At 44.9% G+C, this 57,671-nt stretch carries 42 protein-coding genes (2 of these 42 only partly in view); 28 read left to right on the top strand and 14 right to left on the bottom strand.

Annotated elements, in window-relative coordinates:
- From HMPREF1212_RS13995 to HMPREF1212_RS13980, 4 genes are all read left to right on the top strand, one after another.
- On the top strand, positions 1-1,439 hold the 3' portion of the coding sequence (locus tag HMPREF1212_RS13995) for a SusC/RagA family TonB-linked outer membrane protein (RefSeq protein ID WP_046149773.1). It extends 1,729 nt beyond the left edge of the window; 1,439 of the gene's 3,168 nt are visible here — the last part of the coding sequence; the start codon falls outside the window, past its left edge; it ends in the stop codon at positions 1,437-1,439.
- Positions 1,440-1,452: 13 nt separating this feature from the next.
- A complete protein-coding gene (locus HMPREF1212_RS13990) occupies positions 1,453-3,333 on the top strand; it encodes a RagB/SusD family nutrient uptake outer membrane protein (protein ID WP_046149772.1) in 1,881 nt (626 codons plus the stop codon).
- 18 nt (positions 3,334-3,351) lie between these two features.
- Positions 3,352-4,068 (top strand): DUF3823 domain-containing protein, encoded by a 717-nt coding sequence (locus HMPREF1212_RS13985; protein ID WP_028726823.1) that lies wholly within the window; start codon positions 3,352-3,354, stop codon positions 4,066-4,068.
- A gap of 105 nt (positions 4,069-4,173) precedes the next feature.
- Positions 4,174-5,271, top strand: coding sequence for a glycoside hydrolase family 76 protein (locus tag HMPREF1212_RS13980; protein ID WP_046149771.1), 1,098 nt, complete (start codon positions 4,174-4,176; stop codon positions 5,269-5,271).
- Here HMPREF1212_RS13980 and HMPREF1212_RS27340 read toward each other — a convergent pair.
- Together HMPREF1212_RS27340 and HMPREF1212_RS13970 are read right to left on the bottom strand one after the other, a co-directional pair.
- Entirely contained in the window at positions 5,255-8,146 is a 2,892-nt protein-coding gene (locus tag HMPREF1212_RS27340) for a hypothetical protein (RefSeq protein ID WP_052725003.1), read from the bottom strand. The two genes, HMPREF1212_RS13980 and HMPREF1212_RS27340, sit on opposite strands and share 17 nt — an antisense overlap.
- A 195-nt stretch (positions 8,147-8,341) precedes the next feature.
- A complete protein-coding gene (locus tag HMPREF1212_RS13970; RefSeq protein WP_028726820.1) occupies positions 8,342-9,106 on the bottom strand; it encodes a DNA-binding domain-containing protein in 765 nt (254 codons plus the stop codon).
- Positions 9,107-9,619: 513 nt separating this feature from the next.
- Here HMPREF1212_RS13970 and HMPREF1212_RS13965 point away from each other — a divergent pair.
- On the top strand, positions 9,620-9,964 hold the full coding sequence (locus HMPREF1212_RS13965) for a hypothetical protein (protein ID WP_046149770.1): 345 nt from the start codon (positions 9,620-9,622) through the stop codon (positions 9,962-9,964).
- Here the strand turns inward: HMPREF1212_RS13965 and HMPREF1212_RS13960 are convergent.
- Positions 9,961-10,362, bottom strand: coding sequence for a type II toxin-antitoxin system VapC family toxin (locus HMPREF1212_RS13960; protein ID WP_046149769.1), 402 nt, complete (start codon positions 10,360-10,362; stop codon positions 9,961-9,963). The two genes, HMPREF1212_RS13965 and HMPREF1212_RS13960, sit on opposite strands and share 4 nt — an antisense overlap.
- Positions 10,359-10,619, bottom strand: coding sequence for a hypothetical protein (locus HMPREF1212_RS13955; RefSeq protein ID WP_046149768.1), 261 nt, complete (start codon positions 10,617-10,619; stop codon positions 10,359-10,361). Before HMPREF1212_RS13955 ends, HMPREF1212_RS13960 begins: the two co-directional genes overlap by 4 nt.
- 155 nt (positions 10,620-10,774) lie before the next feature.
- Here HMPREF1212_RS13955 and HMPREF1212_RS13950 point away from each other — a divergent pair, with 155 nt between their 5' ends.
- Entirely contained in the window at positions 10,775-14,980 is a 4,206-nt protein-coding gene (locus HMPREF1212_RS13950; RefSeq protein WP_198293268.1) for a two-component regulator propeller domain-containing protein, read from the top strand.
- Positions 14,981-15,066: 86 nt separating this feature from the next.
- Entirely contained in the window at positions 15,067-16,278 is a 1,212-nt protein-coding gene (gluP, locus tag HMPREF1212_RS13945) for a glucose/galactose MFS transporter (protein ID WP_028726818.1), read from the top strand.
- A 91-nt stretch (positions 16,279-16,369) separates the two neighbouring features.
- On the opposite strand, the gene HMPREF1212_RS13940 is transcribed toward gluP, so the two are convergent.
- Positions 16,370-17,347 carry a GntR family transcriptional regulator gene (locus tag HMPREF1212_RS13940; RefSeq protein WP_046149767.1) on the bottom strand — a complete coding sequence of 326 codons (978 nt, stop codon included), beginning with the start codon at positions 17,345-17,347 and terminating at the stop codon, positions 16,370-16,372.
- Between the two features lie 165 nt (positions 17,348-17,512).
- Between HMPREF1212_RS13940 and HMPREF1212_RS13935 the strand changes: the two genes are divergently transcribed.
- The 7 genes from HMPREF1212_RS13935 to HMPREF1212_RS13905 are packed head-to-tail and all read left to right on the top strand — an operon-like array spanning position 17,513 to position 29,814.
- Positions 17,513-19,945: an alpha-L-arabinofuranosidase C-terminal domain-containing protein gene (locus HMPREF1212_RS13935; RefSeq protein ID WP_082099884.1), complete on the top strand. Its 2,433-nt coding sequence runs from the start codon at positions 17,513-17,515 to the stop codon at positions 19,943-19,945.
- A gap of 29 nt (positions 19,946-19,974) precedes the next feature.
- Positions 19,975-20,730 (top strand): radical SAM protein, encoded by a 756-nt coding sequence (locus HMPREF1212_RS13930; protein WP_046149766.1) that lies wholly within the window; start codon positions 19,975-19,977, stop codon positions 20,728-20,730.
- Positions 20,727-22,796 carry a pyruvate formate lyase family protein gene (locus HMPREF1212_RS13925; RefSeq protein ID WP_046149765.1) on the top strand — a complete coding sequence of 690 codons (2,070 nt, stop codon included), beginning with the start codon at positions 20,727-20,729 and terminating at the stop codon, positions 22,794-22,796. Before HMPREF1212_RS13930 ends, HMPREF1212_RS13925 begins: the two co-directional genes overlap by 4 nt.
- Before the next feature lie 20 nt (positions 22,797-22,816).
- A complete protein-coding gene (locus tag HMPREF1212_RS13920; RefSeq protein ID WP_046149764.1) occupies positions 22,817-24,133 on the top strand; it encodes a sugar porter family MFS transporter in 1,317 nt (438 codons plus the stop codon).
- A 32-nt stretch (positions 24,134-24,165) separates the two neighbouring features.
- Positions 24,166-26,562: a glycoside hydrolase family 127 protein gene (locus HMPREF1212_RS13915; protein ID WP_046149763.1), complete on the top strand. Its 2,397-nt coding sequence runs from the start codon at positions 24,166-24,168 to the stop codon at positions 26,560-26,562.
- Between the two features lie 24 nt (positions 26,563-26,586).
- On the top strand, positions 26,587-27,711 hold the full coding sequence (locus tag HMPREF1212_RS13910) for an aldose epimerase family protein (RefSeq protein WP_087880896.1): 1,125 nt from the start codon (positions 26,587-26,589) through the stop codon (positions 27,709-27,711).
- 15 nt (positions 27,712-27,726) lie between these two features.
- Positions 27,727-29,814, top strand: a complete 2,088-nt coding sequence (locus tag HMPREF1212_RS13905; protein WP_046149761.1) for a glycoside hydrolase family 127 protein — start codon at positions 27,727-27,729, stop codon at positions 29,812-29,814.
- A gap of 385 nt (positions 29,815-30,199) precedes the next feature.
- Here HMPREF1212_RS13905 and HMPREF1212_RS13900 read toward each other — a convergent pair whose 3' ends face one another.
- The 8 genes from HMPREF1212_RS13900 to HMPREF1212_RS13870 all read right to left on the bottom strand — a co-directional run bounded on the left by HMPREF1212_RS13900 (position 30,200) and on the right by HMPREF1212_RS13870 (position 42,777).
- The gene (locus tag HMPREF1212_RS13900) at positions 30,200-32,053 is read right to left on the bottom strand and encodes a glycoside hydrolase family 127 protein (protein ID WP_046149760.1); all 1,854 of its coding nucleotides are present in this window, start codon (positions 32,051-32,053) and stop codon (positions 30,200-30,202) included.
- Positions 32,050-33,879 carry a carbamoyltransferase family protein gene (locus HMPREF1212_RS13895; RefSeq protein ID WP_046149759.1) on the bottom strand — a complete coding sequence of 610 codons (1,830 nt, stop codon included), beginning with the start codon at positions 33,877-33,879 and terminating at the stop codon, positions 32,050-32,052. Before HMPREF1212_RS13895 ends, HMPREF1212_RS13900 begins: the two co-directional genes overlap by 4 nt.
- A 4-nt stretch (positions 33,880-33,883) precedes the next feature.
- Complete coding sequence (locus HMPREF1212_RS27570) at positions 33,884-34,036, bottom strand: DUF5989 family protein (RefSeq protein WP_087880895.1); 153 nt, start codon at positions 34,034-34,036, stop codon at positions 33,884-33,886.
- Positions 34,037-34,048: 12 nt separating this feature from the next.
- The gene (locus HMPREF1212_RS13890) at positions 34,049-34,417 is read right to left on the bottom strand and encodes an SxtJ family membrane protein (protein ID WP_046149758.1); all 369 of its coding nucleotides are present in this window, start codon (positions 34,415-34,417) and stop codon (positions 34,049-34,051) included.
- Complete coding sequence (locus tag HMPREF1212_RS13885) at positions 34,414-35,967, bottom strand: SGNH/GDSL hydrolase family protein (RefSeq protein ID WP_046149757.1); 1,554 nt, start codon at positions 35,965-35,967, stop codon at positions 34,414-34,416. The genes HMPREF1212_RS13890 and HMPREF1212_RS13885 overlap by 4 nt, the downstream gene beginning before the upstream one ends.
- Positions 35,968-36,056: 89 nt before the next feature.
- Positions 36,057-37,682: a RagB/SusD family nutrient uptake outer membrane protein gene (locus tag HMPREF1212_RS13880; protein ID WP_046149756.1), complete on the bottom strand. Its 1,626-nt coding sequence runs from the start codon at positions 37,680-37,682 to the stop codon at positions 36,057-36,059.
- 12 nt (positions 37,683-37,694) lie between these two features.
- Positions 37,695-40,592 (bottom strand): SusC/RagA family TonB-linked outer membrane protein, encoded by a 2,898-nt coding sequence (locus tag HMPREF1212_RS13875; protein WP_232430101.1) that lies wholly within the window; start codon positions 40,590-40,592, stop codon positions 37,695-37,697.
- A 652-nt stretch (positions 40,593-41,244) separates the two neighbouring features.
- Positions 41,245-42,777, bottom strand: coding sequence for a hypothetical protein (locus HMPREF1212_RS13870; protein ID WP_046149755.1), 1,533 nt, complete (start codon positions 42,775-42,777; stop codon positions 41,245-41,247).
- Between the two features lie 166 nt (positions 42,778-42,943).
- Between HMPREF1212_RS13870 and rbsK the strand changes: the two genes are divergently transcribed.
- The 6 genes from rbsK to HMPREF1212_RS13840 all read left to right on the top strand — a co-directional run bounded on the left by rbsK (position 42,944) and on the right by HMPREF1212_RS13840 (position 48,079).
- A complete protein-coding gene (gene rbsK / locus HMPREF1212_RS13865; protein WP_046149754.1) occupies positions 42,944-43,873 on the top strand; it encodes a ribokinase in 930 nt (309 codons plus the stop codon).
- Between the two features lie 25 nt (positions 43,874-43,898).
- Positions 43,899-44,912 (top strand): nucleoside hydrolase, encoded by a 1,014-nt coding sequence (locus tag HMPREF1212_RS13860; RefSeq protein WP_046149753.1) that lies wholly within the window; start codon positions 43,899-43,901, stop codon positions 44,910-44,912.
- 9 nt (positions 44,913-44,921) lie between these two features.
- On the top strand, positions 44,922-45,923 hold the full coding sequence (locus HMPREF1212_RS13855; RefSeq protein ID WP_046149752.1) for a GRP family sugar transporter: 1,002 nt from the start codon (positions 44,922-44,924) through the stop codon (positions 45,921-45,923).
- A 104-nt stretch (positions 45,924-46,027) separates the two neighbouring features.
- Positions 46,028-46,783 carry a hypothetical protein gene (locus HMPREF1212_RS13850; RefSeq protein ID WP_028726817.1) on the top strand — a complete coding sequence of 252 codons (756 nt, stop codon included), beginning with the start codon at positions 46,028-46,030 and terminating at the stop codon, positions 46,781-46,783.
- Positions 46,758-47,138, top strand: a complete 381-nt coding sequence (locus tag HMPREF1212_RS13845; RefSeq protein WP_028726816.1) for a GtrA family protein — start codon at positions 46,758-46,760, stop codon at positions 47,136-47,138. Before HMPREF1212_RS13850 ends, HMPREF1212_RS13845 begins: the two co-directional genes overlap by 26 nt.
- 5 nt (positions 47,139-47,143) lie before the next feature.
- Positions 47,144-48,079: a glycosyltransferase family 2 protein gene (locus HMPREF1212_RS13840; RefSeq protein ID WP_028726815.1), complete on the top strand. Its 936-nt coding sequence runs from the start codon at positions 47,144-47,146 to the stop codon at positions 48,077-48,079.
- Between the two features lie 77 nt (positions 48,080-48,156).
- On the opposite strand, the gene msrA is transcribed toward HMPREF1212_RS13840, so the two are convergent.
- A complete protein-coding gene (gene msrA / locus HMPREF1212_RS13835; RefSeq protein WP_046149751.1) occupies positions 48,157-48,663 on the bottom strand; it encodes a peptide-methionine (S)-S-oxide reductase MsrA in 507 nt (168 codons plus the stop codon).
- Between the two features lie 204 nt (positions 48,664-48,867).
- Between msrA and potA the strand changes: the two genes are divergently transcribed.
- From potA to HMPREF1212_RS13790, 8 genes are all read left to right on the top strand, one after another.
- Positions 48,868-50,250, top strand: a complete 1,383-nt coding sequence (gene potA, locus HMPREF1212_RS13830) for a polyamine ABC transporter ATP-binding protein (RefSeq protein ID WP_046149750.1) — start codon at positions 48,868-48,870, stop codon at positions 50,248-50,250.
- Between the two features lie 38 nt (positions 50,251-50,288).
- Positions 50,289-51,062, top strand: a complete 774-nt coding sequence (locus HMPREF1212_RS13825) for an ABC transporter permease (RefSeq protein ID WP_044191610.1) — start codon at positions 50,289-50,291, stop codon at positions 51,060-51,062.
- On the top strand, positions 51,059-51,850 hold the full coding sequence (locus tag HMPREF1212_RS13820) for an ABC transporter permease (protein WP_046149749.1): 792 nt from the start codon (positions 51,059-51,061) through the stop codon (positions 51,848-51,850). Before HMPREF1212_RS13825 ends, HMPREF1212_RS13820 begins: the two co-directional genes overlap by 4 nt.
- Positions 51,851-51,862: 12 nt before the next feature.
- Positions 51,863-53,191 carry an ABC transporter substrate-binding protein gene (locus HMPREF1212_RS13815; protein ID WP_046149748.1) on the top strand — a complete coding sequence of 443 codons (1,329 nt, stop codon included), beginning with the start codon at positions 51,863-51,865 and terminating at the stop codon, positions 53,189-53,191.
- 15 nt (positions 53,192-53,206) lie between these two features.
- Positions 53,207-53,812: an HAD family hydrolase gene (locus HMPREF1212_RS13810; RefSeq protein ID WP_046149747.1), complete on the top strand. Its 606-nt coding sequence runs from the start codon at positions 53,207-53,209 to the stop codon at positions 53,810-53,812.
- A 100-nt stretch (positions 53,813-53,912) separates the two neighbouring features.
- The gene (locus HMPREF1212_RS13805; protein ID WP_046149746.1) at positions 53,913-54,887 is read left to right on the top strand and encodes a FimB/Mfa2 family fimbrial subunit; all 975 of its coding nucleotides are present in this window, start codon (positions 53,913-53,915) and stop codon (positions 54,885-54,887) included.
- Between the two features lie 458 nt (positions 54,888-55,345).
- Complete coding sequence (locus tag HMPREF1212_RS13795; RefSeq protein WP_028726806.1) at positions 55,346-56,110, top strand: DNA-binding domain-containing protein; 765 nt, start codon at positions 55,346-55,348, stop codon at positions 56,108-56,110.
- A gap of 220 nt (positions 56,111-56,330) precedes the next feature.
- Positions 56,331-57,671, top strand: the start of a protein-coding gene (locus HMPREF1212_RS13790) for an InlB B-repeat-containing protein (RefSeq protein WP_232430100.1). It continues 2,085 nt past the right edge of the window; 1,341 of the gene's 3,426 nt are visible here — the first part of the coding sequence; its start codon is at positions 56,331-56,333; its stop codon lies off the right edge, out of view.

The following is a 57,671-nucleotide window of genomic DNA, read 5'->3' as shown; positions in this document are numbered from 1 at the left end:
CCGGTATGGTGTTCCGTGCCGCATACGACTACTCAAGTACTTATTTTGCTGAATTCAGCGGCCGTTACGATGGTTCCTACCTGTTTCAGGAAGGTAACCGCTGGGGCTTTTTCCCTGCTGTTTCTGCCGGTTGGAGACTTTCGGAAGAATCCTTTATGTCTGGTGTAAAAGAAGCAACCAAGCTGTCTAACCTGAAGATCCGTGCATCCTGGGGACAGATGGGGGATGACAAACTGGATGTGGATGAGGATGGCGACGGTTATCTGGACGATATCGTTTCTCCTTACTCTTATCTGAACGGATATACTTACGGTTCGGGCAACGCCGTACTGAACGGGAATGCCATGACAGGTGTCGTATACCGTGGTATCCCTATTACAACCTTATCCTGGATCAAATCGACCCTGATCAATATCGGTGTGGATTATGGCTTCCTGGATGACCGTTTGAGTGGTACTTTTGAAGTCTTCCAACGTAAGCGTACCGGTCTGCCGGCTTTACGTTACGACGTATTGATCCCTACCGAAGTAGGCTTCTCGCTGGCAAAGGAAAACCTGAACTCCGATTATCATAAAGGTTTGGAGTTAGGTATCACCTGGAGAGACAAGGTGAGAGATTTCTCTTACTCTATCGGTGGTAACTTCACGCTGGCCCGCAAAATGAACGGCGACTCCTATAAACCGCGCTTCGGTTCGAGCTGGGACGAATACCGTAACTCAACGGAGAACCGCTGGATAAACACCAATACCTGGGGATATCAGGTAGTAGGCCGTTTCCAAAGTTACGAAGATATCCAGAACTACCGTGTCGACAATGACGGACAAGGTAATACCACCATGTTGCCGGGAGACCTGATCTATAAGGATCAAAATGGCGACGGTATAATCAATAGCCTGGATGAACGTCCGATCGGTTACCAGCCGGAACAGTTACCGTACATCAGCTTCGGTATCAATACCTCTTTCGAATGGAAAGGCATCGACTTGAAAGCCGACTTTGCCGGCGCTGCCGGACAATCTTACCACATGTGCTGGGAAGTGGCTTATCCGTTCCAGGGCGATGGTAACTCTACCGCCTATTTGCTGACCGACTCATGGCATCGTGCCGATCCTACGGATGCGAACAGCGAATGGATTGCCGGAAAGTTCCCTGCTACCCGTTATGCCGGAGCAAATGTAAGTTTCAACCGTTACTCTGATTTCTGGTTGCATAATACTTATTATATCAAGCTGCGTACATTGGAGCTTGGTTATACTTTGCCGAAGTCTATTTCCAGCAAGTTCTTCGTAGACCGTCTGCGTATCTATGCAAATGCCTACAACTTGTTCAGCATCGATAACCTGAGCAAATATCAGCTCGATCCGGAAATCCAATCTAACAGTGCTCTGGTTACTCCTAACCTGCGTACCTTCTCATTCGGTTTTAATCTTAACTTCTAATTAATTGAATAGTATGAAAAAGAGTTTATTATATATCCTTGGATCCGCAGTTCTGACATGCTCGCTGTCCGGTTGCGACGAATGGCTGGGTAATACGGATCCTTCCGACTTCCTGACGACTGATCAGGTATGGAATGACAATACAATGGTGCAAGGTGTTCTTGCAAATCTCTATAACGATGTTCCTAAAAACGGCTCACTCGACGATGATGTCAACTTCTCCCTATACGACGATTTCATGTGGTGCGGACTGATGAACCAGGACGTGGAAACAGCCCGTAACCAGATGGTATCTTATGCGTACGATATATTCAGATATTATGATTATGAATATATCTATAAGATCAACCAGGGTATCGAGTCGCTGAAGACCTCCACTTTACCCGAAGCGGATGTAGCCGTTTATGATGCCGAGTTCCGCTTCCTGCGTGCATATACTTATTTCCAGATGTGTATCCGCATGGGAGGTATTCCTCTGGTTACGGCTACACAAAGTTATACATCGGGTATGGATATATCCGAACTTCAGACGCCGCGTTCTACCGAAGCTGAAGTGTATGAATATGTATATAACGAATGTATGGCGGTCAAAGAAACACTGGCAGCCAACAACAATGTGAAATATGTTTCACGGGCCAACAAATATACCGCCCTGGCACTGGCTGGCCGCTCTATGTTGTACGCCGGTTCCATCGCAAAATACAATGCAGCCATGAGCAACCCGGTTCATTCCGACCTGCAGAATGGTGTGGTAGGTATGACCGGAGCCGATGCGAACGGTTATTATGAAAAGGCGTTGGCTTGTTCCGAGGAGATCATCAATGGCGGCGTGTTCCGGTTGCAGGGTATAGATGCACCTTCGGCCGATGCTTTCTATAACGCTGTTTCCATTAAAGATAATAATACGGAAGTGATCTGGAGCAAGGATTATTCGGCGAGCAAATTCCATAGCTTCTCCTTCGCCAATATCGCACAGTCGATGAATGAAGACAACGATAACGGTTCCGACCTCTGTCCGACACTTCAGTTGGTCGAGTCTTTCAGCAGACTGGACGGTACTTCCGCTCGGCTGGCCGATAAGGATGCCAACGGTAACTACATCGCTTACGACAACCGTGCCGATATCTTTACCGGTCGCGACTACCGCCTGCAAGGTACCTGCCTGCTTCCGGAACAGGAATTTAAAGGCGCTCACCTGGATGTACAGGCCGGTGTAGCCGTTTATCAGAACGGTTCTTACCTCTTTGTCGACGGTTCCGAACCCAACTCCAAATATGAAGCAGCCGACAACCATCCGAATGCCGACGGCGGTACGTTCGTAGGTAAAGACGGCCCTCTGAACCGTGCTACTTATACGAATACAGGTTTCAACCTGCGCAAATATGTCGATGCTACCGTTGGATCTTCCGCCCGTGGCCAGGGTTCTTATATCTGGTGGGCTTACTTCCGTATGGGAGAAGTTTATCTGAATGCGGCTGAAGCGGCTATGGAACTGGGACAGACAGGCAAAGCCCTGCAATATGTAAATGCCGTACGCCAGCGTGCCGGTTTCGGTGCCGACTCATGGACTGCGGCCGACCTGACCATCGACAATCTGCTGAAAGAACGTCGTTGCGAACTGGCACTCGAAGATCACCGTTGGTGGGATCTGAAACGTCTGCGTAAAGCGCATACACAATGGAATGGCGTTCAGTCTGAAAATACGATGTTGTATGCCCTGTATCCTTACCGTGTGATCGGTGGCCCGAACGACGGCAAGTATATCTTTGAACGTAAAATCGCCCCGCGTTTCAAAGCGCCCCGTAACTTCCGTGTAGGTAACTATTACACTTCATTCAACCAGGATGATCTGAATAAGAACCCGAAACTGGTACAGAACCCGAACTACAATTAATTAAAGATGAACATAGATATGAAAAAGATAGCTTTATTCCTATTCGTCGCATTAGCTGCCGTATTTACTTCCTGTGAATATGACAATTATGAAGAGCCTAATACGACGCTGACCGGAAAGATGGTTTTCGATGGTCAGGCGATTAATGTAAAGAATAATCAGGTGAGTTTCCGTCTCTACGAACCGGGCTGGGAACTTTCGGCCAGCACGTATCTGACCGTACAGGTGGCACAGGACGGTACATTCAGTGCCAGCGTCTATACGGGCAAGACTTATAAGTTGATCCGCGTAGCAAACGTTGGCCCTTGGGTAAACCCGACGGCAGCCGATACGATCACTGTGGAGAATTGCAGAGGCGGACAGACTGTCGATATACCTGTAACTCCTTATTACCTGCTCGACAATGCATCCATCACTTGCAACAATAAGATTGTTTCCGGTACCTGCTCCGTACGCGAGATCACAGCCGGCCGCAACATCGAGTTTGTAGGCTTGTATGCCGGCCGCAACCTGATTGTTGACGACAGCTATAATTTCGGCGGCACAGCCGGATCGACTACAACAACCGCAACAGCCGGTAATCAGGTTTCCCTGCAACTGGATTTAAGCAGCTTATCAGTCAATTCGACCTCCAATTCGCTTCCATCTACCGGATTCATCTACGCCCGTATGGGACTGAAGATCGAAGGTATCGATGCAATGGTTTATACCGAACCGTTCAAAGTATCGATCTGATTATTCGATGATTAGCGAGAATATACCCCGCAAGGCCTGTTATTTTAACAGCTTGCGGGGTTTTTTATTATCTTTGCCCTCGTTCTAATCTTAAATTTAATGGATATGTGCAGACACTTTCTGGCAACTCTTGTAGTTGTACTATTTATGGTCTCCTGTGGCAGACCTTCTCCTTTCCGGGATAAATTGTATGAAACTATGCAAACCTCCCTGAGTTGGAGAAACGATACGACCGGCATCTGGGAAACCGCCGGCTGGTGGAACTCCGCCAACGTATTAACCGCTACCATCCGCTACGCAGCCGTCACTGGCGACACCGATGTGCTTCCCGTCATTCAGGATGTATATGAGAAAGCCCGCCGTTACCGGGTGGGAGTGGACTCGACGGGGACACCTCGCTATTGTACGAATTTCATCAATGACTATTACGACGATGAGGGTTGGTGGGCTTTGGCATGGATCGAAGCGTCTAAACTGACAGGGGAGAAGAAGTACCTCGATATGGCGGAAGTAATCTTCGACGATATGACTACCGGATGGAGTGAAGAATGCGGTGGCGGTATCTTCTGGAAAAAGAATCCCCTGCATTATAAGAATTCCATCGCCAACAACCTTTTCTCGCTGACGGCTATCCGCTTGTACAAGGCTACTCAGAACCCGTCTTATCTCGACTGGTTCAAGAAGAACGTGGCGTGGTATATGCAAACAGGCATGATCAATACGGATATTTACCAGATCGAAGACGGGACGGGCAAGGACTGTACCCCCAACCGGGATGCCCATTACACCTATAACCAGGGTGTGGCGATCGCTGTCCTGACTGAAATGTATCTGGTGACGAATGATAATTCCTATCTGGAACTGGCCGGAAAGATAGCCGATGCCACGATTACGAACCGGTTGGTGACAGACGAGGGCATCCTTCGTGAAATGAAACCGGCTATCGAACATAGCAACGACGGTGTACAGTTCAAAGGCATTTTTATACGCCATCTGGCTTTCCTGTATGAGGTGACAAAGAACCCGGCCTACAAAGATTTCATCATAAAGAATGCCGAGTCGATCCTCTCGAAAGATTACGACCCGGCATCCAAAAGCTTCGGCTGTTATTGGTACGGCCCCTTCCATCGGGTTAGTTCAGCCGCCAATGCCTGTGCACTGGAATGTGTGATTGAAGCCTATTCTCTTACAAAACAATTTTAAAGCGTTCCTTACCGATCCGTACAAAATAGATACCATCGGGTAGCCGTACTGTCTCAACCTCTCCGGCTATCAGATGGCAAACGGTTTGCAGCTTGCCGTCGGCGGTATAGATATAACCCGGTTCGTCGCTAACGGCTTGTATATGCAGCTCGTTTCCGGTTTTCCAGACTTTCGGCCGGTTGGCTTCTATCTTTTCGTTGGCTACCGGGGCGGGATTCTTCACAATGCCGTCGATAAATATATCGAGCGGTTGACGAACATATTTAATGATATATGCTCCGTCGCTTGTACGGGGTGTGATGGTTTCCCCACGGCTGGTTGTTACTATCGGGGCTGACTGGTCATACTCCTTGTCGAGCGAGAGATAGAACCGGAAGCTACCCCATGACTCCACTTCATACGCTCCGGCAACCGGATCGGTTACAGCTCCCTCAACGGCCGGAAGAGTTACTGTATAGTAAACCGGAGTTGGTTCAGGTTCAGGAGTCGGATCGGGTTTACTTTCTTTTTTACTAAATATGACCTTGATGGCGACATCACTATTTACTGTATAAGAAGAACCACTGCTGAATGTAGTACCGTTTACGGTGAGTGTATTCAACTCATAATCGGCATCCGGCATAGCAGTAATTGTCAGTACTGTATTATAAGGAAGCTGATCGTCGTTATTCACTGCTATTTCAGATCCGTTCAAGGGATCGGGGCGGGTTACCGATAATATCCCGTTGCTGCCCGGATCGATTTTGACGGTATGCAGCAGGTAGGGAGCCATCAGCTTTTCCGGCTGTGAAGTAAACCCTTGCAGCTTTGGCAAAGTGCTGAAGCTATTCAAATCCCAGACAGACGTATTCCAACCATTGAAACAACCACCTGCATCACTATTCAGATTACTGCTTGTAAGAGGGGTACCTTCCTGCGGATCATAAGTATCAGCCGATTTAGTAATCTGGCGTGGCATATCGAAGAAAGAGAAATTATTCACATCGTCCGCATCTGCACCCGTACCGATTACACGGTGGGCATCAGCAGGAATTTTTGCATTAACAGCCAAGCAATGTCTAACAATACCCGCATTTTCATGATCGTTAAAACCGACTATTCCGCCAGCCGCTTCGTCCATTCCATTTGTAAGGCTCGAAACAACGGCGTCGGCTGCTATTGAAACCTCTCCGGCAGCAAAACTGTACTCGATTGTACCTGTATTATATCCGGCTATTCCGCCGAGATAGGAATCAGAACTATCATTTACTTTCACGGGGATAAGATTATAGCAGTTGGAAATCGTACCGCTGTTATCGCCTGCAATACCTCCGGCATGTCTGTTTGTTCCGTCGGAAGACAAGACAAAACCTTCACCGGAGACGTAACATTGATCGATCGTTCCTTCATTAACGGCAGCGATGGCTCCGGCCTTGCTTTCTGCTCCGCTGGCGGTGGAAGTAATCCCGTCCGCAACGACATTTACCGCCACTTTTCGGACGATTGCCCCTCCGTCGATCGTACCGAACAATCCGGCTTGCGCCTGTTTGAGATCAGCTTTGAGACTCAAAGAAACTGTATGGTTATCGCCATCGAAGGTTCCTTTGAAGGGATGAGCAGTTGTTCCCATTGGTGTCCAGCCGGAGGGAAGGGTGATATCGTTTGCCAACTTAAAATATTCGGTGTTATTGAAGCCTGTCACATTCTGGTTGATTTGATAGGCATAATATAAAAAATCGCTTTCATCCTTGATCTGATATGGATTGGTACTGGTATTGTTTTGGGGTATAAAATAATCGTCGGTAGAAATATCGGGTGAATCAGTACTCAGCTTAGGAAGGTATCCGTCTTTAAGTATCCATCCGGCACTCTCCCATTCTGCAAGGGCATTTCCTGCATCTCCGTTAAAGTTTTCTATTGTCAAGTCAGCTCCATTTTTATTATTCTTTTCCCCATTCGGGAAACTTATTGTTGTTTCTCCGTTATAATTTATTTCTATGCAGGTTGCTTTGACTACAGAATAGTTGTCTGTAAAGGTTGTGGTACATCTATAATATGAAGTTCCTGCTATACGGCCAACACTCTTCACAGAAGCCTCCTTATCAATACGTACAGTGATTGCTTTAGTAAAAGACAAACAGTTTTTAATAGTCGAATTTCTTCCGTCAATACCCAAAAATCCCCCGGCACAAGCTTCGGCAAATTGATTTCTGAAATAGGAAATTATACTGCTTACAGCAACATAACAACGGTTTATAGTTAAAGTACTTGATAAAAAATATACTGTTTGTCCGACAATTCCACCTGTATAAGCTCCTTCACCATCCTTAGATTGAACTGTCTTTATCGGACCTCCGGATACAAAACAATCCTCAATAGAAATAGTACTACCACTTCCAATACTTCCTACTAATCCTCCTGCCGATCTTATTCCGGCAATGCCGTCAGCACTAATAATAACTCCCAAATTTTTGATACTTCCTGCTGCCATTCTCCCAAATAGTCCCCCATCTGTCGTTTGACCACTTGTCGTTAGGTTTTTGATTGTCTTTTTATTTCCATCGAAGTTACCTTGAAAAGGATTGTCTTCCGTTCCTATCGGTGTCCAATCCTGATCGTTCAGATCGATATCACAGCTTAAGGAGATCGCACATCCTTCAAAACCAGTTTCACTGCCACTTCCGGTTACAGTTCCGTTATTAGCTGTTTCTGCCACCCAGGCCAGTTCGGCCGCGGTAGAGATGGTAAGTGTTGCATCACCGGCCTTCCAACCATTCGGTTTTGTTTTCGAGGTTCCATCCCATACATCGGCCTCTGCCCGAACTCCATTCGGAGTTGTCCATAAAAAAGCCGCCACACAAAGGAGGCGGATGATTAATTGTAAACTCTTATTCATACTTATGTTAATTATATTAATTTCTTTATACTTGCTTGTTTAACATTTATTAGTTGGGGGTATGTCGACAACGTTATCGACACGGATGTCGAAGCCTCTGTCGATACAGGTGTCGACAACGGTATCGACAGAGGCTTCGACAACGGTGTCGAGGGGTATGTCGATAACAGCTTCGATACTCCCCTCGACAGTAGCTTACTCGATAACCGGACGGTCATCTTCGCCGCCACCCGGCTGACTACCTACACTCAACAAAATGGGGTACTGATACGTACGCGGTTCTTTAACGAGGGTATAGCTGGCACCTGCCTGCGTTGTGATACTCAACAGATATTGTCCGTCGGGCAGTGCCGGGATCTGGATAATGATCTGCGACGTGGTGTTCGATACGATCAGGTCGACTTTGACCGGAGTCTTGTCGGCCCCGTCGGGAGTGAAGTAAACGCCTACCGACGGATCGTCGCCTTTCAACAGCAGGCCTGCCCCGTTGATTACACCCGGAGCGTTCGGAGTCAGTATCTGGTTGACTGATTTCGTCTTAGAGTCGGTAAAGCCGTTGATAACCGGGCCCGTCTTAGCTACACGGAAGTTGGGAACCAATAATTTCAGCGCCTTCAACAATGCTTTTCCCGGCGTAAAGGTGACACCGAATTTATGCAGATCGGAGTTGAAGATGGGGCTTTCTCCACCGAGCGGCCCGCTGAAGTTAAGCAACCACTGGCCTACGCCGTCTACCACGCTCTTGCCCTCTGCAATGGCTTCGACCTTGATATCGTCTGCCATGCCGAGGATGTTCAGGATCGTTTCCTGGCGGTACTCGGTACGCGCTTTAACGATACGGTCGGCGATATCCGTGTTGTGGATCGTTCCGGTGATGGATACTTTACCTGCAAAATCGTTTGCTTTTTCTGTCAATACGTTATCGTACATGTCGACAGTGAGAATTGTTTTTTCTGCCATGATATTATTATTAAATGTTGTGTTCGTTGATGAGTTCGGATAAACCCTGATGTCTGGGTAGATACAGAGGATGAAAATCGGTAGATTTTCCCTCTTTAATGCATACAAAATGCTTTGTTGATATCCTGTCTATCATATATTTAGATAATAGATTAGTTCGTTTAGAACTATGGAAAACTATATGATATATAAGGTTTGTATTAATTCAATGTTGTTGAAATGTAATATAAATCATCAAAGTTGTTCGTTTATTGGAAATGATGTTTACTCCAATATGGTACCAAAGAGGGATAAAAAGGTTTTAATTGCAGTGGTTTTATAAGATAAAATATAGCTATGCTATGAAATATTTGCTGTCAATAAGCACTATTTAATATGTTTTATTACCTTTGCACTCATTAGTAACAGAGTTCTAAACGAACTTAGTGCTATTTCCGTCAACATATTCCTTGTTGTAATTTGCTTCAAAAAATAATAATCACTATTTTTGTTCTGCTATAATAAAGATAACTAATGTCTATAAATGCAGTAAAACAGGAATTGTTGTCAAAACTGAAACAGGAGCATTGTTTCTGGTCGTACAATGAAAGTTCAATCAAGGATATTCCGGATGATATACTGATTGAGAAAACCTTGTTGCATCTTGATCTGGAAGAAATCAACCAGTTGTTTCTGATTTATCCTTTTAGGAAGATCAAGCAAGTTTGGTTGGATAATCTCGTTCCTCAGGAAGATTATCTTTATACTTTAAATCGTTTCCTGGCATGGTACTATTTCAAAGTTAAGAAACCGGATGTTTATATCAAATCTATGGCTACACGACACTTTAATAAGATGTTAATAACTAATATGAATTAGCGATTAATCCAATTTTCAACTTTAATATTAGGAATACGGTTAAAATGTTTCAGATTTTCTGTTACTAAGGTTATTTTGGCTTGTATGGCGGTAGCACCTATCAATAAATCGAAGTCATCAACCAACATTCCTTTGGAACGTAATAGTGCTTTGGAGTCTGCAAAAATTGGTAGAGCATTATATATAGGAAGTATTTCAAACTGTTCAATTAGATTGTGAACTTGTTCCAGGCTTTTGGCTTTATTATTACTGCATGCTGCACCGTACAGAAGTTCCGCTACAGTAATCTCTGATATAAAACATTTTTCCCATCCGATCTTATTTATTTTGGTGAATAAGTCGTATTTACCTTTCAGGAAAAATATGCAAATGTTGGTGTCTAATAAATAATGCTTCATTCGTCTAGCGTTTCTATATGTCTTGTTACTCCTGATGTCCGACTCTTGCGTATCTCTTCGATGAGTTCATCTGCATCGGGTTCGTCAGACCAGGCTCCAAAAAGACTTCTCAATTTGTCGATATCTGCATGCTTTTTAGTAGTCTTCTCTTCAAGTAATGAATCTGTCAACTTCTTAATAAGATGCAACTTGGTTTCTTTACTTAATGATTTGAGTAAAGAATAATAATAGTCTGCTAAATTAATTGATGTTTCCATATTCTATGTTCTTTATCGCAAAGATATGAAATATTAGTGGAATACTGAATGTTTACTCTCCGATATGTTTTTAAACTATCTTTTTTCCTTCCCTCAATCCCTTGTAATATCTTTTGTATAGTGTATATTTGTCATTTAAAATAACCATGACAGAGATGAACCACTTTAATATACAGAAAAACACATATTTACTCTTGTTTCTTTTCTCTATCCTGTCCCTGACAGGGCATGCAGGATTAAACCCCGAATCATACAATTTTACTTATATAACAGCCGATGACGGATTGGCTCAGAATACCGTCGATTATATCTACAAGGATAGCCGCGGCTATATGTGGTTTGCCACCTGGAACGGCTTGAACCGCTTCGATGGCTACGATTTTATCCGTTACGACGCGCAGTCCGGTAAGAATGCACTCAATAGCCTTTTCGTACGTACTCTGGTGGAAGACAACCGTCAGCATCTTTGGGTAGGGACGGAAGAAGGTGTTAATATCATCGACCTGACTTCCGGGGAGGTTCGCAATATCGATCATTCCCGCCAGGCTTCACACCCGATCTTTTCGGCTGTCATCAATACTTTTCTGAAAGACAGGCAGGGACGCATCTGGATCGGATTTAATAAAGGACTTGCTATCGCTTCGCTGAACGAACGGAACGACCTGGCTGAAATTGAACTGATACAAGAGGGGGAAGATGCGAATGTGAATGCCCTTTGTATGGATGAGGAAGGGACGGTCTGGGTGGGATATGCCAACGGACAGGTCTGCACTGTCAAAAATCTGTCCGGCAATACCTTCAGCCTGACTCCGGTAATGCAACCGTTCGGTGAGGTGTTATCCTTTTGTCCGGATGGCGACGAACTCTGGATCGGGGGAGGGACAGGGCTGATGCGTTATAACCGCCGCTCTGGTGAAAGCCGGTTATATACGAACGACCCGAAAGACAATCATTCATTGATACAAAACTATGTAAAAGATATTGTGCTCGATGAAGAGGGTAACCTGATCGTGGCAACCTATAAAGGCCTTTCCATCTACAACAAACAGACGGATAACTTCCTGCAGATAGCCAGTGCCCCGTCCAGCCCGGATCATCTGAACAGTAACTTTATCAATTCCCTTTATGTCGAACCGACGGGAATACTCTGGATCGGGACGGAAAAAGGAGGGGTGAACAAGATGATCCGCAAGGAGGTGATGTTCGATCTGTATCGCCATGATACCAAACAACCGGCTTCACTTTCCGCCAATCCCGTGAATGCCATTTACGAAGATAGTCGGGGTGTCTTGTGGATCGGAACGGTTGAAGGGGGACTGAACAAGCGGAATGCCGATAAGAAAACCTTTACCCATTTCGTGCACCAGCCGGGAAATCCGTCTACTTTATCGCATGATGCGGTTTGTTTTATCGCGGAGGGCGACGGGTATCTTTGGGTAGCAACCTGGGGTGGTGGCATCAACCGGATGAAACTGGACAGGGAAGGGGTGTTTGAACATAATACCTCTTTTGTCAAAGAAGGGACGTTCGCCAGCGACTTTATTTCCTGGATGGCTTATGATCGGGTACAGAAAGGTATGTGGGTGGCAAGCTCGAAAGGGCTCGACTTCTATGACGAGGCCACCGGATCGGTGAAGCATGTACTGAATACTTCGGAACAGGACGAACAAAACCGGCAGATCACATCTGTATCGGGTATCTACCTGGATAGCTCGCGCCGCCTGTGGGTAGGTACGGAACTTGGACTTCATTGCATCGACCTGAACCGTTCGGATGTCAGGCTGGGCAGGATCATTTCCGAACGCTGCCGGGTGTTGTCTCCGGAAAGGAAATCGTCGCGCCGGGAGAAGATCAACTGTATCTTTGAGTCTGCCGACAAGACGATCTGGCTCGGAACTTACGGCAACGGACTTTTCCGGTTGACAGGGCGGGAGGATAACCAGTATATGTTTAAAAACTATGGGACTGAATCGGGGCTTTCGGACAATGTCATTTATGCAATGGAGGAAGACGATACCGGCAATTTGTGGTTAAGTACCAACCGGGGCGTTACCAGCTTCTGTCCGCAGACGGAACGGGCAACGGCTTATTATACGACTGATGGCCTGCCCAGCAACCAGTTTTATTGGGCTGCTTCCGAGCATACTTCCGACGGAAAGTTATTGTTCGGTAATGTGGAAGGGGCTGTTATGTTCGATCCGGTGATTCGCAAATCGGATACGACCGAGCTGAAGGTGACGATCATCGGCGGCCGCCTGTATAACGAGCCGGTAAATCCGCGTGTCCTTTCCGGAAAGTGGAACCTGCGGGAACAGGATAAGTCTATTTCGATCGAGTTTGCTACCTTATATTATGTGTCTCCCGAAAAGATCCGCTATGCTTACCGGTTGGAAGGTTTTGATGCCGATTGGGTGGAAGTGGAGTCTAACCGCCGTTTTGCCAGTTATACGAACCTTCCGGCAGGCAATTATACCTTCCGGGTAAAATGTACGAACCCCGATGGAGAATGGTCTGACCATATTACGGAGCTGAATATCCGGGTGACACCACCTTTCTATAAAGAGAAATGGTTCCTGGTTTCCATGCTGGTGATCGTCGTCCTGCTGATCTATTATTATAATGAAATGCGTATCACCAACCTGCGCCGGCAGAAAGAGCTGCTGGAAAAGAAAGTGGAGGAACGGACGCGTAAGATCGAAGTGCAGAAAGACGAGATCCTGACCCAGAAGAAGGAACTGGAAGAATCCGACCGACAGCTTCAACAGGCTACGCAGGATAAGATTAATTTCTTCACCAACATCACCCACGAATTCCGTACGCCGCTGACACTTATCCTGGGGCCGATCGAGCAGGCGCTGACGCTCAGTCAGAACCCGAAAGTGATCGATCAGCTGACGTTGGTACGTAAGAATTCCAAGTTCCTGCTTTCGCTTGTCAACCAGTTGATGGATTTCCGTAAGGCGGACGCCGGAAGCATGAAGGTGAACAAGGTACCGGGTAACTTTACGGAGTTTATCGAGTCGATCATCCTGCCGTTTAAAGCCTTATCCCAGTCGCGGAATATACGGATCGATGAGGGGTACCGGATCACGCAACCTTGTTTCAGTTTCGATCCTGATCTGATCCGGAAGGTGTTGATTAACCTCTTGTCGAATGCCGTCAAATTTACTCCTGACAACGGATACATCCGTTTATCGGCTGCTTTACTCGACAGTAAAGCAGCCGATAAACGGCAAACGATATGTAAATATCTTTATATCTCGGTAGGTGATACCGGGATCGGTATTCCCGATGATGTAAAGGCTCTGATCTTCGAGCGTTTTTATCAGGCGGACAATCAAACTACTTACCCTGTTTACGGACAGAGTGGCACAGGTATCGGCCTATACCTTTGCAAGCAGATCGTGGAATTGCTGGGTGGCTCGATCTCGGTGAAGGATAATCCTTTGGGAGGAACGACCTTCCGGCTGCTACTGCCGTTGACAGCCGAAGATATGGATGTGGAGATGAACAGCGAATATTACGTTTCACCGGAAGTCTACGACCGTTCTACGGAGATAGAAGAAGAATATGAAGAAATACATGAGCCTGTGGATCAGGATAAACCGCTGTTGCTCATGGCCGAGGACAATCCCGATATGCGGGCCTTTATCAAGTCGATACTGGAAGACAAATTCACGATCGTCGAGGCTTCCAACGGCGAGTCGGCACTGAAAAAGACGTTGAAGTTTTTGCCCGACTTTATCATTTCCGATATCATGATGCCTGTGATGGACGGCCTGGAGTTTTGTAAGAAGGTGAAGAATAACTTTACGACTTCCCATATTCCTGTCCTGTTGCTGACGGCCAAAACATCGACGGATGTCCGCATCGAAGGGTATAAGGTAGGAGCAGACGGTTATATCGCCAAACCGTTTGATGCCGAGCTGCTGGTAGCCCGTATCAATAACATGCTCGAAAGCAAGAACCGCCTGCACAAAGCCTTCGGAAGCAGCCTGGATGTAAAGACGCTCGATATCCGGGAAGAGTCGCAGGATCGGAAGTTCCTCGATAAGTTAATGGAAGTGATAGAGGAAAACTACCAGGATGCCACTTTCGATGTGGCAGAGTTGATCGAGAAGATGCACATGAGCAAAAGCCTGCTTCATAAGAAACTGCAATCGTTGGTAGGGCAGTCGGCCGTGAAAGTGATCCGCTCTTACCGTCTCACGAAAGCGAAAGAGCTGATGGAGTCGGCGGAAAAGGCACCCGTTTCTGTCTCCGAAATAGCATACGAAGTCGGCTTCAACGACCCCAAATATTTCACCCGTTGCTTCACCAAACATTATGGAATGAGCCCGAGTGAATTTTTAAGCAGTTGATTGCTTTCAAGCGGCTTTTGTATGGTAATAACGAAAATATCCTTACATTTGTCTTCTAAAATATTATGAACGTTAATTAAAATAGCATGCAAAACACAAACTCTTCTTCAAAGGGGTATCTATTTCCCCTGGTGGTAATCGGCATCCTGTTCTTTATGATCGGATTTGCCCTCGGTATTAACGGATTGATTATTCCGTTCCTGCGTACAGCCTTGGATCTGACAACTGCTGAATCTTATCTGGTATTGGCTGCAACCTTCTCGACCTTTATTATATTCGGATATCCCAGCGGACTGGTGATCAAAGCGATCGGATATAAAAAGACGATGATCTTATCCTTCCTGTTCTTTGCGATAGGATTGTATTTGTTTATTCCTTCTGCGGAAAATCAAAGCTTTGCCATGTTCTTGCTGGCTTCTTTCATTAGTGGTATCGGTAATACCATGTTGCAGGCAGCTGTGAATCCGTACATCACGATCTTAGGCCCGCTGGAAAGTGCGGCTACCCGTATGAGTATGATGGGTATTGCCAACAAGGCGGCCTGGGCGATCGCTCCGATCTTCCTGGGTATCTTCCTGAACCTGGGGGATGTAAAGCTGGAAGATATCAAGCTTCCGTTCTACTTCATCTCCGGTATCTTTGTGTTGCTGGGTATTTTAGTTGCTTTCGTTCCGCTGCCTGAAGTAAAAGCCGAAGGTGAAGACGAAAACGACGAGGCCGCAGCTTCCTCGTATGCCGCTAATAAGACAAGCATCTGGCAGTTCCCGCACTTGCTTCTTGGTTTGGTATCACTACTGTTCTACGTGGGTGTCGAAACGTTGGCAATGGCCAGTATCGTAGACTACGCCACCTCTTTAAACCTGCCTGATCCGCAGGTGTATACTTCTTATACGGTGATTGGTATGGTGATCGGTTATCTGGTTGGTGTATTCTTCATTCCCAAGTATATTTCACAGGAACGGGCGATGTTCGTCTGTGCGATTATCGGTCTGATCAGCTCTTTGTTGATCGTCCTGACTCCGATGAACATCTCTATCTGGTTCGTCGCAGTATTAGGTTTGGCTAACTCACTGATGTGGCCGGCTCTGTGGCCGATGGCTATGAAAGACCTGGGTAAGTTCACCAAGACAGGTTCTTCCTTGCTGGTAATGGCTATCGTGGGTGGTGCTGTATTCCCTTTACTGTTCGGTTGGTTAGCCGACGTATCCGGAAATATGCAGCAGGCATACTGGATCTGTTTCCCGGCATACCTGATGATTTTCTACTACGCTTTGAGCGGACATAAGATCCGTATTTAATAAATAAGAAAGAAAGGGCTTCATATTTTAAACATATGAAGCCCTTTTTGTATGGTATAATGAAGCCTTTCCAATTTTACAGGAGTGATCTTTACAACGATTTTCTAACATTTAACCTCCAGGGATTCTCAATCGTTTCAATCGTTTTCTTTTTGATCAATGTTGCCATCGTCTGTCCCATTAGTTTAAAATCGGTAGATAAGGTAGTGATACCACCTGCCAGTATCTCTTTAAGAGGGGTGTCGTTGTAGGAGATGATACCGAAATCCTGGCCGGGGGTAAAGTCCTGTTTCTCGGCTTGTTTTAGCAGATCTACCAGATCCCGGTCGTTTACGATCATATAAATTTCTCCCTGTTTGATCTCTCGGTCTTTTACAGAAGATATATAATCGTGTGTATATCTGTAGTCTTTGCAGAAAGTGCATAAACCGTTATATCGTTCGACAGGTTCTTTCTCCTCTTTTTGAACCATGATGATATGCTGGTATTTCCGGATGTATGGTAATCCGAATACCAGAGCCTCGTATGTGTCTTTTTCAAAATTCTGGAATACGGACGAGTATTTACCGATCAGTTCGGGATGGAAATGATCCAACAGATATACATCGCCGGACAGACTTTGTAATAGAGGGTCTATACCTGCAAATTTACCGGACATTATAATATAAGTGGTATATTTATTATTAGCTTCGTTGATCAGTGTTTCAAACACTTTCCGGTTGTAGTTATGGAAATAAATATCCACTGTTGCGGTTTTGCCGATCGACTCCATAAATGAATTATAGATATCTTCCTTGAATTCATTAAACTCGTTAAACAGAAGAAATATATTATGCTTGTGGGCAATGCGGGTACTGGTTACATAATAGCCGACACCAGGGTTCGAATCAATGATGCCTTTCGATTTTAGTTCGCTTAGTCCGGCGAATACCGTATCTCTTGATAAGTTGTAATTCTTTCTGAATTCGTTGATTGAGGGAATCCAATCACCTTTTTTATAGGTACTATTATTTATACCGTCTATTACGTGATTTACTACCAGTTTGTATTTTGATTCGTTTACTTTCATTCTTATTGATTTAGATGCGCAAAGATACCTCGAAAGTATCAAACTGGTACGATCTGGTCTATGTTATTAAACATGGTTTAAAAATCGAACCAGTTCGTACCAGTTGTGTGAATTATGCATATATTTGCTGCCGAGATCTAGTACCATAACAAAACATATCATATCATGAAAACTAATAGATTAAAAAAGTGCCTTCTTTTGAGCGGAAGCCTGTTGATGCTTCTTCCCGGAGGTGCTGGAGCACAACAAAACCGGATTAATATAGATGCCTCAAAAGTGCTGAACAGGGTAACTCCCTATCTTTATGGTGCCTGTATTGAAGATGTGAATCATGAGATTTACGGGGGACTTTACGACCAGAAGATCTTTGGAGAGAGCTTTGAAGAGCCGGTCAGAGGTTTTGTATTCGACCATTTCACTGTATATGAGGGTTTTTGGACTCCTCAGGAAGAAGGGGTTGCGATAGATGCTTATCCGGGTGCAAAGTTAGTGTATGAGCCGACAGTTATGGATAAAGGTTCTGTAGAGGTGGAACTTTCTATGAATGGAAGTGCAGCACATAATGCCGGTTTATTATTATGTGTAAATGATCCGGGAAATGGTGCTGATAATTTTGATGGTTATGAAATAAGCCTGGCGGCGGACGGTAAAAAAGTTATATTCGGCAAACACTGCAAAAATTGGCGCTCGCTGAAAGAAGTCGCTGTCGATTGTTCCCCACAGGAATGGAATAAAATGAAAGTCAGAGTGGACGGAGGACAGTTTGAGATTTTTCTGAATAATAAGAGTTTGTTTGTATATGAAGATAAAGAATCGCCGATCCTTCAGGGGAAAGTGGCTCTGAGAACATGGAACTCACAGGCAGAGTTTCGAAATCTGACAATTGAGCAGGAGGGAAAGAAGGAACTGATTTCTTATACCGGAAAGAAAGGGCTGGCAGTCAGTGCACATTGGGATGCAATACAGACAGGTGATACAAAAGTGACATATCTCCATGACGATAAAGAGGCTTACAATGGAAAATACTCTCAGGTTATCCGGAAGGAAGATGGTAACGGTATTGCCGGGATAGCCAACAGGAGCTTGAACCGATGGGGAATATCTGTGGAAAAGGGACAGATGTTTCAGGGACGTTTGTATCTGAAAGGTGAAGAGTATAAAGGTGCTGTGACTGTTGCTTTACAGAGTGCAGACGGTACCCGCGAATATGCTACCCAAACAATAAATATGCTCTCCGGTAACTGGGAGAAATATCCGTTCAGCTTGCTGTCGAACGATACGGATCCGAATTCCCGCCTAGCTGTTTATATTGATCGTCCGGGCAAGATTTGGGTCGACCAGGTGGTACTTATGAGTACGGGTGACGAGCAATTTCTCGGGTTGCCTTTCCGTAACGATATCGGACAATCCATGCAGAAACAAGGGCTGACCTTTTTACGTTATGGCGGTACAATGGTGAATGCTCCCGAATACCGTTTCAAAAAAATGATAGGTGATCCTGACAAAAGGCCTCCTTATAAAGGGCATTGGAATCCCTATTCTACTAACGGCTTTGGTATAGAAGAATTCCTGAAGTTCTGTGAAGCCGCCGGTTTTGAAGCTGCTTTCGCTGTCAATATCGAAGAAACACCGGAAGATATAGTCGATATGGTAGAATACCTGAATGGCCCTGTCTCTTCCGTGTGGGGTAAAAAACGTGCAGATAACGGTCATCCGAAACCTTATGGAGTCAAATATATAGAGATAGGAAATGAGGAAGTAATTCATGCAGATGCTACGGATGGTTACAGGCATTATATCGATCGTTTTAATCTGTTGTACGATGCTATTAAAAGTAAAGATAAGTCTGTGGAAGTGATCAACTCAGCTTGGTGGCGTCCTGAATCTCCTAACATGGAAATGGTATTCCGCGCACTCAACGGAAAGTCTCCTTACTGGGATTATCATCCTTGGGCAGATGATCCCGATGCAGGTGTAAATGTGGACAAAGAGCTGGAAAAGATGCAGCAGCTCTTTCTGAAGTGGGATCCCGACACTCAGATGAAATGCGCTATTTTTGAAGAAAACGGAAATCTTCATTCTATGCAACGGGCTTTAGGGCATGTTACTCTTCAAAATGCAGTTCGCCGGCATGGTGATTTTGTTTTTACTTCTTGTGCGGCCAATGCATTACAACCTTATTTACAGAATGATAACGGATGGGATCAGGGACAGGTTTTCTTTACGCCTACCCAGGTATGGGGTATGCCTCCCTACTATGCACAACAAATGGCTTCAGAAAGTCATTTACCTTTGCTTGTAAAGACTGAAACTACAACCTCTCTGGATATTACGGCAACAAAAGATGAAGAAGGTAGGCAAATGGTTGTACATATTGCAAATATCACGGACAAAGCTGTTGAAGCCGATCTGGAAATAAAAGGCTTGTCCAAGATAGAAGACATTGAAGTTATCACCCTTTCCGGTGATTTGAAAGACCGTAATACACCGGAACAACCAGATAGAATTATACCGGTGAAGAAGAGTCTGAAAGCAGACGGGAATATGAAATATGTTTTCCCTGCTTACTCATACACGGTTCTGAAGTATAATAAATGACGGAATATTCTTTGTAAGAAGATAGTATTATGCAACAAGGTACAATTTTCAGTATTGAGGAATTTGCGGTAAACGACGGCCCCGGCATTCGGACTACCCTATTCCTGAAGGGATGTCCTTTGCGTTGTGCGTGGTGTCATAACCCGGAAGGAATTTCTCCCGAACCTCAGTATATGGATAAAAAAGGAGAGCGGGCATTATGCGGTTACAAAATGACGGTAGACGAATTGGCTGATCTTACATTAAAGAACAAAGATATCTATAAACTGAATAATGGCGGTGTTACCCTGACCGGGGGAGAACCTCTGTTCCAGGCCGATTTTGTCCTGAAACTGTTACGCAGGATAAAACCGGATATCCACACTGCGATTGAAACCAGTGGATATGCCCCAGCTTCTGTTTTTAAAGAGATACTGCCTTTATTGGATCTGGTTCTGTTCGATATAAAACATATGGATCCTGTGCAGCATAAGAAATATACAGGTGTAGATAACCGATTGATACAGGAAAATCTGAAAACATTATGCTTATCCGGTAATAAATTTATCATCCGGGTTCCATTGATCCCCGGAGTAAACGATACAGAGGAGAACATGGGGGCTATATTGGGTGTCATAAAAGGGGTGGATTCATTAGTCAGGATAGAGTTGCTTCGCTATAACAAAATAGCGGGAGCCAAATATCCGATGATCGGTAAGGTATATGAACCACCATTCGATCCGGAAATATCCCCACGTATTTATAACATATTTGAAGAAAACAATATTAAAACATTGGTATTATGAATAATAGAATTAGTAAACTGCGTACATATATCCTGGATAAAAGGCATCACCAATATCGCAGGACTCCGCAGGAGCTGGGCATAAACGACCTGTGTGTCCGTTTTGAAAAGGAGAATATATCTCCGGTAACCAGGGCTTCTGAATGCTTGTCGGAATTGTTGGCAAAAGAAGAACCGGTTATTCTGGAAGGCGAAAGAATCGTCTTTACACGTACTATTACGGAAATACCGGATATATATACTCCGGCGGAGTGGGAAGCGATCAAACAGAATCATTATATCCATGAGCGGGGAACCGTATGTAATATCTCTCCCGATTATGCCTATACAATTCGTCATGGCCTGGAAGCCCGTAAGCAAGAGATACAGGATCGCCTGAAAGATGAGTCATTGACAGATACACAGAAAGAGTTCCTGAACGCTACTTATAGTTGTATCATCTCTTTACAGTCGTTTATAGAACGGTATGCAAACTATGCCCTGTCGGTAGGTGAAACAGAAATAGCGGAAACTCTGTCAGCTATCCGGACAAGAGGAGCCCAAAGTTTCCGGGAAGCCCTTCAGCTATTGAGAATACTTCATTTCTCTATCTGGGAGTCGGGAAATTATCATAATACACTGGGGCGTTTCGACCAATATATGTATCCTTATTATATTCAGGATATTGAAAATGGCGTATTGACTAAAGAAGAAGTCTTCGACCTTCTGGAAGAGTTCTTCCTGGCTTGTAATAAAGATAGCGACCTGTACCCTGGTATGCAGCAGGGTGATAACGGACAGAGCCTGGTTCTGGGCGGACGGAGCCTTTCCGGCGAATATCTGTTCAACGACCTTTCCCGCATGTGTTTGCAGGTAAGCTATGAGCTGGAACTGATCGATCCGAAAATCAATATCCGTGTCGATAAAGATACACCTGCCGAAATCTATGAATTGGGTTCTCAATTGACAAAGATAGGCCTGGGCTTTCCCCAATACAGCAATGATGATGTCGTTATTCCTGGTCTGGTACGTAAAGGCTATGCGAAGGAAGATGCAGTAAATTATGTTGTTGCAGCCTGTTGGGAATTTATTATCCCCGGTGTAGCGATGGATATCCCGAATATAGATGCTCTCTCCCTGATTGATTGTGTGAAGGAATGTATGGGAAAACTAAAAGATTGTCCGGACTACCAGACATTTTATGCGTATGTAGAGCAGGAAATGAACCGCCGGCTGGATCGTATCTGTGAGAAAGAGCGGAACATCTATCTGATCCCTGCCCCGATGATGTCATTGCTGATGGATGGAACTATCGAACGTGCCCGTGACATCTCCGAAGGAAATAAATATAATAATTACGGAATTCACGGGACAGGCCTTGCAACGGCTGTCGACTCATTGGCTGCGATTAAGAAGTATTATTTTGAAGAACATTGTATCGACTTCGATACTTGGATAAATGCACTGAAGGATAACTTCTCACAAGAACCGGAGTTGCAACAGAAACTTCGTAATGAAGCCCCGAAGATGGGACAGGACGACGATTATGTAGACCTGATAGCCAAAGACCTGTTGAATTCGTTCGATAAGGCACTGGATAAAAGGGTGAATGAAAGAGGCGGTATCTACCGGGCCGGAACCGGAACGGCAATGTATTATATCTTCCATGCAACCGAATTGGGTGCGACTCCTGATGGCCGTAAAGCGGAAGAAAAAATCCCGGCTAACTATTCTCCAAGCCTGTTTATCAAACAGAAAGGCCCGATGTCTGTCATCAAGTCGTTTACAAAACCGGATTTGAAGAATACAATTAATGGCGGCCCGCTGACATTGGAGTTCGATCAGTCTGTCTTTCGTAATGAAGAAAGCGTAGCCAAACTGGGTATGCTTGTCAGAACTTTTATTACTTTAGGCGGCCATCAGCTACAACTGAATACGGTCTGTAAGGAGAAATTACTGGATGCAAAGAAACATCCCGAGAATTACAGGAACCTGATCGTTCGTGTATGGGGATGGAGCGGCTACTTCGTTGAGCTGGAAGAATGCTACCAGGATCATGTGATTAACAGAATAGAATTTGGTATATAAACAACTAACTTATACTTATTATGAAATCATCAGTGAAAGGTTTTATGTTTTACATTGCTTTCGTTGCTTCCTTAGGAGGATTACTGTTCGGTTTTGATACGGCAGTTATTTCCGGAGCTGAGAAGGCGATTCAGCAGATCTACGGGTTATCTGATTTTAGTCATGGATTTACGATTGCCATCGCTTTGTTCGGTACTATCGTAGGTGCTTTGGTTTGCAGCCGGCCGGTAGAGAAATACGGACGGTTGAAGTCTTTGAAGACTGTGGCTTATTTGTATCTGATATCTGCCTTGGGAAGTGCCCTGATCGTGAACTGGTATTCGTTCCTGTTCTTCCGTTTTATTGGAGGTTTGGCTGTCGGAGCTTCTTCCGTAGTGGGGCCGATGTATATTGCTGAAGTATCCCCATCCCATTGGCGGGGACGCTTTGTTGCCTTTTTCCAGTTTAATATTGTGTTCGGTATTGTTATTGCTTACTTGTCCAATTACTGTATAAGCGGTATACCGAACGACTGGCAGTGGATGTTGGGTGTACTGGCTATTCCGGCACTCTTGTTCGGTATACTGTTGAATACTGTTCCGGAAAGTCCTCGCTGGCTGGTAAAGAAGCATCGGGATGAACAAGCACGCCAGTCGTTGATAAAGATCGGTGAGACGGATGTAGACAAAGAACTTGCAGAGATAGAAGCGTCTCTCTCTAGCGATACTGGCAGTAACGAGGGGCTTTTCCAACGTAAATACCTGAAACCTCTCCTGTATGCTTTCTTTATAGCCACATTCAACCAGTTATCGGGTATCAACTCAATTTTGTATTACGCTCCCCGTATCTTTGAACTTTCCGGAGTATTCCATGACTCAGCCATGATGCAGTCAATCATTATCGGACTTACCAACCTGACGTTCACGATGATCGGTATGGTGTTGATCGATAAGGTTGGACGGAAGAATTTATTGTATGTCGGCTCTCTGGGTATGGTCATTTCGCTGGCTTCCGTATCTTATGGCTTTTATACGAATGACTTCTCCGGATACTATATGCTCATTTGCCTAATGGGATTTATTGCTTTCTTTGCCGTTTCGTTGGGAGCAGTTATTTGGGTGTTGATCTCGGAAGTATTCCCTACGGCGGTTCGTTCGAAAGGACAGGTGTTTGGAAGTATGACGCATTGGGTATGGAATGCGATCTTATCCTGGATGTTCCCGGTATTCCTGGTGACAGGTGGTACGTATATCTTCGGTTTTTTTGCTGTGGCCATGTTGTTCAGTTTCTTCTTCGCGCTGAAACTACCGGAGACTAAGAACAAGTCGCTGGAGCAAATACAAAAGGAACTAACTTAATCGATAAATATTCACATTAATATTAATATATCATGAAAAAGACAATATCTCTCGCCCTAATCGCTTTACTCTGTGTTTTTCAGGGGAAAGCGAATAATGAGGGGAAAAGTAAGATACATGAAGTCCCTTTTACATCTGTGCACTGTACGGATAATTTCTGGGCACCCCGTATCGATACGATACGGACGGTAACGATCCCGTACGCATTCAAACGAAGTGAAAAGGCTGGTTATATCGATAACTTCGCTATTGCAGGCGGTTTGAAGCAAGGCAAATACCAATCTTTCTTCCCATTCGATGATGCTGAGGTCTATAAGATCTCCGAAGGCGCCTCATATTTGTTGACCGTTAAGAAAAATCCGCAACTGGAGGCTTATCTGGATAGTGTGATCGCAATTATTGCTTCCGCACAAGAACCTGACGGATATCTCTTTACCAACCATACGATCAATAATCCGTTGCATCCCTGGGTAGGAAAGGAAAGGTGGGTACAGGACTGGGATCTGAGCCATGAGACATTTAATGCCGGAGAACTTTACGAGGCTGCTATCGCTTACTATTATGCAACCGGCAAACGCTCTCTGCTAGATGTTGCGATAAAAAATGCCGACCTCGTTTGTAGTGTCTTCCGGGAAGGAGGGCTGAAGATTGCACCGGGACATGAAGTGATCGAAATGGCTTTAGTTAGGCTCTACGAAGCTACCGGCGATGAGAAATACCTGAAGCAATCCCGTTATTTCCTTGAAAGCCGGGGACATAAGTTTTTTGATAAAACATCGCAGGATATACGTAAGAACGGAATGTATTGGCAGGATCATCTGCCTGTCACTGAACAGAAAGAAGCAGTAGGCCATGCTGTCCGTGCCCTCTATCTGTATTCGGGAATGGCTGATATTGCTTTGCACATGCAGGATAAAGCTTATCTGAATGCTATCGATACCATCTGGGATAACATTGTCAGCAAGAAGATGTATATTACCGGTGGACTCGGTTCGACTGCCAATAATGAAGCCTTCGGCAAGAATTATGAACTACCGAACGCTACTGCTTATTGCGAGACTTGTGCTTCTATTGCAAACTGTATGTTCAACCTGCGTATGTTTAAGCTACATGGAGATTCAAAATATATCGACGTACTGGAGCGTTCGCTGTATAATACCGTGTTAAGCGGTATCTCCATCAGCGGAGATAAGTTTTTTTATCCGAATGTGCTTGAGACAAATAAGAATGGACAGGAACGTAGTTTATGGTTTGATTGTTCTTGTTGCCCGACCAACCTGTCACGTTTCATTCCGGCCGTACCAGGATATATTTATGCGGTTGACAACCAGTCTATTTATGCCAATCTCTTTGTAGGAAGTTCCAGCGAGGTACAGTTTAACAGACATAAGGTTTTGTTGGAACAACAGACCAATTATCCGTGGAGTGGCAATGTCGATATTATTGTAGACCCTGTTGAAACAAGCGACTTCAACCTGAAGATCCGTATTCCAGGTTGGGCGGAAGGAAGTGTAGTCCCCTCAGATTTATACAGTTTTGTCGGGAAACAGAAAGGACAGACTCAAATCCTTCTGAACGGCATTCCTTGCAACTATCAGAAAGAGAAAGGATATGCCGTAATCAAAAATAAGTGGAAGAAAGGTGATAAAATAACAATCTCTTTCCCGATGGAACCCAGACAGGTGATTACCCATGAAGCCGTTAAGGCAAACAATGGCTTGGTTGCCATAGAACGTGGCCCGCTAGTATATTGTGCTGAATTTGCCGATAACAACGGTGAAGTCCGTAACCTTTCTTTACCTGAAAATACTTTTTATGAAGTAAAGAGTCGCCCTGATCTGGTAAACGGTATTTACACGATCGAAGCTACCGGAAAGAAATATACTGTCTCCGCAGATGCAAAGGATGTCAGGAAAGAAGAAGCCCGCATAACTTTCATCCCTTATTATGCCCGTGCCTATCGTGGAGCAGGCGAGATGAAAGTCTGGCTTCCGAGAAGTGGAGAAAAGATTATTTCCAACCTACATGAGGAATTGCGGATAGTGGACGAAGTTTTGATCGGCAACGAGGAGTCGGAAAAAGCCCATAACCTGAAGGGAGAGAACACCCGTGCCGATAAATCCGGCGGATGGCGCGATGCCGAGGACGGTTGGTTCTCATACGACATGAAAGTAATCTCCGATAAGCCGATGGAACTGGTTCTTACATATCACAGTACCGATGGTGGAAACCGTCAGTTCGAAATCTTTGTAGACGATACCCGCATTGCTGAACACAGTCTTCGTACAGAGACGTTCGATCTGTTTATTGACCATCCTTATCCTATCCCTGCCACTCTGACAAAAGGGAAGGAGAAGGTCACTGTTAAACTCCGTGCCCTCCCGGGAAATATTGCCGGAGGTATATTCGGGTGTAAGATACGGCAATAAAATAACGATTAAATACCTATTCAAATGAAACAAACATTATTCTTAATTCTTTTATTTATGATAAACATGCAAGATGGACAAGCCCGTCATTCCGGCCTGAACAGAGCCGATTTTCAAACAACTGTAGACGGAAAACAAACAGATTTATACTATCTGGGTAATAAAAATGGCGTTGAGATAGCCGTTACCAACTTCGGGGCAAGAGTAGTCGAGATATGGGCTCCCGATAAAAACGGCGAGTTCACCGACATTGTACTGGGACATGATAATGTTGATGCCTATATCCATTTCAAAGGTGAACGGTTCCTGGGTGCAACTATCGGACGTTACGGCAACCGTATTGCAGAAGGTAAATTTACAATGGACGGTAAACAATACCAGTTGCCGATCAATGATACCCCGAACAGCCTGCACGGCGGAACAATGGGTTTCGATATGGTTGTCTGGGACACTAAGCAGGTAGACGGACAAACCTTGATATTTACTTACCTGTCGAAAGACGGTGAAGAAGGTTATCCCGGTAATCTGACCGTAAAGATGACTTATCAGCTGACAGATAAGAATGAATTCATCATCAGCCACGAAGCAACTACAGATAAGAAGACAATCATCAATCTGACTCACCATTCTTTCTTTAACCTGCATGGTGCGGGGAACGGAACGATCAATGATCATGAATTGATGCTCTGTGCAGACAAATTTACTCCCGTCGATAAAGTGCTGATCCCCACAGGCGAACTGGCTAGTGTGGACAATACTCCGATGGACTTCCGCAAAGCAACACCTATCGGCAAAAGAGTGAACGACGATTACCAGCAATTGGCCTACGGTCATGGCTACGATCACAACTGGGTACTGAACCGTAAGACGGCTAACGAACTGGAATTGGCAGCCACTGTTTATGAGCCGGCTTCAGGTAGATACATGGAGGTATGGACAACCGAACCGGGCATACAATTTTATGGTGGTAACTTCTTCGACGGTTCGATGGTCGGCAAACAAGGCCAACATTATAATCATCGTGCTTCATTAGCCTTGGAAACACAACATTTCCCCGATAGTCCTAATCAACCGTCATTCCCATCGACTGTACTGATGCCGGGTGAACAATACAAACATATCTGCGTATATAAATTTGATGTTAAATAATTAATAAGCAAACGGATGAAAATACATACATTACTTCTTCCGGCACTGGCTTTGTTTGGTGCCGGATGTTCACCCGAAAACAAGGTGGATAACGAGAGCCGGAATATAGAATTCCAGAAAGTGAACGAAGTAAAAGTACAGGATGCTTTCTGGCGTCCAAAGTTTGAACAATGGCGGCAGGTAACAGCCAATGATGTCCTCGACAAATTCGAAGGTAAACATATCCATGATGCCAAGGAATGTAAACTACACGACACCTTCCGTAATTTCGACCTGGTAGCCCAGGGTAAAAGAGACATCAACGAACATGCCGGTGCTCCCTGGTTCGACGGCCTGGTGTACGAAACGATACGCGGTATATCCGACTTTATCTCCTCTAATCCCGATGCCGGAATGGAGAAACGCCTGGATGGTTATATCGACCGTATCGCAAGCGCACAAGCTTCGGAAACAGACGGTTATATCAACACCTATACCCAGTTGATGGAATCAGATCATCGCTGGGGAGAAAACGGTGGTATGTTACGCTGGCAGCACGATGTTTATAATGCCGGTATGTTGGTAGAGGCCGGTATACATTATTATAATGCAACCGGGAAAACAAAGTTACTGGAAGTCGCCACCCGATTTGCAAACATGATGTATGATACAATGGGGCCGGAGCCCAAGAAAAACGTAGTACCTGCCCATTCCGGCCCGGAAGAACCACTGGTTAAATTATATTGGTTATATAAAAGCAATCCGGAGCTGAAAGCTAAGATCAATGTTCCTGTCAAAGAAGACAACTACTATGAATTAGCTAAATTCTGGATTGAAAACAGAGGTCATCATTGTGGCTATCCTTTATGGGGAACCTGGAGTAATCCGGTTGCCGAACAGTGGATCAGGGATGCAAAATATAATAACCCGGAATACGGTACGCACCTTCGTCCTACCTGGGGTGATTATGCGCAAGACTCCATTCCTGTTTTCCAGCAGCAAACGATCGAAGGCCATGCTGTCCGTGCTACTCTACTGGCAACGGGTATTGCTACGGCCGCCCTCGAAAATCAATCTCCTGAATATATCAATACTGTTCAACGTCTTTGGGATAATATGGTTGGGCGCCGTATGTTCGTGACCGGTGGAGTAGGTGCTGTTCATTTCGATGAAAAGTTCGGTGAAGATTACTACCTTCCAACGGACGCTTACCTGGAAACCTGTGCAGCTGTAGGTGCCGGCTTCTTCAGCCAGCGTATGAACGAGTTGACGGGGGATGCCAAATATATGGATGAACTGGAACGTGTCATGTATAATAATGTGCTGACAGGTATTTCACTTTCGGGTGTAAACTATACTTATCAAAATCCGTTGAATGCAGAAAAGCACGGGCGTTGGGAATGGCATGACTGCCCTTGTTGTCCGCCGATGTTCCTGAAGATCGTATCGGCCTTACCTGGTTTCATTTACTCCCATAAAGGAAATGAGATCTATATCAATCTCTTTATCGGTAGCGAAACCCGGATAAAAGCCGGAAAGACAAATGTCCAGCTAAAGCAGGAAACCAATTATCCGTGGGACGGTGCGATCGCCTTATCTGTCAATCCGGAAAAAGAGTCGACCTTTACATTGAATGTCCGTATTCCGGGATGGGCGAGGGGAATAGAAAACCCGTATGGTTTGTATTCTTCTAACCTGAAGCAGTCTATAGAGTTGAAAGTGAACGGTGAGCTTGTTACTGTCGATCCTCAGAATGGTTATGTCGCCATTAACCGTAAATGGGCGAAAGGGGATAAGGTCGAACTGTCTTTGCCGATGCAACCTCGTGTTATCAAAGCAAATGAAGCGGTAGATAATCTGAAAGGTATGGCTGCCATTGCTGCCGGCCCGATTGTCTATTGCCTGGAAGGTTGCGATAATAATGATTTGTCCGATCTTAAACTGGAAACAAATGTTCCGATGTCGATGGATTACAATCCGGGCCTTCTTAACGGAGTGAATGTAGTAAAAGGAAAAGCATTGAATGCGAAAGCACAGGAAGTCGTTGTATCAGCTATCCCATATTATGCCGTAGGAAACCGTACGGAAGGAAACCCGTATAAGGTTTGGATACCGGTTAAATAGGAAAAGATTTCCTGGTTTCCGGTCGATTAAAAAATGGGACTATCTCAGGAATGGGATAGCCCCATTTTTTGTAGTTATTATTTTGCTTTCATCTGTCAAGTCTTATTAATACCTGGATGCTAGTAGGTTATGCTGACACGTCTCTCCTGAATGCATTATGTGTGTCAACCGATAGTTATCGGAAGGCTAGCGGGTAGGCATCGAAAAAGGTCCTGTCTTTTGATATGTTAAGACTAGACTTTTGTATTCAAAAGACAGGACTTTTAAAATCAAAAGTCATATCTTTTTTTTTACTTCACCTTTCACTCTTGCCTTCATATGAATGCTTTAAAAATCAAAAGATCTTTGAATGAGTGAAAGGTGAAGGGGTGATGGTTCGTTTGTCTTATTCCTTATAATCTATCCAGACTTTCATTTTTCCGGCTTCGCGATTATCCCACGAATAATAGGGGATAAGTGATAATTTCTGATCTCCGTTATTGGCCTGGATGGTAACAACTCCATTTAATAAGGAAACGTCGAAACGATTGTTGAAAGAAGTTGCCGGGGATATGGCTGACTTGTCAAAGTCTTTGGCATTATCTGTTTCTTCCATACAATATACCAGTGGGCCACGTTGAATAGCTCGTTTTCCTATATTTCCCTTTACTCTTGGATCAGCAGCTACAATTTCAACAGGCATTGCCATATTCAGGACAATTATATCTCCTTCTTTCCAATTACCGTTAAGCACTGCATATCCTTTTTCTATAGGAGCTTTTGTTTCTGTTCCATTCACTGAAAGGGTATATTGTTTACACCAGTCCGGTATGCGAAGGCGCATTTCCTTTTGTACCGGAGAGGAAGTTGATATGGTCAGTTTTACAGCGCCATCCCACGGATAATTTGTTTCCTGATGTAATTCGATCTCTTTTCCATCCACTTTAAACGCTGCTTTATTTCCTATATAAAGGTTGATCCAGATAGCATCATGGGATGTCCCATAAATATAATTACCGATAGAAGGCAGGAAACGCGAAATCTGGCTCGGACAGCAAGCACAACCGTACCAGGCCTGGCGATGGTGGTCACCTTTCGATTCGAGCGGATTTACATAGAAGAAACGATCACCAGCCAGGGAAGTACCGGCAAGGGCTCCGTTATACATCGAACGTTCCAGCACATTAATATATTTGGCATCTCCTGTAAACTGATTCATCCGCTGGTTCCAGAAAACCATACCGACAGAGGCACATGTTTCGCAATAAGCATCCAGGTTCGGGAGATCATAATCTTCAGTGAAGCCTTCGTTATGACGGGAAGAACCGATGCCGCCTGTGATATACATATTGCGGTAAACGACATCGTCCCACAGACGGTTTAATGCTTCCACATAACCTGTGTCTTTCTTTAAAGCAGCTACATCCGCCATTCCGCAATACAGGTACATGCAGCGTACGGCATGACCAGCGATATCCGTCATTTCACGTACGGGCTTTTCATCCTGGTAATAGAATGGATCCCAGTTACCTTCGCCACCCATTGTTCCGTGTCCGTGTCCACGTTCTTCAATCAGCCAGTTAGCAAAGTCGAGGTATTTATTTTCGTTGGTTACCTGATACAATTTGACGAGGGCTAACTCTATTTCTTCATGCCTGGGCACCCAATGGCGTTTATCAGGGCCGAAGAGGCTCATCATGTGGTCAGCCATACGGATGCAGACATCCAGTAGCTTACGTTTTCCGGTTGCCTGATAGTAGGCAACACCAGCCTCGATCATATGACCGGCACAATACATTTCGTGTTTATCCATATTATGCCAGCGTTTATCGAGCCCGGTCAATGTATAGAACGTATTGATATAACCGTCTGGTTGCTGGGCAGCGGCGAATTTATCAATCCATTCATCCGCTTTCTTTTCAAGTTCCGGATCAGGATTGTTGATGAGGCTGTAAGCCATTCCTTCAAGAGCTTTATACACATCGGAGTCGTCGAAGAAGATACCGGAATGTTCACCTTCCCCTTTGGCTGCATTTTCAAAGTTTCGGATACGGCCTGTCTGATTCTCGATCTGATCGATGCAGACGGGAAGAGTTGTCGTTACATGGCTTTTGAGGCGTGGCGACCAGAAATTATCAGTTATCTTTACATGGGAGAAATCAACCTGTTCAATCATCTTGAAAGGTGTTTCTTTAGCTGGTTGCTCCTGGCATCCGCATAGGGCGAAGCAGGCGAGCGGTAGTAATAAGTACTGTTTCATGTTTTTTTAATTTGAAGTTGGATATTATTTCTGTTATTCTTTTTTTTAAATAGATAGTTGCCGATAACGAGATAGTCCATCCCGGTATTAATGAAACATCGATAGGCATCCTCAGGGGTACAGACAATAGGCTCACCTCTTACATTGAAGCTGGTATTAACCAATATGCTACAACCTGTTTTTTGTTTGAATGCTTGCAATAGCTTGTAATATACCGGATTGGTTTGCTCTGATACTGTTTGAACCCTTGCCGAGAAATCGACGTGGGTAATTGCCTGTAAGGACGACCGTACGGTATATAGTTTTTCCATATACGGCATATTATTATATGTCTTTGGAAGGGGCGTGAGCTGGTTGGGGTTGACTTGATCCACGATCAGCATATAAGGGGAGAGAGCATCTGTCTCAAAATATTTCCTGTTGTCTTCCTCTAATACGCTGGGCGCAAAGGGACGGAAACTTTCTCTGTTCTTAATTTCAAGATTCAGTTTACGTTGCATATCTGTATTACGGGGATCAGCCAGGATAGAACGGTTGCCTAGTGCCCTGGGGCCAAACTCCATACGCCCTTGGAACCAACCGACGATAGCCCCGTTACTTAATAAGCTGGCTGTCTGCTGATATAAGTCTTCCTGTGGTAGATATTTGGCGTCTGCTCCGGTTTTACGGATAAGGTTTTCTGCATCATTATCAGTGAAAGCCGGGCCGAGATAGGTGCCGGACATAAGATCAGTCTTTATCTCCGCACGTCCTTTTCCCAGTACAATATGCCAGACGGCAAAGGCTGCCCCAATGGCTCCTCCTGCATCTCCTGCAGCCGGTTGGATCCATATATCTTTGAAGATATTGTTTTTCCTTATTTTGCCATTGGCAACACAGTTCAGGGCGACACCACCTGCCAACACCAGATGATCTGCCCCGGTTATGGTATGTGCCGTGACTATCAGTTTTAACATAACTTCTTCGGTTACAAACTGGATTGCATACGCCATATCGATGTAAGGTTGCGATATCTCACATTCTGGCTGACGCGGAGGGATACCGAAGAGTCGCTGCCAGGCAGAGGAATTAGTCATTGTCAGCCCTGTCGTGTAGTTGAAATAGTTCATATTGAGCAAGAAAGAACCATCATCACGTATATCGATTAGATGTGTTTTTATCTTACTGATATACTCCTGAGCCATTGGTGAATTATTACCATAAGGGGCTAATCCCATCAGCTTATATTCTCCACTATTGACCTTGAAGCCGCAGTAATAGGTAAAAGCAGAATATAGCAGACCCAATGAATGTGGAAATTGCAGTTCCCGAAGTTGCGTAATTGTGTTTCCATATCCTTTACTGATGGTTGTCGTTGCCCATTCGCCTACTCCATCTACCGTCAGTATCGCCGCTTCCCGGTAAGGGGAAGGGTAGAAGGCACTGGCTGCATGCGACAAATGATGTTCCGGGAAAAAGATAGCGGCACGAATGCCCCATTGCTGTAGGTTCTCACGCAGTGACTTCTTTATATATAGCTTTTCTTTTATCCAGAGAGGTATTGCTTTGACAAAGCTTCTAAAACCTTTTGGAGCAAATACATGATAGGTTTCCAAGAGGCGTTCAAACTTAATAAAAGGTTTCTCATAGAAAGCGACATGGGTAACTTTTTCTCCTTTTATACCGGCTTCCTGCAATACATATCCGATTGCATGGCGGGGAAAGGAGGCATCATGTTTTTGCCGAGTGAAACGTTCTTCCTGTGCAGCGGCAACCAGCTTTCCGTCTATTAGTAAGACGGCAGCGCTGTCGTGGTAAAATGCGGATATGCCAAGTATAACGGTCATCGTACTAAAAGATAGAGTAAATGAACGGTGCCAAGGCAGTCCCTTGCGAGATAACAATGAGCAATGAAAGTAATAAAAGGATGATAACTATCGGTATCAACCAATATTTTTTCCGGGTAATCAGGAAGCTGAAGAATTCTTTTATGAAGTCGACCATAGCTTTACTTTATTAATATTGTTTATCTAAATCCTGAATATTGAACTTCTTTTCCTGTTTGATGAATGTGCTATCGGAACCCTTGCCGAATTGTCTCAGATGGAAGGGGTCTTTTTTCATCAGGCGTCGAAGTATTCCGATCGGTGTTATTACCCCAAAAAACAAAAGGAAAAGAATGCAGTGTGTAACAACTAAGCCAAACAGATCGCCCAATCGGAACCAGCACCAGGTAAATGGGGTATATATTCCCGGGGCCAGCAAGGTTATCGCCAAAGCTATTATAACCGGTATGGTTGATGTAATTTGGCAATAGGCTGATACAATGACCAATACCAGCGAAAGGACAATGCCGAATTCTATATTTTTCTTTCTGTTTGTCATGGCTTTTTTGCTTGATTAAAATAATAAGCTGCTTTTTCCTTCTCTTTGAGCTGGATGCAGAGTGATCCGGCTTGCTGTCGGAATACTTTTTCATGTGGTAGTTCGAGGCACATTTGTTCGACAATACGCAGTGCATTGAGAAGGTCTTTCGATAAAATATAATGGTTGTTCAGACGCAGCATTGCTTGTCCCCAGTTTATTTTTCGGGAAAAGAATAGTTCGGCAGTTTGGTATTCTATACTTTTTTTATCATAATTGAGTGTTGCAGGAGCTTCGTTGAAAGGCCATTGCTGTTTGAGTTGTGCTATCACCAGATCACCATAGATCGAGTCGAAAAGGGTAACCGGATAAACCGTCTGATTAAGTGAGTAACTGTCTGGTTGCAGTTCCTTTCCTGCAAAGAAATGGCAGGAGAGAGCCTCATAGAATGTTTCGGCAATAAGCCGTTGGCCTGTAAGGTTCGGGTGGACGTGCTCGAGCATCAACTCTTTTCCAATGATGCCGTTGGGTGAGTTGTCGGCAAACCGCTTATAGACATCGACAACATATACATTGTCGAGTTCTTCTCCATATTTTTGTATGATATTATTGAATGCCTCGGGTGCCCGAAAACGAAGCTGGTCATATTCTTTGGATAGCCTGTAATGTTGTAGCGCTTCGGGATATTGTTCCTGGGTATATGCTTGTTCTCCTTGTATATATTCTTCCGGAGCATTATAGGTAGTTGTAGTCTCCTTGCTTAATGGAACCTGGTCTTTCAGGTTGCTGGCAAGGGTTCCGATAAAAACAGGTACATGATGTTCATGGAACAGATGAAGTATTTTACCGAGGTTCCTGTCGAATTGTTTAATTCCGGCAGTATATGCTTCCGAATTGTAAGGAATCAGTTGATGGGCGGCCATCCGTTCCATCAAGGTCAAGTCTTGATTGGTTATTACCTTATTCGCCGGACGTATTTTTTCTGCCAGCCGGGTTAGTCCCTGTACCAGTTTGAGTTCTTTGGCAGCAAGCAAGATTTCGATAAGGCGATGATCCCGGCCGATCCGGCTGGAAGAGGCTACGCCTAATGCTCCGTAATATTCGTTATGCCCGGCATAGATCAGGATACCATCAGGCTGATAGTTCACGATCTGTCGGGAAAAATCGTATAAGGTATATGTGTTGATTGCTGTTAGCGATACATTGATGATCTCAATGTTATTTTCCGGAAATAAGAACTGGAGTTTATATTTAAGCATTCTAGGGAAGGCTCCATTGTGCATGTAAGGGAAACCGATTGCGGAGGAAGCTCCCAGGATAAAGAAGCGGAGGGTTCCGGCAGGTTTTACTTTATAAAATGTTTCCTGGTTACCGATTGTGGCGTTTTGACTGACTGTAAAGTATTTTTGGGAGACTTCACGGTTCATCACCCAGAAGCGGGCATCTTCATCGGTCGTAAATAGTTTGGTGTTATATCCATAATTTCCGGCACGCAAACCTAACTCTATTGCCACTAAAATAAGGAATGGCAACAGGATGGCGATTAGCTTATATATTTGCAGTCTTTTCATGGTTGGTTGTTACAATCAGTTTTAAGTAAGGAGATGTTCGAATAACACCTCCTTACTGTTAAATATATATCTTGTAGTCAGGAATTAAACTACTTGGATGCATAATCCGGATTTTGTGTCAATTTCGGATTAGAAGTCAAAGCTGCTTCAGGAATAGGGAATACCGTTCGGTAATCACCTTCACCTGTTGCATCATGAGACAACCAGCTTTTCTTCGTATAGATACCGAAACGGATCAAATCTCTGCGGCGATGCATTTCCCATGAAAACTCCCAGCCTAGTTCATCCAACAGACGACCGAATTCGATAGGCGACTGGTCGCCATTGTGCTGATTGACATAGTTGACTACCGTACCATACTGGTAACTGCTGTTAGCCTTCAGATCGTTATCGGTAACGACTGCTTTTTCCGGATTGTCTTTAAAGTTACGCATCCGTACCTGAGTGACCAGGTCGCCGGCTCCGGGTTTACCTAACCGCAACAGGCATTCAGCTTTCATCAACAGTATTTCTGAATAACGATGCAATGGGAAGTCTGTATCCGATGACCCTGTAGTTCCTGCTGGAACTTCAAATTTGAACATACGGTATCCGTCTGTTTCATTGGTATAGTTACCATCTTTTACGTCTTTGACATAAGAGAGCGGCTGACCTTTCATATCGTAAGTACATAATAGCAATTCTCCTTCGGGAGTATATTGGTCACCCATCAGCCATGTATCTGTGAGGCGAGTGTCATCTTCATCATAGGTATCGATGAATTGTGTCAGGGCCATTCCTGAGCCGCTTCCCCATGGTGTTGCTTCTAGTTTGAATTTCTTTTGCAATTCACCATGCCAGGAGAACATGTGTATGGATTGTCCACCAGCCAATGTCTTGTCGAACGGAATTGTAAACAGGATCTCTTTGGAACTTTCAGTACCTGTTGCACGGAAAGATGCATTATAGTTTTCTGACAGTCCGCAGGGGCTGGTTGTAATGATCTGATCGCAAATATCCAGGCAGTCCTGCCAGTGTTCTTCACCGATATAAACTTTTGCATTCAGATAAACATTAGCCAATAGAGTCATTCCAGCCCATTTGTTCATGCGACCGTACATATTGCCGCCTTGTTCTTCATCCAGACTGGGGATCACTTCTTTCAATTCATCCACAATGAACTGGTAGATGTCTTTACGGGAACTCTTTTCTGGTAGTTCGGATGTCCTTTCTTTCAGTAATGGGGCTTCTCCGAAGTTATCACAGATCAGCCAGTTATAATATGCTCTAACAGCTCTTAACTCGGCAAGTCCTTTCTGTTTTTCATTGTCTGACGGTGCCGGAAGTACTCCGTTTTCAATCTGGTCGATCACTGTATTACATAGTATAACACCCTGGTAAAATTTCTCCCACATTACCTTTACATGGTTCTGCTCTGAAGTCCATTTATGATAGTGTAGCATACGATAAGTACCGCCATCGTCCCAACCGGATGAGTTAGGCGGATTTACGATACAATCGCCTGTCAGCTCCTGGGTTGCCCAATAGTTATCATGCCCGATAAAACGGAAGTAGCTATATACACTGGCTACAGTTGGGTGAAAATCTTCCGACGAGTAATTATAGGTTTCTTCAGTTACTGATGAATACACCTTTTCATCCAGATTATTGCTGCAACTGCTGATAAAACCTCCTGTACATAGTACAAGTGCAGCTATTTTGAGATATGTTTTCATATTTATTTCCGATTAAAATTTAACAGAGACTCCTAATGTATAAGTTCTTGCTGCCGGATAGCGGCTGATGTCATCAACACCCGGATTTAGTCCACTGATACCAACTTCTGGATCGATACCGGAATAACCGGTGATAGTTGCCAGGTTGGAAATGGTTCCGTAAACTCTCAGCGACTTCAGCCATTTATTGAAGTTGATCGTATAACCCAGAGTAAGATTATCTATTTTCCAGTAGTCACCTTTTTCTACATAATAGCTGACATATTGTATGCCCTGATCGTCAGCCAAAGGTCTCTTTCCATACACATTATCAAAAGAGGATTCAAGTACATTACCACGGGATAACATCACAGGAACCCCGAAACGCATTCTGGGAGTATTCAATATATCGAATCCGAATGCACCACGCATGGTAACAGACAAATCGAAGTTTTTGAAGCGTACGGTATTGTTCCAGTTCAGATAATGTTTCGGAACGCCGTTGCCAATAACCTGTTTGTCATCAGGAACCTGGTCTTCTATCGGTTTGGGGTTGCCGTCTGCTCCCTCGATAATCCAATGTCCGTTTTCATCGATATCAATGCTTTTATAGCCGTAGAAATTACCAATGGGTTCGCCTACCTGAATACGATGGCTTGCCATCTGCAAAGGTTCCGGCAGGTTTCCCTGGTCTGAATAGTCATTGGACACATATTGGTCGCTTGATAAAGACAATAGTTCACTCTTATTGGTAGAATAATTCATAGAGGTTATCCATTGCCAGTCCTGTGTTTGAATAGGGATAGTCGTTACTGAAACTTCAAGACCCCTATTGCGGATAGAACCACCGTTGGCAGTCATTTTACTATATAAGAAAGGAGGGGTAGGAACACTGTAATCCCACAGTAAGTCTTCTGTTTTACGGTTATAGAAGTCGATTGTTGCAGTGATACGATCTTCTAAAAAGCCTAAATCCAAACCGACATTCGTTTCTTTCTTCTTTTCCCATCTCAGGTCTGAGTTTGAGTTTGATCCCGGACGGGTCGTTTTAATGAAACCGCCGTTATAATATACATATGTGCCGAAGTCAAGGGTGTTCAATGACATGTATGGATCATCCGGCTCTGTACCTGTGATACCATAACCGGCACGTAATTTTAACTGGCTTAGCAGTTTGGTGTCTTCGAGGAATGCTTCATCTTTGATACTCCATGCTCCGGATACGGATGGGAAGTTACCCCATTTATGGTTTGCACCAAATTTAGAAGAACCTTCATGGCGGATACTGGCAGCAAGCATATACTTACCTTTATAGCTATAATTGAAGCGGCCGAAATATCCGATCAGTTTGTTTTCTTTCTGTTCGGAATTTTCATTAGCACGCCCATCTTTTAATGCTTGCCCTGTTTGCATCCCGTTGTAGGTATAATCATCCGACGGGAAGTTGAAGTTCTGCATCCAGTAGAATTGATAGTTTGTACGCATCCAACTATAACCAGCCAATATATTGAACGTGTGATCTTTGATCGTTTTACGATAAGATGCTGTAAGTTCTGACATATCATCCACTTTACGTTTGGTACCTCGCGAAGCAAAACCGGTTCTGCCGTTTTTATAGGAAGATATATGATCTGTTGTTTCGTAATAACCACGTACCTGGTTGTAGTTGTTTGAAGACACCAGGTACTTTATTTCCAATCCATCTATCGGAGTAAATGATGCGGAAGCATGCATACGTAGATTGGTAGCTTGGTTTTCTCCTTCTACTTCTTCTATCAATCCTACAGGATTCAAGTAATCGGTTTTGGATGGGCTTTCAGACCACTTTCCATCCGCATCTTTTACCGGAGTAGTCGGATTATATGTAATGGCATTGCGGTATACTTCTTTATTAAAGCCATTATCATCATCGGAACCGGCAAAGTAAGTCTGTTTGTAACCGCTTAAATGTGCCGTGATTTTCAATTTGTTGTCAAACATACGGTGTGTAATGTCTACACGGGGATAGTACATCTGATTTTTAGTACGTTTCATGATACCTTCTATACCACGGTATTCGAAACTGGCTACATAATTTGTATTTCTACTGCCACCGCGTAAAGAGATATTATAAATCTGTGTCAATGGGGTTTGCATTACTTCATCCAGCCAGTCTGTTGATGCGCCGTCATCCTGTGCACCCGGTTTGCCTTGAGCAACCAGGTTGCGATAGCCGTCTGCATCGAAGAAAGATAACCGGCGGGTTATTTGCTGAGTTGCCAGATATGCATTTACATCTATCTCTGTCGGCATTTCGCCTTTGGCATTCTTTGTCGTAATCAAGATGACGCCGTTGGTACCTCGTGTTCCGTAAATAGCAGCAGCGGAACCGTCTTTCAGTATATCGATCTGTTCGATTGCATCCGGTGATACTGTATCCATATCACCCGGAACACCATCTATCAAGACAAGAGGTGTAGTAGAAGATTTCAAAGTCCCGGCACCACGTAATGTTATTTGAGATTTACCTACCGGATTGGCATCTGGTGTAACTACATTTAAACCTGCTACCTGTCCGCGGATTAATTGAGCGGCATCTGTCGTAGGTATTTTTACGAAGTTATCCGATTTTACACTTGAAATGGCACTGGCAATTTCCCCTTTTTTCTGGGTACCGTAACCGACTACTACCACTTCATCCAGGCTTTGCGTATCTTCTATCAGGCGAACAGTGATCACTGTTTTATTTAACACAGGAAGTTCCTGTGTTAAATAACCGATATATGATATTTGCAGGACGGCGTTTTCTGGAACATCCAGTGTGTAATTACCGTCGACATCGGTTACAGTTCCGTTGGTCGTTCCTTTTACCAGGACGTTGGCACCGATAATCGGTTCGCCGTTTTTATCGACAACTTTACCGGTGATAGTCTGATTTTTTTGTTGTGTCATGTTTGTTTCCTGTACCCCGTTATTAATCGTACCCGGAGATTCAGAAGCAAATACACCCGTGATAAAAAAGAAGGGTGCAATTAAAGCTAACGTTGTTGTTCGAGCTGTTTTGTTGTGTGAGTTTAAAAGGGATCGTGTATTCCCTGTACGAATTTGTTCCATACAATGATCGTGTTTTATTAATATTAGAAATTTAAGGATAGTCATCTATTACTTTAGATTAAGTATTATGACTTTTCCTGTTTGTGGATAAATACTTTTTACTTTTATACCATAGGCAGAATGTTTTAACAGGTTATTAAAATTCCGTTAACTATATATGATCGATTTATTTGTTACAAAGTTTTTCGTTGCTTGTACTTTCTCTCTTTTCCTTATCTCACGTATCCGATTGAGACGCTGCAAATATATATATTATTTCCAAACTGATACGAACTGGTCTGATTAAAATTATAATGTTATAAAACATAGACCAGTTCGTACCAGTTGAGGAGGGGATGCAGTGGTATCTGTGGAATACTTATATTGTATCACACAAGATGGGTTCTATATATCCTATGGACATACGAAACCCAGTATTGAAGAATTACTTATTACTGCCTTTAAGGTAAATAGAGTGGAATTGTTGGAATATGTGTATAAATGCTACTGATTATAACGTCATATTATTATCAGCCAGTATTTCGGAAAGTGTCCTGTCTGTTAATTTGCTTTCGATCCAGGATAGGATATCAAATGTCTTAAGTAATTGTTTTTCATATTTATTTTGTCTGATCTTAATTATTTCCTTCTGGTAGTGTTGCCATAGTTTATCGCGTGTTTTTTGATAAGAAGGTAACGGATAAGACATGACGAAGCGAAACAGCAGCTTCTCTGTGTGATAGGTCTGTTTCTCATAGCGTATATTACGTTTTATGGAATTGATCTCATTCTCAAAGAAACTATAATCGCCGACTTCGGCTTGTATCAGTAAGTTGATCAATCGGGCTGTTTTGTAGGAGGGTAGGGCACTGTATAGTTTACCCGAACTGAATATCTTCTTCATGCTTTTGCGGGCTTTATCCGTTTTTCCCAGGGATAAATATAGAATGGCTGTACTTAGATTTAGTTTTAGTTGTGTTTCCAGTCTAAGCAGACCCATCTTTTTGAATAGACCGTTTTCATGGTCACAAAATAACTTCATTGCTGCTTCAAACCTGCCTGTATTTATGTAACTAGCCTGTTCGTATTGATATCTGGAAGCGCTGATTTCCAGAAGGAATTCAGTTGGGTAGTCACCTTGTTGTATTTTCTTCAGCCGATCGATGAAAAAGGGCATTTCCTGATATAATCCGGCCAGGTGAAGGCTGTCGAGTACACCTTTTATGGCACTCAGATAATAGATGGGAGGGTTCAGTATCAGATGTTGGTTGGATTCAAAGAGGGTGATAAGCTCCTGATAGAAGCGAATGGCTGATTTATAGTTGCCAATGTTCAGGTAATAGGTTGCCTGAAACAGAAGATGTAGCTTTTTAGCTTCAAACCCCTTGTACGAGCTATTGGCTATCAGGTTCAGTTCGCTTAAAATCAAATCGTTCAAGTTGTCTTTTTGCTTATCGGAACGGATGTAACCCTTGTGAGTGATCCGGTATTTCAGAATATCATACAGTTGCAGATGAAGATTGACGTTTCTCGAATACTTCATGACATCATTGATCTTCATCTGTTTATTGACCAACTCCCGTTCGGATATACCCTTGAAGCCAAGTGAGCTGAGATACTTCAGCTCTGTTCGGCGGATCAGTAGGAGGAGCGGATCATTCTCATAGGTTACGGCAAGGCTTTTGGCTTTATCCAATTGGTTGAAAGCTTCTTCAAACAACTCTCTTTCAAACAGGATGTCTGCTTTCGTTATATAGTTGAAGATAGCCGCCTGCACATCTTCTTTTTTTCGTAAATGTACCAGACAATCCATAATGACCCGGTAGAGATGTTTGGCTGCCATATCAAAATTACTCTTGTTTTCTTCCTGGCAATAAAGCCTGTAAATTTCATCGGAAGGAAGCCCTTTATTGATCAGGTCGAACAGATAGAGATAGTTCTTTTCGCCACTTTGCAGGTTGGTATATAGGCGAAAGTACCTTTTTTCTGCCTTTGTCAGAGACTGTATAAGTTGTATCAGATGATCTGGATTTGTGTATTTCATATCTCTTCCGGATTTATTCTGTATGGATTTGAGGTTCTATCAGGGAACGAATTTAGGGAAAGTTTTTCATTTGGGATTATCTGCACGGAAGAATTATTGCATAAAAAATAGAGAATATACAACTATATTTGTATCGCTTCATTGCAGACTTTAAATTCGTATAGATATGGACATTGAACAAGTAAGCCGGCATAATATCCTGGTGGTAGGCAGCAGCAATACCGATATGGTGATCAAGGCCGGACATCTTCCCCGTCCAGGGGAAACTATTCTGGGAGGGACTTTCTTTATGAACCCCGGAGGTAAAGGTGCAAATCAGGCGGTGGCTATCGCCCGTTTGGGAGCATCTGTCACTTTTATATGTAAAACCGGGAGTGATATTTTCGGACATCAGTCGCAACAGCTCTTTGAAGAGGAAGGTATTAATACTTCCTATATCTTTTCAGACTCGGAACATCCTTCCGGTGTAGCCCTGATAACGGTGGACGAACATGCCGAAAACTGCATTGTTGTGGCTTCCGGTGCAAATGCCAATTTATTACCTTCCGATCTGGCGAAAGCAGAAGAAGCTATCGACCAGGCGGATATCGTTCTAATGCAGTTGGAAATCCCGATGGAAACTGTGGAATATGTGGCGGAAATAGCCTACCGTAAGAATAAGAAAGTCATATTGAATCCCGCTCCGGCACACCCGTTATCTCCCTCATTATTAAAACGTCTTTATATGATTACGCCTAACGAGACAGAAGCAGAAATGATTTCGGGGGTGAAAATAACCGATCAGGAGTCGGCTGTCAAGGCAGCGCGTATTCTATCGGAAATGGGAGTACAAAATGTTATCATTACGCTAGGCTCAAAAGGGGCACTGGTTTATTGCGACGAAGGAGCCGAACTAGTACCCGCATTGAAAGTAAAGGCTGTGGATACAACGGCTGCCGGTGATGTTTTCAACGGTGCTCTGACCGTTGCTTTATCAGAGGGGAGGAGTCAACTCGAAGCTGTTCGTTTTGCCTGTAAAGCTTCGGCTATTTCTGTTACGCGTGTAGGGGCTCAATCGTCTGCTCCTTATAGAAACGAAGTCGATATATTTGAATGAAACAAACCTTTAATAACATAATATCATGAAACATTCCTTTTTGTTAATCTGTGCATTATCCTTGTTAGTGGCCTGTAACGGTTCACCGAAGAAAGCCGTGCAGGAAACGGCAATACAACCAGTCAATCTGATCCTGGATACCGATCTGGGGCCCGATTATGATGATGTCGGCGCAATGGCCGTTCTGCATGCACTGGCCGATAGCGGTTATGTGGATATTCTCGCTACCTTGTCATCCAACCACGATGAATCGGTTATTCCTTGTATAGATGTATTGAATACGTATTTCAACCGCCCGGATATTCCGCTCGGGGCGCCTAAAAGCGAGGGAGGCGTTACGATGACTTCCGGTCATAAGATAAAATGGACGGAGGTTTTGCCTGCCAAGTATCCTCATAAGACAAAGAAAACATCAGATGCCCCGGATGCAGTTGAAGTATATCGTAAAATATTGAGTTCGCAACCTGATAACAGTGTGGTGATTTGCACTATCGGCTTTTTCACCAACCTGAAAGACCTGTTGCTCTCTGCCGGGGATGAATATAGCTCGTTGCCGGGAAAAGAGTTGGTAGCCAAAAAGGTAAAGCACTTGGTGTCTATGGCCGGCCTTTTCCCACAAGGACGGGAGTTTAATGTATTCTGCGATACGCCAGCCTCAAAAGTTGTTGCCGAACAATGGCCTACGGAGATTGTCTTCAGCGGTTTTGAGATTGGCAATGCCATCTTGACTGGGAAAAAACTGGTTGCATCCGATATCGCTGACAGTCCTGTGAAAGACGCCTATGTCCAATGCTTTGCAGAAGGTGATCCTGACGGACGGCAGAGCTGGGATCATACGGCCGTGTTGGTGGCAGTGAAAGGATATGAACCTTATTATAATGTAGAAAGAGGAACTTTCAATATCGTAGATGATGAAGGTACTAACTCCTGGACACCCGACGCTGCAGGTAAACACCTTCGCTTGATAGAAAAGTTGTCTCCCGCTCAGATGGCCGGATTGATTGATAATTACATGATGTATCAACCCACTTTAAAATAAGATTGTGGTATGTTTATAGTCCAGAGTTATTCATTAGCGATAGTATTCTGTGTGGTCACCATGCTTTGCTGGGGATCATGGGGCAATACGCAGAAGCTGGCATCCCGGACATGGAGATATGAGTTCTTTTACTGGGACTATGTTCTGGGAGTACTTTTGTTCTCTATCCTTTCCGCTTTCACATTGGGAAGCTTCGGTGCGGAAGGGCGCAGTTTCTTACCGGATTTGGCGCAAGCGGATATTTTCAGTATCGGTAGTGCCTTTTTGGGAGGAGTCATTTTTAATGCATCCAACATATTACTCTCTGCGGCCATTGCCATTTGCGGTATGTCGGTGGCATTCCCTGTCGGTGTGGGTCTTGCCCTGGTTTTGGGCGTTCTGATCAATTATTTCGGTGCGGCAAAGGGAGAGCCTTTATATATCTTTGCCGGTGTCGCTTTAATAACTGTTGCGATCCTTCTAAACGGGCTGGCTTATAAAAAGGCACTTGTTGGTTCGAAGAAAGTATCGGGGAAAGGTCTGTTTATTTCCGTGGCGGCCGGAGTAATCATGGCTTTCTTCTATCGTTTTGTTGCGGCTTCGATGGATCTGGATAATTTCGCCGATCCCGCGGCAGGGAAATTAACGCCTTATACGGCTGTCTTTATTTTTGCATTAGGCGTTTTTGCCAGTAACTTCTTGTTCAATACAATCGCGATGAAAAAGCCTGTCGAAGGAGAGCCTGTCTCTGTGTCCGGTTATTTCAAAGGAAATATGAAGACTCATCTGGTTGGAGTGTTAGGGGGGGTCATCTGGTGTATCGGGCAGTCGTTCAGCATGATCGCATCGGAGAAGGCCGGAGCTGCCATTTCGTACGGATTGGGACAAGGAGCCACTTTGGTATCGGCCTTATGGGGTATTTTGATCTGGCATGAGTTCAAAGGAGCTCCTAAATCATCCGATTATTTGAATGCAGGCATGTTTGTTTTATTCATTACAGGGCTGGCTTTTCTTATCTATGCCGGGGCTTGATTTATAGAATTACAGGTGAATAGGTAGAAATATCCGGAAAAAGCTTTACTTTTGTCTTAGTTTCTTGTTTATTGGGTATAGTATATAACTAAACAAACAGGTCTATGAAAGAAGAAGGTGATGTATTTAAGAAGTTCCGGGAGTCTTTTAGCAAGATGGACGGACATTTTCATATATTGGAACAGCGGGTGCCGGTTGAACTTCAGATGGAGTATTTCAAATACTCCGAACAGGTTCGCAAAGGTAAGGTAAAGCAGGATTTAGATGATATGGATTATACAGCCTTCCGCGAAAGTCTGTCTGATCCCGGGTCGACTACAGATCATAAGAGATATGTATTATCCATGTTAGCAACTTCCCGCCAGGTAAAAGCATACCGAATGCTGGAAGATTATGTACAGCATCCGGATGAAGATGTGAGTAACTGGGCTTATATGGCTTTAATGGAAAGCCGCATTTCGCTGGAGTCGGAACTGTCGGACGAGAAACAGATATATATTTCGACCGGTTTAGGTGGAAAAGGCGAGAAATTGCGTTTTTATGTATTGATGTTATCGAAGGATAGAAGTCCTTTCCTCGACTATCAGCGTAAAGTGATTGATCGCGAGTTCGCTTATTTCTTACCTAAAGAAGACTGTGAGATCGAACGTCTTACAATCGGTGAACAATATGTTGAACTGGTATTTTTAATACCGGTGCGTGCAGACATCAAGTTAACCCTCGACAGGGTTATCAATGAATGTAACCAGTATGGTGATTTCCTTTCGGATATATTTACGATAACGAACGTAAAAGAACTGACGCAACAGGAAGTTACTGATATTATAAATAAGAATGGAAACAATAAAACAAGCCATTAAATATGGAGTGGTAGGAGTGAGCAACACCCTGATAACGATGGCCGTTATCTGGGTGATGATGAAACTCTTCGGATGTCGGGAAGGTCTGTCGAATTTGACGGGATATGTAGCGGGGTTACTAAATAGTTTTATCTGGAACAAACAATGGACTTTCAAGGGAAGTTCTACCGGATGGACAAAAGGGGCGATCCGTTTCGGTGTCGCGTTTGCGGTGTGTTACATCCTGCAGTACGGGCTGGTGCTTGTCTTAAATTCCCAGTTGACGATCGATCATTATTACAATCATTTGATAGGAATGGTTTTCTATACGATGATCAATTTTATAATAAACAAGTTTTATACCTTTAAAGCTTAATGGAAATGAAGAAGCTCTCAGTCATAGTTCCTTGCTACAACGAAGAGTTAGTTATCGGCGAGTCATACCGCCGCACGAGAGAGGCTTTACAGTCGCTCCCTATTGCTACTGAGATTATATATATTAACGATGGAAGCCGGGATAAGACCCGTGAGCTGCTGGATGAAATAGCCGCCGCCGATCCACAGGTAAAAGTGATCCACTTCTCCCGGAACTTTGGCCATCAGCCTGCCGTAACCGCCGGGATCAATCACTGTGATGCCGATCTGGCCGTGATTCTGGATGCTGATATGCAGGATCCACCTGAGTTGATAGCCGGCATGCTTGAGTTGCAGGAAAAGGAAAATGCGAACGTTGTCTATTGTGTTCGCAAGTCGCGTGAAGGCGAGAGCTTTTTCAAGAAGATAACTTCAAAGGCCTTTTACCGTCTCCTCAATTATATGAGTGACGTTAGTTTCCCGCTGGATACAGGCGACTTCCGTATGATCGACCGTAAGATCATGGATCAGTTCGACCGCTTCCAGGAAAGAGGTAAATATATCCGCGGGTTGATCAGCTGGCTGGGATACAAACAGGTTCCTTTCTATTACGAACGGGAAGCCCGCATTGCCGGTGAGACCAAATACCCTTTCAGCAAGATGTGGAAGTTTGCATCGACCGCCATGCTCTATTTCTCCAAGAAGCCGTTGCGTCTGGCAACCAGCCTCGGATTTATAGCCGTTGTAGTCGGAATTGTCCTGGCAGCCTGGTTCACCTTAGGCAAACTATATGGCTTCAGTAATGCAGAAAGCGGATGGACTTCCATCATGACTTCCGTTATATTCTTTGGCGGTGTGCAATTGCTGACGGTAGGCGTATTGGGTCAATATGTCGGTATCCTGTTCGATGAGATCAAGGCGCGTCCCGAGTATATTATCGACGAAAAGAAAAACTTCAGATAAAGGTCTTTCAGGTTTCCTTCGGATGTAATTCTATTTTCATCCGAAGGAACTCTTATTTTCTCCCGGAAGGAATACAATCAGTCCGTAAATATCTTTCTATAAATATGACAATAAGGAGTCTCCCCTTTCTTGTCGTAATAATGCTGATGGTAATCCTCTCCAATCCAGAATTTCTCGGCAGGTTCCAGTGCTGTGGCAACCTTGTAACCCATGCCGAATAACTTCCCGATATAATTCTCCGCCATTTCTTTTTGCTCCTCACTGCAATAGAAGATAACGGAGCGGTACTGGCTTCCTATGTCCGGCCCTTGTCCGCCTACCTGCGTGAAATCATGCGTCTCGAAATAGAGGCGGAGCAACTGCTCGAAACTGACCTGTGTCGGATCGAAGACCACTTCGACTGTCTCTACATGGCCGGTCGTTCCGGTTTTCACTTCAGGGTAAGAAGGATTGTTCAAGGTTCCACCCATATAACCGACATGCGTGCTGTCTACTCCTTTTACTTTTCCTAGATGATATTGTGTCCCCCAGAAGCAGCCGGAAGCAAAATAAGCTGTTTCCTTATGGAATTTATTCTGTACCATATTCTTATTCTTGGTTTAGATTATTCTGTTTATTCTCGTGCAAATATAATCTTTTATTTTGCAATGGATAGCAGGACTTCCCTGTTATATCCATCTCTTAACGCTCCAAACACTTTGAATTTTCCTTAAAATGTATACCTTTGTGCCGCTTTTATAAATGGGAGCGATTATATGTTTAACTTGTAAGGAATAAGGGATAAGTCTATGCAAAAGTCCGACTGCATCATCAGCGTGGAGCATGTGTCTAAATTCTTCGGGGACAAGGCCGTTCTGAATGATGTGAATTTGTTTGTCCGCAAGGGCGAGTTTGTAACGATATTGGGGCCTTCCGGTTGTGGTAAGACCACCTTGCTGCGTCTGATCGCCGGATTTCAGACCGCTTCAGAAGGGGAGATCTCGATAGCAGGAAAAGAGATCACACAGACGCCGCCGCATAAACGCCCGGTCAATACCGTGTTTCAGAAGTATGCGCTGTTCCCTCACCTGAATGTATTCAACAATATCGCTTTCGGCCTGAAGCTCAAAAAGCTGCCTGCCGCAGTTATCGAGAAGAAGGTGAAACAAGCCCTGAAGATGGTAGGTATGACCGATTACGAATACCGCGATGTAGACTCCCTCTCCGGCGGCCAGCAGCAACGTGTTGCCATCGCCCGCGCCATCGTCAACGAGCCCGAAGTGCTGTTGCTCGACGAACCCCTGGCAGCCCTCGACCTGAAGATGCGTAAGGACATGCAGATGGAATTGAAGGAAATGCACAAATCCCTCGGTATCACCTTCGTCTACGTGACCCACGACCAGGAAGAAGCACTGACCCTGAGCGATACCATCGTTGTGATGAGTGAAGGCCGCATCCAGCAGATCGGAACCCCCATCGATATATATAATGAACCCATCAATTCGTTCGTCGCCGACTTTATCGGTGAGAGCAATATCCTGAACGGACTGATGATCAAAGATAAACAAGTCTCCTTTGCCGGACACGACTTCGAGTGCGTGGATGAAGGCTTCGGCGAGCAAGCCCCGGTGGATGTGGTGATCCGTCCCGAAGACATTTACATATTCGAACCATCGGAAGCAGCCATGCTGACCGGTACGGTTACTTCTTCTATCTTCAAAGGCGTGCACTACGAAATGATGGTGCAGACCCCCGAAGGCTATGAGTTCATGGTGCAGGATTACCACAGCTTTGATGCAGGACGGGAAGTCGGCCTTCTGGTGAAGCCCTTCGATATCCACGTCATGAAGAAAGAGCGCGTATGCAACACGTTTGAAGGCAAGCTGATCGACCCGACCCACGTTGAATTCCTAGGCAATACTTTCGAATGCACGGAAGTATCCGGTATCGACCCCGACACCCCTGTCAAGGTGGAAGTCGATTTCCGTCACGTCATCCTCGAAGACAACGAAGAAGACGGCAAACTGACCGGAGAAGTGAAATTTATCCTCTATAAAGGCAACCATTATCATCTGACCGTGTTTACAGACTGGGACGAAGATATCTTTGTCGATACGACAGACGTCTGGGACGACGGCGACCGCGTCGGCATCCGGATTGCCCCCGAGAACATTCGTATTATTCATAACTAAAAGGAAGGGAAGTGATAAATAACATCTCAGCATTCTTTATGCGTCGCAGGAACTGGACGATCCCTTACGCATTATTTCTGGCAGTATTCGTAGTCATGCCGTTGCTCCTGATCGTCCTGTATGCTTTTACAGATGCCGAAGGCGCATTTACCTTCGCCAATTTCCGCAAGTTCATGATGCATCCCGAAGCGTTGAACACCTTCGTTTATTCCATCGGGATTGCTATTATCACCACGCTGGTCTGCCTGCTGCTGGGGTATCCGGCCGCCTATATACTGAGCCAGGCACGTTTCAACACTTCCCGTACGATGGTCGTGTTGTTTATTCTCCCGATGTGGGTGAATATCCTGATTCGTACGCTGGCAACCGTCGCCCTGTTCGACTTCCTGAACCTGCCGTTGGGAGAGGGGGCGTTGATATTCGGCATGGTGTACAACTTTCTTCCTTTCATGATCTATCCCATCTACAACACCTTGCAGAAGATGGATCGCAGCTTGATCGAAGCCGCCCAGGATCTGGGAGCCAATCCGTTGCAGGTTTTTATAAAAACAATCTTCCCCTTGTCCATGCCCGGCGTGATGAGCGGTATCGTGATGGTGTTTATGCCGACCGTATCGACCTTTGCCATTGCCGAGTTGCTGACAATGAACAATATCAAGCTGTTCGGTTCGACCGTGCAAGAAAGCATCAATAACGGAATGTGGAACTATGGAGCTGCCCTGTCTCTTATCATGCTGCTGCTGATCGGAGTCACCATCCTGTTTACCAACGAGGAAGACAGCGCCTCAAACGAAGGAGGAGGTGTGATATGATGACGAAGATACTGGCTAAAACTTATCTCTGGCTGCTTCTTTTCCTGCTGTATTCCCCGATCCTGATCATTATGATCTTCTCTTTTACCGAAGCCAAAGTGCTGGGTAACTGGACGGGATTCTCAACAAAACTATATAGTTCGTTGTTTACCGGAGGTGTGCAACGTTCGCTGGTAGGGGCTTTGTGGAATACATTCGCCATCGCCATGCTGGCCGCATCCATCTCCACGATATTAGGCAGCATCGCGGCCATCGGTATCTTCAACCTGCGGAGCCGTCCGCGGCAGGTGATGAACTTCACGAATGCCATACCGATGATGAATGCGGATATCATAACCGGGGTTTCCCTCTTCCTGCTGTTCGTCAGCTTCGGGGTTTCGCAGGGCTTTACGACGGTTGTGCTGGCGCATATCACTTTCTGTACCCCTTATGTGGTATTGAGCGTGATGCCCCGTTTGAAGAAGATGAACCAGAATGTGTACGAAGCGGCACTCGACCTGGGGGCGACCCCGTTCCAGGCTTTACGCAAAGTGATCCTGCCCGAGATCCGTCCGGGAATGATCAGCGGCTTTATCCTGGCGTTCACCCTTTCGATCGACGACTTTGCCGTTACGATCTTTACCATTGGTAACGAAGGACTGGAAACACTTTCCACCTTCATCTATGCGGATGCCCGCAAGGGAGGTCTTACACCCGAACTGCGCCCGCTATCGACCATTATCTTCATCACCGTACTGGTGCTCCTGATCGTGATTAACAAGCGTGCCGAAAAATCCGCTGCAAAGTAATAGTATAGAAGAATGAATAGACTGATTAAAATAGTATGTGTACTGGCCGCCTGTCTGGGAATGCTCTCTTCCTGTGCACGCACGGACAAGGAACGCAGCAAGATATTGAAGATATACAACTGGGCCGACTATATCGACGAAGGAATACTCGACGAGTTCCCCGTCTGGTATAAGGAGCAGACCGGCGAAGACATCCGTATCATCTACCAGGTATTCGACATCAACGAGATCATGCTCACCAAGATCGAGCGCGGCCACGAGGATTTCGACCTGATATGCCCTTCCGAATACATCATCGAGCGTATGCTGAAGAAGAAGCTGCTGCTCCCCATCGACCGCAATTTCGGCAAGACACCGGACTACCTCGACAACATATCCCCCTATATCCGCGAGCAGCTCAACAAACTGAGCCAGCCCGGCATGGAGACGACCGACTACGTAGTCCCTTACATGTGGGGAACAGCCGGCCTGCTCTACAACAAGCAGTTTGTCACACAGGACGAAGTAATGACCTGGGATTGCCTCTGGAATCCCAAGTACAAGAACAAGATCCTGATGAAAGACAGCTACCGCGATGCCTACGGCACAGCCATCATCTACGCCCATGCCAAGGAACTGGCCGACGGCACCGTCACGGTCGAACAGCTGATGAACGACAACTCCCCCGAAGCCATCGCCATCGCTGAGGACTACCTGAAACGCATGAAGCCCAACATTGCCGGATGGGAAGCCGACTTCGGTAAGGAGATGATGACCAAGAACAAGGCATGGCTCAACCTCACCTGGAGTGGCGACGCCGTCTGGGCTATAGAAGAAGCCGAAGCGGTAGGCGTGGAACTGGGCTATGAAGTCCCCCTCGAAGGCAGCAACATCTGGTACGACGGCTGGGCAATCCCCAAATACGCCCGCAATGTAAAAGCAGCGAGCTATTTCCTCGACTACCTCTGCCGTTCGGACGTCGCCCTGCGCAATATGGATGCCAACGGCTATGTAAGCGCCGTTGCCACCCCCGAGATACTGGAAGCGAAAATCGACACGACGATCGAAGAATACTCCAACCTGAGCTACTTCTTCGGCCCCGGCAACGACAGCATCCGGATCGACCGGGTGCAATACCCCGACCGGAAGGTCGTGGAACGATGCGCCATGATCCGCGACTTCGGGGATGAAACCGAGCTCGTACTTGAAATGTGGAGCCGTGTGAAAGGCGACAACCTCAACACCGGCATTGTCTTATTGATCTTTGCGGTATTCGGCCTGCTCTTTGTCTGGGTAGTCTACCGCAGGATACGCGATTATAAACAAAAACAGCGTCACCGCCGCCGGCGTCGTCGCTGGTAATTATTACCTGTGAGTATGGAAGGAATTAAGAACCTGATTATAGATTTCGGTGGGGTGATCATCAACCTGACCCGTAACCGTTGTGTGGAAGCATTCGAGAACTTCGGCGTGCCCGACGTGCGCGACCGGATATTGAACAGCAAAGACCTCTTTATGCAGATAGAGATGGGAACCATCACTTCCGCCGAGTTCCGCGACGGCATCCGCCATCTGACCCGGCAGCACCTGACCGACCAGCAGATCGATGCCGCCTGGATCGCCATGCTCGACGACGTGCCGGCCTACAAGCTCGATCTCCTGATGGAGCTACGTTCCAAATACAACACCATGCTGCTCAGCAACACCAACGAGATCCATTGGCTCTGGGCGGAAAAGAACAGCTTCGCCCACAACGGGCACCAGGCCGGCGACTTCTTCAACAAGATATACCTCTCATACGAGCTCAACATGGTGAAGCCCAACGCCGATATCTTCGAATACGTTTTGCAGGATGCCGCCATCGACCCCGCCGAAACGCTCTTTATCGACGATGCCATCCCCAACTGCCGCACCGCCGAAGCACTGGGTATCCGCACCTACGCCCCCCAGCCCCGCGAAGACTGGTCGCACCTTTTCCGCTAGGAATACACCGCTTCCGGTACGTTAATTAACTCTATTCAGAAAACCAAACGGTTTTTGTGCTGTTTCTATAAGCATAAATCTAAACAAACATTTGGTGATTATGAATAAGTTAGTATTATCAACACTCGCGCTGGCCGCCATCCTCGGCAGCTGCTCGAAAGACGACGACTGCCGGTGCGTGGACACGAACGACCTGATTACTCCCGAACTGGCGGAAATGTCGGTCACGACAGGCGACGTGACAACCGCCTTTACCGGCGTACTGATGGTCTACCCCTGCCAGGAAGACGCCAGCATCTATTACGGCAACTATTCGCTCAAAGGCGACCTGTGGCCTATCAACGCTACCTACACCATCAAAGACGGGTCTATCTATAAGGCAACCGCCCCTGTAAGGCTTCCCCTGGGCGATTACAATTTCCTCTACTGGGGATTGGCCAAGAACAGCCAGAGAGACTCCGTGTATGATGCCGCCGCCATCCGCGAACCCGGTTTGCGCCTGGGAGCCGACCTGTCGGATCTGTATATGACGATGTATCAGGAAGACTACAGCGATACGACCTATATGCCGGTCTACGATTACCTGCATGCCGTCAGCCCGATCAAAGTCGGCACCGACAAGATGAAAGCGACCCTGCAACATGCCGTAGCAGGCCTGAAAGTGGCGCTGACGAATAAGGACGGCGACAAGATGGACAGCAGCATCGCTTCCGCCCGTATCCTGATCGGCAATATCGCTTCGCGGCTGAATTACTATACAGCCGAAGCCAGCGACTTCACAAAGACCGTTGCTTTTCCTCTGACCATGTCGTCCGATAGCCTGTCGATGTCGGCCAATTCAACCGTCATGGTCTTTCCCTCTTCCGACAATCCTCCGCTGACCATTCGGCTGACACTGAAAAACGGGCAGGTAAAACATTTCCGGAAATCCCTGGCCAATGCCCTGACCGCCGGAAACCGCCTGAACCTCACTATCACATTAGGTGATCTGTATTCAGAAGAAACTTCTTCCGACGGCTTTGAAGTGGTGGACTGGACGGAAAGCTCCGAAACGATCGATTTGCCGGCAGGCTGACTGGATAGCATTTTTGCACCGGAGTCCATAAAGAACTATGTTATTGCTTCTGCAAATATAGTAATTATGAGCAGATTCCAACTGTTGACATGATTAATTATCAGGGGTTCTGTGTGTATTTTTGCTTCACAGAGCCCTTTTGTGTTCTTTTGTGTGTTCTCCCGTGATACCAATGCGGGATTCTGGGCTCTTGCCTTATGGTCTTTTTCCATGAAAAAACATGTATATAACAACACTTTTTTCGGCTTAATACCCTGAATAAACAAAGGATAGACATAGTTCTTTATGAACTAATCTAAAATAGTGTAATATGAAAAATAGGACATTGATGGTCTCTGTTACAGCCTTTCATTTCAATTTGAAGGATAAAATCAGGCAATTAGCTACTCTGTTTCTACTAAATAAACAACAATATCATTCCCTTCTAACGAGTGGATGAAACATTTAATTATAATATCATGGCAGAAAAAACAATTCTCACTGTCGACCTGTACGATAACGTACTGACAGAAAAAGCAAATGATTTTACAGGTAAAGTTTCCATCACCGGTACTATCCACAATTCGGATATAGCAGAACGTATCGTTAAGGCACGTACCGAGTACCGCCCGGAAACGATTTTGAACATCCTCGGTATGGCAGACGACATAAAGATCGAAGCCATTGCAGAGGGCAAGAGCGTGGTAGACGGCGTGGGCCAGTGGCTACTCAATTTCAGCGGGCCGCTCGAGGGAGAAAGCCCCATCTTTAACTCCGACGTTCATAGATTCGGTGTCACCTTTACACCCGGAAAGGCGTTGCTGAAAGCGCTGAAATTGTTGGTGCCCGGTTTCCGCAAGGCCAAAACGGGCCCGGTTATCAACGGCTTCACCGACTCGACTACCAAATCTGTCAGCCAGGTATTGACTCCCAATGCTCCGGGTATTATCTCCGGTGCAGGCCTGCTCTTGAAGGGCGACGATCCGTCGGTAGGCGTTTACTTTACACCTGACGGAGCCGACCAAACACCTGTAAAAGTGAACCTGATCGTATCGAATACCACTTCGCAGATCATTATCCAGATCCCGGCATTGCCTGACGGACAATATCTGTTGAGTATCACGACACAGGCAGGTGCAGGCTATTCTTTGGTAAAAGAACCTCGTACCTACCAATACCCTATTTTATTGAGTGTAGGCAGTCAGCCGGGTGGTGGCGAAGATGATCGTCCGGTTATCGAGTAATCCGTTATTGAGGGGGATGGGAACAACGTTATTGACACTATACTCAACACCATTGTTCCCACCTACCTCAACAACGTTGTTCCCACCCTACTCAACAGTGGTGTTGACACCTACCTCAACAACATTGTTGATATACCCCTTACAAATTAATGTTAAAACTGTGAATCTTTTATTATCAACTTAATAATAACAACGCATGAAAAATAAGTACTTAAAGAGTATGATAGCACATGTAATTATGGTGATGCTGTCTGTATTATGCCTGACCGGAGCTCAGGCGGTCGGAGCACAGAACCGAAATATGGGAGGAGGATCACCTTCAGGAGGTAGCTCTGCTGCAAACGCCAGTTCTTCTCAAAAACCAATCATGCCCCTTATGACAAGAAGTACCAGCAATGCTGTTTCTGTTAATGAAACGGAATATGCAACCTGGGCGGATGCAGTAACAGCAATCAACGAATCGTCAGAGGAAAACTTTGATATTGTATTGATAAATCATGTCATGGATGCTAAAACAATGCCAAGCAAGCCTTGTACAATTAGTGGTAAAACAACAGACATTAATTTTGCCTATATCGATGATAATAGTTACCTCACAAGAATCCAAATGTCAGCACCTGTTACATTTAAGAATATTACGCTTCAGGTTTGGCAGATTGCTGCGAATGGACATGCATTGACATTTGATGAAGGTGTGACTGTTGCTAGTGGATATACTATTGATAATGCGAAAAATACCGGCATCCGAAACATTTGGGGTGGTACAGATAACAATAGCAATGTTGAAAACACAAACATCACTATTAAAAGCGGTCAGTTCGGATGGGTTACAGGAGGAAGTACAACATCAGGGGATGATCCTGCTAATTCTGGAGACGTCACCGGTACATCAACCGTAACAATAACCGGAGGTACCATTAATGGCACTGTCTTTGGAGGAGGCTATGGAGGTACATGCGATAACACCATAGTAAATATGTCAGGAGGGACAACCGGATGGATTTATGGAGGAGGCGAAGTAGGCGACGTTACCAACACAGCTAAACTAACCATTTCAGACACAGCTGTCGTTAAAGAAACCGTATTTGGCGGTAGCGATTCCGGTACTTGCGGAAGCACAGAGGTAAAACTTAATGGCGGAACATTCAAAGGTAATATTTACACAGGAGGTTTCCACGGCATCGTAGCCGGTCTTTCTTCTATAATAGTGGATGGAGCCAAAATAGATCCGGAACAAGAATCAGGTTCGCCAAACATTTATATGGGTGGTAGTATTTACGGTGGTGGATTTGGATATTTTAACAGCGAAGATGACAAAGGCAAAGTTGACTCTGCAACGGTCTTGATAAAAGGGCTGAAAGAAGGTAGTCATCATGTGAATGTTTTTGGTGGTGGTCTCACTTCCAGTGTGACTGGAAATACTAGTGTAACCATTGAAGGAGGCACAATTGACGCTGCCTGGGGAAGTGGTGATAATTATAATGGAAATAAAGGCTCTGTTAAAGGCAATGCAAGTATAGTAATTAAAGATGGTACTATAAAAACAGTAGGAGCAGCCAGA

Source organism: Parabacteroides sp. HGS0025, from assembly GCF_000969845.1.
In the GTDB taxonomy this organism is placed as follows: Bacteria; Bacteroidota; Bacteroidia; order Bacteroidales; family Tannerellaceae; genus Parabacteroides; species Parabacteroides gordonii.
Note: the sequence above shows the minus strand (reverse complement) of the source record. Positions and strands in the feature narration are given on the sequence as shown.

Bases quoted from the DNA above. Each gene is read 5' to 3' on its own strand.
- HMPREF1212_RS13805 (WP_046149746.1), top strand. From the start codon at position 53,913: ATGAATAAGTTAGTATTATCAACACTCGCGCTGGCCGCCATCCTCGGC.
- HMPREF1212_RS13930 (WP_046149766.1), top strand. From the start codon at position 19,975: ATGCAACAAGGTACAATTTTCAGTATTGAGGAATTTGCGGTAAACGAC.
- HMPREF1212_RS13825 (WP_044191610.1), top strand. From the start codon at position 50,289: ATGCGTCGCAGGAACTGGACGATCCCTTACGCATTATTTCTGGCAGTA.
- potA (WP_046149750.1), top strand. From the start codon at position 48,868: ATGCAAAAGTCCGACTGCATCATCAGCGTGGAGCATGTGTCTAAATTC.
- HMPREF1212_RS13875 (WP_232430101.1), bottom strand. From the start codon at position 40,592: ATGACACAACAAAAAAATCAGACTATCACCGGTAAAGTTGTCGATAAA.
- HMPREF1212_RS13895 (WP_046149759.1), bottom strand. From the start codon at position 33,879: ATGACCGTTATACTTGGCATATCCGCATTTTACCACGACAGCGCTGCC.
- HMPREF1212_RS13850 (WP_028726817.1), top strand. From the start codon at position 46,028: ATGAAAGAAGAAGGTGATGTATTTAAGAAGTTCCGGGAGTCTTTTAGC.
- HMPREF1212_RS13885 (WP_046149757.1), bottom strand. From the start codon at position 35,967: ATGAAAAGACTGCAAATATATAAGCTAATCGCCATCCTGTTGCCATTC.
- msrA (WP_046149751.1), bottom strand. From the start codon at position 48,663: ATGGTACAGAATAAATTCCATAAGGAAACAGCTTATTTTGCTTCCGGC.
- HMPREF1212_RS13840 (WP_028726815.1), top strand. From the start codon at position 47,144: ATGAAGAAGCTCTCAGTCATAGTTCCTTGCTACAACGAAGAGTTAGTT.
- HMPREF1212_RS13855 (WP_046149752.1), top strand. From the start codon at position 44,922: ATGTTTATAGTCCAGAGTTATTCATTAGCGATAGTATTCTGTGTGGTC.
- HMPREF1212_RS13985 (WP_028726823.1), top strand. From the start codon at position 3,352: ATGAAAAAGATAGCTTTATTCCTATTCGTCGCATTAGCTGCCGTATTT.
- rbsK (WP_046149754.1), top strand. From the start codon at position 42,944: ATGGACATTGAACAAGTAAGCCGGCATAATATCCTGGTGGTAGGCAGC.
- HMPREF1212_RS13915 (WP_046149763.1), top strand. From the start codon at position 24,166: ATGAAAAAGACAATATCTCTCGCCCTAATCGCTTTACTCTGTGTTTTT.
- HMPREF1212_RS13920 (WP_046149764.1), top strand. From the start codon at position 22,817: ATGAAATCATCAGTGAAAGGTTTTATGTTTTACATTGCTTTCGTTGCT.
- HMPREF1212_RS27340 (WP_052725003.1), bottom strand. From the start codon at position 8,146: ATGAATAAGAGTTTACAATTAATCATCCGCCTCCTTTGTGTGGCGGCT.
- HMPREF1212_RS13905 (WP_046149761.1), top strand. From the start codon at position 27,727: ATGAAAATACATACATTACTTCTTCCGGCACTGGCTTTGTTTGGTGCC.
- HMPREF1212_RS13870 (WP_046149755.1), bottom strand. From the start codon at position 42,777: ATGAAATACACAAATCCAGATCATCTGATACAACTTATACAGTCTCTG.
- HMPREF1212_RS13970 (WP_028726820.1), bottom strand. From the start codon at position 9,106: ATGGCAGAAAAAACAATTCTCACTGTCGACATGTACGATAACGTATTG.
- HMPREF1212_RS13900 (WP_046149760.1), bottom strand. From the start codon at position 32,053: ATGAAACAGTACTTATTACTACCGCTCGCCTGCTTCGCCCTATGCGGA.
- HMPREF1212_RS13860 (WP_046149753.1), top strand. From the start codon at position 43,899: ATGAAACATTCCTTTTTGTTAATCTGTGCATTATCCTTGTTAGTGGCC.
- HMPREF1212_RS13910 (WP_087880896.1), top strand. From the start codon at position 26,587: ATGAAACAAACATTATTCTTAATTCTTTTATTTATGATAAACATGCAA.
- HMPREF1212_RS13795 (WP_028726806.1), top strand. From the start codon at position 55,346: ATGGCAGAAAAAACAATTCTCACTGTCGACCTGTACGATAACGTACTG.
- HMPREF1212_RS13960 (WP_046149769.1), bottom strand. From the start codon at position 10,362: ATGAAGCATTATTTATTAGACACCAACATTTGCATATTTTTCCTGAAA.
- HMPREF1212_RS13820 (WP_046149749.1), top strand. From the start codon at position 51,059: ATGATGACGAAGATACTGGCTAAAACTTATCTCTGGCTGCTTCTTTTC.
- gluP (WP_028726818.1), top strand. From the start codon at position 15,067: ATGCAAAACACAAACTCTTCTTCAAAGGGGTATCTATTTCCCCTGGTG.
- HMPREF1212_RS13925 (WP_046149765.1), top strand. From the start codon at position 20,727: ATGAATAATAGAATTAGTAAACTGCGTACATATATCCTGGATAAAAGG.
- HMPREF1212_RS13810 (WP_046149747.1), top strand. From the start codon at position 53,207: ATGGAAGGAATTAAGAACCTGATTATAGATTTCGGTGGGGTGATCATC.
- HMPREF1212_RS13890 (WP_046149758.1), bottom strand. From the start codon at position 34,417: ATGACAAACAGAAAGAAAAATATAGAATTCGGCATTGTCCTTTCGCTG.
- HMPREF1212_RS13880 (WP_046149756.1), bottom strand. From the start codon at position 37,682: ATGAAAACATATCTCAAAATAGCTGCACTTGTACTATGTACAGGAGGT.
- HMPREF1212_RS13980 (WP_046149771.1), top strand. From the start codon at position 4,174: ATGTGCAGACACTTTCTGGCAACTCTTGTAGTTGTACTATTTATGGTC.
- HMPREF1212_RS13965 (WP_046149770.1), top strand. From the start codon at position 9,620: ATGTCTATAAATGCAGTAAAACAGGAATTGTTGTCAAAACTGAAACAG.
- HMPREF1212_RS13940 (WP_046149767.1), bottom strand. From the start codon at position 17,347: ATGAAAGTAAACGAATCAAAATACAAACTGGTAGTAAATCACGTAATA.
- HMPREF1212_RS13815 (WP_046149748.1), top strand. From the start codon at position 51,863: ATGAATAGACTGATTAAAATAGTATGTGTACTGGCCGCCTGTCTGGGA.
- HMPREF1212_RS13990 (WP_046149772.1), top strand. From the start codon at position 1,453: ATGAAAAAGAGTTTATTATATATCCTTGGATCCGCAGTTCTGACATGC.
- HMPREF1212_RS13845 (WP_028726816.1), top strand. From the start codon at position 46,758: ATGGAAACAATAAAACAAGCCATTAAATATGGAGTGGTAGGAGTGAGC.
- HMPREF1212_RS13955 (WP_046149768.1), bottom strand. From the start codon at position 10,619: ATGGAAACATCAATTAATTTAGCAGACTATTATTATTCTTTACTCAAA.
- HMPREF1212_RS27570 (WP_087880895.1), bottom strand. From the start codon at position 34,036: ATGGTCGACTTCATAAAAGAATTCTTCAGCTTCCTGATTACCCGGAAA.
- HMPREF1212_RS13950 (WP_198293268.1), top strand. From the start codon at position 10,775: ATGAACCACTTTAATATACAGAAAAACACATATTTACTCTTGTTTCTT.
- HMPREF1212_RS13935 (WP_082099884.1), top strand. From the start codon at position 17,513: ATGAAAACTAATAGATTAAAAAAGTGCCTTCTTTTGAGCGGAAGCCTG.